This window comes from Pseudarthrobacter sp. fls2-241-R2A-127 (assembly GCF_030209355.1).
Lineage (GTDB): Bacteria > Actinomycetota > Actinomycetes > Actinomycetales > Micrococcaceae > Arthrobacter.
On the sequence record NZ_JARVSF010000011.1, the window covers coordinates 1 to 57,671 of the forward strand.

42 protein-coding genes (1 of these 42 running past the window's edge) are annotated in these 57,671 nt (G+C 67.4%); 10 read left to right on the forward strand and 32 right to left on the reverse strand.

Features of this window, described 5'->3' with window-relative positions; all coding sequences use genetic code 11:
- Positions 1-1,544, forward strand: a 1,544-nt coding sequence (locus tag QRN53_RS08710) for an HNH endonuclease signature motif containing protein (RefSeq protein ID WP_285243614.1), incomplete at its 5' end; no start/stop codon positions are given.
- 119 nt (positions 1,545-1,663) lie between these two features.
- Here QRN53_RS08710 and QRN53_RS08715 read toward each other — a convergent pair.
- From QRN53_RS08715 to tdh, 6 genes are all read right to left on the reverse strand, one after another.
- Positions 1,664-2,443: a CPBP family intramembrane glutamic endopeptidase gene (locus QRN53_RS08715; protein ID WP_285243615.1), complete on the reverse strand. Its 780-nt coding sequence runs from the start codon at positions 2,441-2,443 to the stop codon at positions 1,664-1,666.
- Between the two features lie 155 nt (positions 2,444-2,598).
- On the reverse strand, positions 2,599-3,387 hold the full coding sequence (locus QRN53_RS08720) for a DeoR/GlpR family DNA-binding transcription regulator (RefSeq protein WP_285243616.1): 789 nt from the start codon (positions 3,385-3,387) through the stop codon (positions 2,599-2,601).
- 98 nt (positions 3,388-3,485) lie between these two features.
- On the reverse strand, positions 3,486-4,697 hold the full coding sequence (gene hutI / locus QRN53_RS08725) for an imidazolonepropionase (protein WP_285243617.1): 1,212 nt from the start codon (positions 4,695-4,697) through the stop codon (positions 3,486-3,488).
- Positions 4,698-4,708: 11 nt separating this feature from the next.
- On the reverse strand, positions 4,709-5,824 hold the full coding sequence (locus QRN53_RS08730; RefSeq protein WP_285243618.1) for an NAD(P)/FAD-dependent oxidoreductase: 1,116 nt from the start codon (positions 5,822-5,824) through the stop codon (positions 4,709-4,711).
- Positions 5,825-5,895: 71 nt separating this feature from the next.
- Complete coding sequence (locus tag QRN53_RS08735; protein ID WP_285243619.1) at positions 5,896-7,092, reverse strand: glycine C-acetyltransferase; 1,197 nt, start codon at positions 7,090-7,092, stop codon at positions 5,896-5,898.
- Between the two features lie 8 nt (positions 7,093-7,100).
- On the reverse strand, positions 7,101-8,147 hold the full coding sequence (gene tdh / locus QRN53_RS08740) for an L-threonine 3-dehydrogenase (RefSeq protein WP_285243620.1): 1,047 nt from the start codon (positions 8,145-8,147) through the stop codon (positions 7,101-7,103).
- A 132-nt stretch (positions 8,148-8,279) separates the two neighbouring features.
- Between tdh and QRN53_RS08745 the strand changes: the two genes are divergently transcribed.
- Entirely contained in the window at positions 8,280-9,191 is a 912-nt protein-coding gene (locus QRN53_RS08745) for a LysR family transcriptional regulator (RefSeq protein WP_285243621.1), read from the forward strand.
- 44 nt (positions 9,192-9,235) lie between these two features.
- On the opposite strand, the gene QRN53_RS08750 is transcribed toward QRN53_RS08745, so the two are convergent.
- The 5 genes from QRN53_RS08750 to QRN53_RS08770 all read right to left on the reverse strand — a co-directional run bounded on the left by QRN53_RS08750 (position 9,236) and on the right by QRN53_RS08770 (position 15,063).
- Positions 9,236-9,844, reverse strand: a complete 609-nt coding sequence (locus QRN53_RS08750) for a hypothetical protein (protein ID WP_285243622.1) — start codon at positions 9,842-9,844, stop codon at positions 9,236-9,238.
- 225 nt (positions 9,845-10,069) lie between these two features.
- Positions 10,070-11,578 (reverse strand): Asp-tRNA(Asn)/Glu-tRNA(Gln) amidotransferase subunit GatB, encoded by a 1,509-nt coding sequence (gatB, locus tag QRN53_RS08755; protein ID WP_285243623.1) that lies wholly within the window; start codon positions 11,576-11,578, stop codon positions 10,070-10,072.
- Positions 11,578-13,149, reverse strand: coding sequence for an Asp-tRNA(Asn)/Glu-tRNA(Gln) amidotransferase subunit GatA (gene gatA, locus QRN53_RS08760; RefSeq protein WP_285243624.1), 1,572 nt, complete (start codon positions 13,147-13,149; stop codon positions 11,578-11,580). Before gatA ends, gatB begins: the two co-directional genes overlap by 1 nt.
- Positions 13,150-13,151: 2 nt before the next feature.
- Positions 13,152-13,448 carry an Asp-tRNA(Asn)/Glu-tRNA(Gln) amidotransferase subunit GatC gene (gatC, locus tag QRN53_RS08765; protein ID WP_285243625.1) on the reverse strand — a complete coding sequence of 99 codons (297 nt, stop codon included), beginning with the start codon at positions 13,446-13,448 and terminating at the stop codon, positions 13,152-13,154.
- Between the two features lie 145 nt (positions 13,449-13,593).
- Positions 13,594-15,063, reverse strand: coding sequence for a CitMHS family transporter (locus QRN53_RS08770; protein WP_285243626.1), 1,470 nt, complete (start codon positions 15,061-15,063; stop codon positions 13,594-13,596).
- Positions 15,064-15,275: 212 nt separating this feature from the next.
- On the opposite strand from QRN53_RS08770, the gene QRN53_RS08775 reads away from it, so the two are divergent.
- Together QRN53_RS08775 and QRN53_RS08780 are read left to right on the forward strand one after the other, a co-directional pair.
- On the forward strand, positions 15,276-17,057 hold the full coding sequence (locus QRN53_RS08775) for a sensor histidine kinase (protein ID WP_285243627.1): 1,782 nt from the start codon (positions 15,276-15,278) through the stop codon (positions 17,055-17,057).
- The gene (locus QRN53_RS08780; protein ID WP_285243628.1) at positions 17,050-17,712 is read left to right on the forward strand and encodes a response regulator; all 663 of its coding nucleotides are present in this window, start codon (positions 17,050-17,052) and stop codon (positions 17,710-17,712) included. Before QRN53_RS08775 ends, QRN53_RS08780 begins: the two co-directional genes overlap by 8 nt.
- 9 nt (positions 17,713-17,721) lie before the next feature.
- Here QRN53_RS08780 and QRN53_RS08785 read toward each other — a convergent pair whose 3' ends face one another.
- From QRN53_RS08785 to QRN53_RS08880, 20 genes are all read right to left on the reverse strand, one after another.
- Positions 17,722-18,102, reverse strand: a complete 381-nt coding sequence (locus QRN53_RS08785) for a RidA family protein (RefSeq protein WP_285243629.1) — start codon at positions 18,100-18,102, stop codon at positions 17,722-17,724.
- Positions 18,103-18,149: 47 nt separating this feature from the next.
- Positions 18,150-18,653 (reverse strand): GNAT family N-acetyltransferase, encoded by a 504-nt coding sequence (locus QRN53_RS08790; protein WP_285243630.1) that lies wholly within the window; start codon positions 18,651-18,653, stop codon positions 18,150-18,152.
- 99 nt (positions 18,654-18,752) lie between these two features.
- Positions 18,753-19,562 carry an inositol monophosphatase family protein gene (locus QRN53_RS08795; RefSeq protein ID WP_285243631.1) on the reverse strand — a complete coding sequence of 270 codons (810 nt, stop codon included), beginning with the start codon at positions 19,560-19,562 and terminating at the stop codon, positions 18,753-18,755.
- Positions 19,559-21,835, reverse strand: coding sequence for an NAD-dependent DNA ligase LigA (gene ligA, locus QRN53_RS08800; RefSeq protein ID WP_285243714.1), 2,277 nt, complete (start codon positions 21,833-21,835; stop codon positions 19,559-19,561). Before ligA ends, QRN53_RS08795 begins: the two co-directional genes overlap by 4 nt.
- Positions 21,836-21,976: 141 nt before the next feature.
- Positions 21,977-22,591 carry a hypothetical protein gene (locus QRN53_RS08805; RefSeq protein WP_285243632.1) on the reverse strand — a complete coding sequence of 205 codons (615 nt, stop codon included), beginning with the start codon at positions 22,589-22,591 and terminating at the stop codon, positions 21,977-21,979.
- 122 nt (positions 22,592-22,713) lie between these two features.
- Positions 22,714-27,159 carry a type VII secretion EssC family protein gene (locus QRN53_RS08810; RefSeq protein WP_285243633.1) on the reverse strand — a complete coding sequence of 1,482 codons (4,446 nt, stop codon included), beginning with the start codon at positions 27,157-27,159 and terminating at the stop codon, positions 22,714-22,716.
- Positions 27,156-27,860 carry a hypothetical protein gene (locus QRN53_RS08815; protein WP_285243634.1) on the reverse strand — a complete coding sequence of 235 codons (705 nt, stop codon included), beginning with the start codon at positions 27,858-27,860 and terminating at the stop codon, positions 27,156-27,158. The genes QRN53_RS08810 and QRN53_RS08815 overlap by 4 nt, the downstream gene beginning before the upstream one ends.
- Before the next feature lie 88 nt (positions 27,861-27,948).
- Complete coding sequence (locus QRN53_RS08820) at positions 27,949-29,703, reverse strand: serine/threonine-protein kinase (protein WP_285243635.1); 1,755 nt, start codon at positions 29,701-29,703, stop codon at positions 27,949-27,951.
- Positions 29,700-31,616: an FHA domain-containing protein gene (locus QRN53_RS08825; RefSeq protein ID WP_285243636.1), complete on the reverse strand. Its 1,917-nt coding sequence runs from the start codon at positions 31,614-31,616 to the stop codon at positions 29,700-29,702. Before QRN53_RS08825 ends, QRN53_RS08820 begins: the two co-directional genes overlap by 4 nt.
- Positions 31,613-32,539, reverse strand: coding sequence for a PP2C family protein-serine/threonine phosphatase (locus QRN53_RS08830; protein ID WP_285243637.1), 927 nt, complete (start codon positions 32,537-32,539; stop codon positions 31,613-31,615). The genes QRN53_RS08825 and QRN53_RS08830 overlap by 4 nt, the downstream gene beginning before the upstream one ends.
- Positions 32,536-34,272, reverse strand: coding sequence for an RDD family protein (locus QRN53_RS08835; protein WP_350224163.1), 1,737 nt, complete (start codon positions 34,270-34,272; stop codon positions 32,536-32,538). The genes QRN53_RS08830 and QRN53_RS08835 overlap by 4 nt, the downstream gene beginning before the upstream one ends.
- The gene (locus tag QRN53_RS08840; protein WP_285243638.1) at positions 34,269-36,815 is read right to left on the reverse strand and encodes a transglutaminase-like domain-containing protein; all 2,547 of its coding nucleotides are present in this window, start codon (positions 36,813-36,815) and stop codon (positions 34,269-34,271) included. Before QRN53_RS08840 ends, QRN53_RS08835 begins: the two co-directional genes overlap by 4 nt.
- Complete coding sequence (locus QRN53_RS08845) at positions 36,812-38,155, reverse strand: DUF58 domain-containing protein (protein WP_285243639.1); 1,344 nt, start codon at positions 38,153-38,155, stop codon at positions 36,812-36,814. Before QRN53_RS08845 ends, QRN53_RS08840 begins: the two co-directional genes overlap by 4 nt.
- A gap of 74 nt (positions 38,156-38,229) precedes the next feature.
- Positions 38,230-39,201: an AAA family ATPase gene (locus QRN53_RS08850; RefSeq protein ID WP_285243640.1), complete on the reverse strand. Its 972-nt coding sequence runs from the start codon at positions 39,199-39,201 to the stop codon at positions 38,230-38,232.
- A 53-nt stretch (positions 39,202-39,254) separates the two neighbouring features.
- The gene (locus QRN53_RS08855; RefSeq protein ID WP_285243641.1) at positions 39,255-45,380 is read right to left on the reverse strand and encodes an Ig-like domain-containing protein; all 6,126 of its coding nucleotides are present in this window, start codon (positions 45,378-45,380) and stop codon (positions 39,255-39,257) included.
- Positions 45,381-45,566: 186 nt separating this feature from the next.
- The gene (locus tag QRN53_RS08860) at positions 45,567-45,755 is read right to left on the reverse strand and encodes a hypothetical protein (protein ID WP_285243642.1); all 189 of its coding nucleotides are present in this window, start codon (positions 45,753-45,755) and stop codon (positions 45,567-45,569) included.
- A 188-nt stretch (positions 45,756-45,943) separates the two neighbouring features.
- Positions 45,944-47,161: an adenylate/guanylate cyclase domain-containing protein gene (locus QRN53_RS08865; RefSeq protein ID WP_285243643.1), complete on the reverse strand. Its 1,218-nt coding sequence runs from the start codon at positions 47,159-47,161 to the stop codon at positions 45,944-45,946.
- Positions 47,151-47,747, reverse strand: coding sequence for a PH domain-containing protein (locus QRN53_RS08870; RefSeq protein ID WP_285243644.1), 597 nt, complete (start codon positions 47,745-47,747; stop codon positions 47,151-47,153). The genes QRN53_RS08865 and QRN53_RS08870 overlap by 11 nt, the downstream gene beginning before the upstream one ends.
- Positions 47,740-48,648, reverse strand: a complete 909-nt coding sequence (locus QRN53_RS08875; protein WP_285243645.1) for a biotin--[acetyl-CoA-carboxylase] ligase — start codon at positions 48,646-48,648, stop codon at positions 47,740-47,742. Before QRN53_RS08875 ends, QRN53_RS08870 begins: the two co-directional genes overlap by 8 nt.
- Before the next feature lie 107 nt (positions 48,649-48,755).
- Positions 48,756-49,643, reverse strand: coding sequence for an SDR family oxidoreductase (locus QRN53_RS08880; protein WP_285243646.1), 888 nt, complete (start codon positions 49,641-49,643; stop codon positions 48,756-48,758).
- 215 nt (positions 49,644-49,858) lie between these two features.
- On the opposite strand from QRN53_RS08880, the gene QRN53_RS08885 reads away from it, so the two are divergent.
- The 4 genes from QRN53_RS08885 to QRN53_RS08900 all read left to right on the forward strand — a co-directional run bounded on the left by QRN53_RS08885 (position 49,859) and on the right by QRN53_RS08900 (position 55,203).
- Positions 49,859-51,442: an acyl-CoA carboxylase subunit beta gene (locus QRN53_RS08885; protein ID WP_285243647.1), complete on the forward strand. Its 1,584-nt coding sequence runs from the start codon at positions 49,859-49,861 to the stop codon at positions 51,440-51,442.
- Between the two features lie 50 nt (positions 51,443-51,492).
- Positions 51,493-51,717 carry an acyl-CoA carboxylase subunit epsilon gene (locus QRN53_RS08890; RefSeq protein WP_285243716.1) on the forward strand — a complete coding sequence of 75 codons (225 nt, stop codon included), beginning with the start codon at positions 51,493-51,495 and terminating at the stop codon, positions 51,715-51,717.
- A 43-nt stretch (positions 51,718-51,760) separates the two neighbouring features.
- The gene (locus QRN53_RS08895) at positions 51,761-53,446 is read left to right on the forward strand and encodes a DUF885 domain-containing protein (RefSeq protein ID WP_285243648.1); all 1,686 of its coding nucleotides are present in this window, start codon (positions 51,761-51,763) and stop codon (positions 53,444-53,446) included.
- A gap of 320 nt (positions 53,447-53,766) precedes the next feature.
- Positions 53,767-55,203: a dicarboxylate/amino acid:cation symporter gene (locus QRN53_RS08900; RefSeq protein ID WP_285243649.1), complete on the forward strand. Its 1,437-nt coding sequence runs from the start codon at positions 53,767-53,769 to the stop codon at positions 55,201-55,203.
- A gap of 108 nt (positions 55,204-55,311) precedes the next feature.
- On the opposite strand, the gene QRN53_RS08905 is transcribed toward QRN53_RS08900, so the two are convergent.
- Positions 55,312-55,872: a hypothetical protein gene (locus QRN53_RS08905; RefSeq protein ID WP_285243650.1), complete on the reverse strand. Its 561-nt coding sequence runs from the start codon at positions 55,870-55,872 to the stop codon at positions 55,312-55,314.
- Positions 55,873-56,048: 176 nt separating this feature from the next.
- Here QRN53_RS08905 and QRN53_RS08910 point away from each other — a divergent pair, with 176 nt between their 5' ends.
- Together QRN53_RS08910 and QRN53_RS08915 are read left to right on the forward strand one after the other, a co-directional pair.
- A complete protein-coding gene (locus tag QRN53_RS08910; RefSeq protein WP_285243651.1) occupies positions 56,049-56,726 on the forward strand; it encodes a TetR/AcrR family transcriptional regulator in 678 nt (225 codons plus the stop codon).
- Positions 56,727-56,742: 16 nt separating this feature from the next.
- Positions 56,743-57,671, forward strand: the start of a protein-coding gene (locus tag QRN53_RS08915; protein WP_285243652.1) for an MMPL family transporter. It continues 1,594 nt past the right edge of the window; the window shows 929 of its 2,523 coding nt (coding positions 1-929); its start codon is at positions 56,743-56,745; its stop codon lies off the right edge, out of view.

The following is a 57,671-nucleotide window of genomic DNA, read 5'->3' on the forward strand; positions in this document are numbered from 1 at the left end:
AGTTGTGCCTGGAGCGGTTGGAGGTTGTTGCCCGGCTGGAGGCTGAGCTGGCGGCCGTGAAGGCGCAAAATGTGGCTGAGTGCCGCGGGTTGCAGCAGGCCATGACCCCGCCGGATGCATCCGTGCAGGACCGCACCTACGCGGAGATGTCCGTCGTGGAGGAGATCGCCGGGGTCCTGACCGTCAGTTCCGCGGCCGCAGGGGCGTTGGTGGATGTTTCCCGGCGGGTCTGTTCCTTGCCCTTGGTGTTCGGGGCGTTGTCCGCTGGGGACATGTCGTGGCAGCACGCCCGTATCGTCGCCGACGAAACCGAAGGCCTTGATCCGGTGGGGGCGGCCGGGTTGGTGGAGCATTTCTTCGACCCCGGCGCTCCCAACGCGGCCCGGGGTGCCGCGCCCGGTGAGCTCGTGCCGTCCCGGTTCCGGGCGAAGGTCCGGGCCTGGCGGGAACGCCACCACCCCGACTCCATCGAGAAGCGGCATGTAAAAGGTGTGTCCGACCGGCGGATGGACTACACCCCGGACCGGGACGGCATGGCCTGGCTCTCGCTCTACCTGCCCGGGGACACTGCCTGCGCCATTTGGAACCGCACCACCGCCACCGCCCGTGGTTTGCAGGCCGCTACGGAAGAGCGCACGCTCACCCAGTTGCGCGCCGACGTCGCAGCGTCCCTGCTCCTCGGCGCAGGGAGCACCAGCGGTGGCGGCAGCACCGAGGGGGCAGGGACCACGGCGGCAGCGGAGGCCGCCAGCGACACGGATCCGGTGCACGCCAGTGGGATCGGCAAAGTCCCCACCCCTCGGGCGGATGTCCTGGTCACGGTGCCGGTGTTCTCGCTGCTCGGCCTCACCGATGAGCCGGCCACACTCGACGGGCTCGGACCCATCCCGGCGTCCATCGCGCGCAAACTCGTCGCCGACGGCGCCGATTCGTTCTACCGGGTCCTGGTCGACCCTCGGGACGGGGCACCCCTTCAGATCGGCCGCACCCGCTACCGGCTCACCGAGACCATCAAGAAATGGATCAGGATGCGGGACGCCAAATGCACCTTCCCCGGCTGCAACAACCGCACCCCCGACAACGACACCGACCACCTCACCGCCTGGGGCGACGGCGGCACCACCGACGTGCCCAACCTGGCCCAACTCTGCCCCAAACACCACCGGCTCAAACACCACAGCCAATGGACACCACATCCAGCCACCACGAACGAACCACCCGGCTGGACCTCACCCACCGGCCGCCACTACCAACCCGAACAACCCGACCCCGAACCAGCCCACTGGCCACCAGGCACCCTTCACGTGGATCAGCCGGAAACGGACGCGACCGCTTATCAGGACGACGACGTCCAGTGGCAACTGCTGCTTGCCGGGATGCCCTCGTGGCCCGACCCGCCACCCGAAGAACCAGCAGGCGATGACATCCTGGATCCAGATGAGCTTTCGCCGGACGACCCCCAGTGGGACGACTTCTCCGCCCTGATATTCCGATTGCCTGCCGACCCACAAGCCGATTGGCGGTTACTTGCATCGCACACCTGACGCTGTGGCTCATCACGCGTATCGAGACGCAGTGCTCGCGGTGCGAGCACTCCACGTATACCCACCACGGGTACAACCCCTTCTTTAGGGCTGCCACGGGCCAGGAGGGCTGGAGTCTTCTACCCCAGCCCCACGGCCTTGCCAAAGAGGCTGAAGCCGACGAACGCCACGATGTCCAGCAGCGCGTGGGCAATGACCAGCGGCATGACGCGGCGGGTTCGGGTGTAAAGCCAGGCGAAAACCACGCCCATGATCGCGTTGCCGATGAATGGCCCGAAGCCTTGGTAGAGGTGGTAGCTGCCGCGCAACACGGAACTGACGGCGATGGCAAGGGGTGTGCTCCAACCGAACTTGCCGAAGCGGTCCAGGAGGTAGCCAACCACAATGACTTCTTCCAGGACGGCGTGCCGGACGGCGGACAGGATCAGGACGGGCACTGTCCACCAGTAGGCATCGAGCGCGCTGGGGATGATCGCGGTGGTGATTCCCAACGCACGCCCGGCGGCGTACAGCCCCAGGGACGGTATCCCGATCAGGGCTGCCAGCCCCAGGCCCTGCAGCAGGTCCCTTCCGGGCCGCGCGAAGTTGAACCCAAGTTTTCGGAACGCGGAACCTGATTGGCCGGCCTCGCCCGGGGCAGCGTGGCGTTGATCCGTGAGGAAGTAAAGGACCAGCAGCACCGGAACCAGGGCAAAGATGATGTCCAGCAGCTGGTAGGTCAGATCAAAGTACTCCCGCGTACTCTGCGACCGGTTCAGTGTGGAGGTGCCCTCCGCCAGCGGCGCACGGGTCATTTTGTCCAGCAACTGCACCACAGAGTACACAGCGGACTGGCCGAGGGACAGGCCCAGGACGATCCAGACTTCGAGCCGCAGACGACGGCGGGAGGGAACCAGCATGTTCCCATCTTGCCCCGAGTTTCTGGATCCGGGCTGATGGAGCGGACGTGTGGACCACAAGCATGGTTGACGTCAGGTGCCAAGGATCCAGTCCGGACATCAGAAGCCGGACATTAGAAGCTGGGCATGTCAGGCGGGATGAGAGGTGTCGCGTTTCAGGCGGGAGCGATAATCACTTCCGTGCCCCGGGCTTCGAAGGCCGCCTTGTCGCGTGCAGAAATGCCGGAATCGGTGATGAGCCGGTTGAAGTCGTAGCCGTCCATAGTGGCAAAGGCCCGGACACCCACCTTGGAGGAGTCGGCCAGGACGTACGAGACACGGGCCCGGCTGGCGAGCAGCGCGTTGACCGAGGCCTCCCCTTCACCGGTGTTGGTTGGCCCCACTTCGGGATCGATGCCGTTGACGCCGATGAAAGCGATGTCGAGCACCACTTTTTGCATGATGATGTCCGTATAGGGTCCCACCAGCTCGTAGGAGCGCGGGTTGAGGATGCCACCGGTGACCATCACCTTGATGTTGGGACGCACCGCCAGCTGGCCGGCAATATTGATGGCGTTGGTGACGACGGTAAGCGTTGGCTGGTTGGACGGGGCGTTCAGGTCCTCACGGGTGGCCAGGATTTGGGCCAGCGCGGTGCTGGTGGTTCCTCCGCAAAGACCGATCACCGCTCCGGGCCGGATCAGCGCCGAGGCACACTGCGCGATCTGTTCCTTAGCTTCGGCGTGGTCGTCGCGGTTGTAGCGCCCGGGCAGGTCGTAAGCGAGGGCACCGGTAGTGGCGCCTCCGCGGGTCCGGGTCAGCAGCCTCCGCTTGGCCAGGCTGTCCAGGTCGCGGCGGGCGGTGGCTGGGGAAACGTTGAGGGTGCTGACGATCTCGTCGACTTCCACCTGGCCGGTCTTGGCCAGCAGGTCAAGAATTGCCGTCAGGCGGTCAGTGCGCGTCATGCAGCGGGCCTTTCAGTACACCAGCCATCCCAGCAGATGACGTTTCATGATTATAAACCACGGCTAACAATCAAGAACAATCAGAAACCCAACGAAATCTACCGTTCTCGTACGCCGGCCCGCCACACAGCGTACGTCAACGGCATCCCCGGCCGGTAGGCGAGGTGCGTGGCAGAGGGTGCATTCAGCAGCTGCAGGTCAGCCCGGTGCCCGACAGCGATCGACCCCACGGCGCGCTGCCCGTCGGCGTCATGCCCCGCCTCCTTGTGCAGGGCCAGGGCACCGCCGTAAGTTGCCGCGCGGACGGCCTCGTGCACGCTCAGGTGCATCTGCAGAACGGCAGTGGTCACGCAAAACGCCATGGAACTGGTGTAGGAAGTGCCCGGGTTGCAGTTGGAGGCCAAGGCCACCTGCACCCCGGCGTCCAGGAGCTCGCGGGCGGGGGCCAACGGCTGGCGGGTGGACAGGTCGCAGGCAGGAAGGCAGGTGGCAACGGTACCCCGCTCCCCCGTCCCCACGGCCGGGTCCCAGCCCGACCAGGAAGCAGCCAGGGCTTTCACATCCTGCCCGGAAAGGTAGTTCACGTGGTCGACGCTGGCGGCGCCCAGCTCAACGGCAAGTTGCACCCCCGGCCCCTCGCCCAGCTGGTTGCCGTGGACGCGCAGGCCCAGCCCCGCGGCCCGGCAAGCCAGCAGCACGCGGCGCGACTGCTCTGCGGTGAAGGCGCCTTCCTCGCAGAAAACGTCGGCCCACTGGACATAGGGCCTGACGGCGGCCAGCATCGGACCGCAGACCAGATCAGTGTAGGCCTCGGCATCCTCCCCGGCGGGAACCAGATGGGCACCGAGGAAGGTCACCTGGTCGGCCACGGTGGAAGCAATCCGGGCGCTGCGAACCTCGTGCTCCACATTCAGGCCGTACCCGGTCTTCGTCTCCAGGTAGGTGGTCCCCTGCGAGACCGCCTCAGCCACCCGCCCCATCGCCAGGCGCGTGAGATCAAAATCGGACGTAGCCCTAGTGGCATTCATGGTGACGGCGATGCCACCGGCCGCGTACGCCTCACCGGCCATCCGGGCTTCGAACTCGGCCGTGCGGTCCCCGGCAAACAGCAGGTGGCTGTGGGAATCAACCCATCCTGGCAGCATGGCCCGCCCGCCGGCATCGACGGCGTCGTCCGCTGCGGGCGCATCCGCTGCCGCGCCGATCCATGAGATCCGTTCCCCTTCAACCACCACGGCGGCGTCCTTCAGGACCCGGTGTTCAAGGTCCTGCGTCATCAGCTCGGCGATATTGGTGATCAGGGTGCTCATGGGACCATTCTTCAGCGTCGGATGGACCAGCGGGTGGCAGCCAGCGCCTGTGCTGTCCGGGATGCCGGACCCGCCGTGTCCGCTTCGCCGCGTACGGGTTGCCCGGCAAGGATCTGGGCAGCAGCGAGCTCTGCCATGGCTGCGGACGTCTGGAATCCGTAGCCGCCCTGCCCGGCAAGCCAATAGAACCCGGCTGCTTCGGCGTCGAACCCCGCCACCGGCACCCCATCGGCCGCCTCGGTGCGCAGGCCCGTCCAGGCCCGGCGGATCTCCCTGATCCCCAAGCTGGTCATCGAATTCAATAGCTCCACCAAGCGTTCCACATCACCGGGCCGCGGCCGCGCGTCCTCGGGCCCACTGGGCACCGTCTCGGACGGCGAGATGAGCACATCGTTGCCTTCGCGGCGGAAGTAGAACGTGTTGTCCGCTGCCGCCACCATCGGGCTTTGCCCAGGAAGGGGATGTTCGACGGCGGCAATCGCCGCAGTGCGCCGGTAGGGCTGGAGGCCGAGCTTCTCGACGCCGCTGATCACCGCGAGCTCGTCAGCCCAGGCACCGGCCGCGTTGACCAGCACCCCGGCACTGAATCCCTCGGCACCGGCCCCCACCTCCCAGCCGGTACCCACCCGCTGGGCCGAATGCACCCGTGCCCCCGTGAAGATGTCCGCCCCGGCGGCCAGCGCCCTCTTGCGGTGATCCTCCAACAGGACCGGCGCGTTGCAACCGAAGGAACCGGTATCCAGCCCGGCGGCGGCAAACGTTCCCGGCAGGAGCGCCGGACACAATTCCAGGGCGCGGTCCACCGGGATGGAGCGCATGTGCCCGCTGGCTTCGGCCGACACATCCGCTTCGGAACCGATCAGCATGAAGCTGCGCGGCGTCAGGACCGGTTCGGGCAGTTCCGCGTCGCGGGCGGCGAGCAGTTCAAGGGTCCGGACGGTGAGCTCCTGAACCACGGGAGGCCCGTAACTGGGGATGAGCTGACGGGCGGAGCGGGAGGACGTGTGGTACGCCAGCTCCTGCTCCGCCTCCACCAGCGCAACGCTGCAGCGCCCCGCGAGCGCGGACGCCAGGGACAGGCCGGCAATGCCGCCGCCAACGATCAGGACATCGTAATGTGCTGCCATCGGTCCATCCTCGCAGAAGTAGCGCCTGCGGGGACCGGCTTACCGGAACTCCCGTCAGGCTGCTGCTCCGTTTAGGCTGCCGCCTCGGCGCGGCTGGCGACGAACGCACGGACGCACGCTTCGACGTCGTCCAACGAATGCGCGGCGGACAACTGCACCCGGATGCGGGCGGCACCGCGCGGGACCACGGGGAAGCTGAAGGCGGTGACGAAGACGCCGTGCTGCAGCATCCGGTCGGCCACCTTGGCCGCCACCACGGCGTCGCCGAACATGACCGGAACGATCGCGTGCTCGCCCGGAAGCAGGTCGAAGCCCTCCTCGGTCATCCTGCGGCGGAACAGCGCGGCGTTTTCGAACAACCGGCGGCGCAGCTCCGCCGAGTTTTCCACCAGGTCAAGCGCCGTGAGCGTGGCGGCCACAATGGCAGGCGCCAGCGAGTTTGAGAACAGGTACGGGCGTGCCTTTTGCCGCAGCATGGCCACGATCTCGCCGCGGCCGGAGACGTAGCCGCCGGATGCCCCGCCCAGTGCTTTGCCGAAGGTGCCCGTGTAGATGTCCACCCGGTCCGAGACCCCCGCGTGCTCCGGGGTGCCCGCTCCGGTTGCCCCCATGAAGCCTACGGCGTGGGAATCGTCCACCATCACCATGGCGCCGTACTTTTCGGCGAGATCGCAGATGGCCTCGAGCGGGGCGAGGAAACCGTCCATGGAGAAGACGCCGTCGGTGACGATCAGTGTCCGGCGGGCGCCCTGTGCTTCCTGGAGGCGCGCCTCGAGTTCGGCCATATCCTGGTTGGCGTAGCGGTAGCGCTTGGCTTTGCAGAGCCGGATGCCGTCGATGATGGAGGCGTGGTTCAGGGCGTCTGAAATGACAGCGTCGTCCGGGCCGAGGAGGGACTCGAAGACGCCGCCGTTGGCGTCGAAGCAGCTGGAGAACAGGATGGTGTCTTCGGTTCCCAGGAACGCCGAGACCCTGGCTTCGAGTTCCAGGTGCAGATCCTGGGTGCCGCAGATGAACCGGACGCTGGCCATGCCGAACCCGCGCTCATCCATGGCGGCCTTGGCAGCGCTGATGATGTCCGGATGGTCCGCCAGGCCCAGGTAGTTGTTGGCGCAGAAGTTCAGCACGTCAGTGCCCGGACCACCGATCCGGCCCGCGGTGATGTGGCTGGACTGCGGTGAGCTGATGCTGCGTTCGGTCTTGTAGAGCCCTGCGGTGCGGATCTCGTCCAGTTCGCCGCGGAGCTGGTCCTTGATGGAGGTGTACATGGGGTTCCTTACAGTCGGGTCCAGTCGAGGACAACTTTGCCGCCCACGCCGCTGCGGGCAATGTCGAAGCCCTTCTCCCAGTCCGTGGCGGGCAGCGTGTCCGTGACCACGGCGGAGATTCCGGCGTGCAGCACCGGGTTGGAGGAGAGCATGGCGCTCATCGCGTACCAGGTTTCGTACATCTCGCGGCCGTAGATGCCTTTGAGCGTTAGCATGTGGGTGACCACCTTGCCCCAGTCGATGGTGATGTCCTGGCTGGGCAGGCCCAGCATGGCGATCCGGCCGCCGTGGTTCATGTTGTCGATCATCTCAGGCAGGGCGGTGGGGTGGCCGGACATCTCCATTCCGACGTCGAATCCCTCACGCATGCCCAGCTCACGTTGGGCATCGCGGACGCGGGTGGTGGAGACATCGATGGCAAGGTCCGCGCCCAGGTGCTTGGCAAGCTCCAGCCGCGGGCCCGAGACATCCGTGATGGCGATCTTGCGCGCACCGGCGTGGCGGGCGACAGCGATGGCCATCAGGCCGATGGGACCTGCGCCGGTGATGAGCACGTCCTCGCCCACCAGCGGGAAGCTCAGCGCGGTGTGGACGGCGTTGCCGAATGGATCGAAGATGGCGCCGAGCTCCGGGGTGACCGAGGGGTCGTGGTGCACCCAGACGTTGGTCTCCGGAATGACAACGTACTCGGCAAACGCGCCGTCGCGCTGGACTCCCACGCTGACCGTGTGGATGCACATCTGCCGGCGCCCGGCACGGCAGTTGCGGCAGATGCCGCAGACCACATGGCCTTCGCCGGAGACGCGGTCTCCTACCTTGACCTCGCGGACGTCCTCGCCCACCTCCACCACTTCGCCGTAGAACTCGTGGCCGGCAATGAGCGGAGCCTCGATCATGCCCTGCGCCCAGGCATCCCAGGACTGGATGTGGAGGTCGGTTCCGCAGATCCCGGTGGTCATCACGCGGATCTTGACGTCCGCCGGACCCGCCGTGGGTTCCGGCCGGTCGACGAGTTCGAAACCGGCGTACGGGCCGGCCTTGTACAGGGCCTTCATTGGCATCCTTACTTGTTGGCATTCACATCAGCGGGCGTGGTTGTCCCCTCATTGAAGCCCCGCAAAAGCATTAGCACAACAGGAATCTTCTCAATCGACGATTTAGGAATCCCTAATGGATACACTGGCGGGGTGGAAATACATCAGCTGGAAATCCTCCGCGAGCTGGGGGCGCTGGGAAGCGTGAAGGCGGTGGCCGACACCCTCATGGTCAGCCCATCGGCGGTATCGCAACAACTGGCGCACCTGCAACGGACGGTGGACGTGCCGTTGACGCGCAAGGAGGGCCGGAACCTGGTGCTGACCGAAGCCGGCCAGGTCCTCGCAGACGCGGGTGCCGCCGTCGTCAGCGCCATGGCCGATGCCCGCGGCGCGCTCGGCACCTACCACGGCTCGCCCGCGGGCCGGGTCACCCTCAGTGGCTTCCACAGCGCGGGGCAGGCCCTGTTTGGCCCGCTGGCCCGCATGCTGGACCGGCCCGGGCATCCCCGGATCGAGCTCTCCGACGAGGACGTTGCCCAGCAGGACTTCCCAGCCCTCACCGCCCGGTACGACCTCGTGCTGGCGCACCGCATGGACCACAGCCCCCGCTGGCCCACTGAGCGCGTCGCCGTCATCCCACTGGCGCACGAGCCCCTGGACGTGGCGCTCCCTGCCGGGCATCCGCTGGCCCGGCAGGACAGGGTGACGGTGGACGACGTCGGCGCCGAGGCCTGGGTGACCAGCCACCCCGGCTACTCCCCCGCCGACGTCCTTTCCGCCGTCGCGGCCGTCTCCAGCCGGGAACCGACAATCGTCCACCGCATCAACGACTACTCCACGGTGGCGGCCCTGGTGGCTGCTGGCGGCGTGGTGGGGCTGCTGCCCCGGTATACCGCAGGGCCGGTCCTCAACCCGGACATCGTGCTGCGGCCGCTCGAAGGCATCAGCACCCGGCGCCGGATCGACCTGCTGGCCAGGCCGGAAAACCTGAAGCGGCGGGCCGTAGTGCTGGTCTGCGAAGCGCTGGAGGACATCATGGCCGGGCTGGTCCAGCAGGGGTAGGCGGCGGCCATCGGCCCGAGGCAGGCGTGGCCGGACCGGCGCAGCTACGCCCCTTCACCATCCTGCTGGCTGCCCGCACCCATCTTTTTGCCCATGCCATGACCGCGTCCCAACCCCAAGCCCGGGCCGTCACCGGCACCGTCGACGATCCGCTTGGCAGTGGCTTTGTCCCCGTCCTTCACGCCGGCGATGCGCACGGTGTCGCCGGTGGCGATGTCCGCCGTCGTTCCGGCTGCCGGCTTGCGGCTCGCACCGTCGTCGGCCGCTGGAAGTTTGGTGATCTTGGTGTCGGCGTTGACGTTGTAGGACTGGATGAAGCCGTCCTCGCTCTTGACGGTGATGGCGGAGTCGCTGACGGACTCCACGGTTCCGCGCTGTTCGAGGACGGTTTGGAAGCTCCCGTCTGGCTGCTTGACTACTGCCTCACCGTGGAGCGGTTGGGCATGCTGGGACTTCTGCTGCCCGGGTGCCTTCTGTTGGCCCGGGGCCTTCTGCTGACCCGGGCCCTTCTCCTGACCCGGCGCGGTCTGGGAGGGGGACGGCGTTGGCGTCCCCGTGGCCGACCAGGCCAGGGCAGCCCCGGTTCCGGAAAGGGCCAAGGCCACCGCCCCGGCCAGCATTGCCTTGCGCATCCTCAATGGGTCCCGGACCATGGTTGTTCCTTCCGCAGCACTCCCAAGGCATCACCGCCCTGAGTCACTTGTACCCTGTGCCCTCCTGTGCCCTGTGGGCTTCAGTCTAAGTCCGCCACGCCCGCGCGGCCACGGGTACTTTGCGGCCGGCGGCACCTGAGTACTTAAAGCCCAACTGGGTCGCAGTTAATGTCGTTATAAGCGCTCAAAACGACATCTGCTGCGACCCAGTTGGGTGTGGGAGTTCTAGGCGGTGACGCCCAGCTTTTCCAGGATCAGCTCTTTGACGCGGCCGGCATCAGCCTGGCCGCGGGTGGCCTTCATGACCCCGCCCACGATCGCGCCGATAGCCTGCACCTTGCCGGCGCGGATCTTGTCCGCGACGTCGGGCTGCGCGGCAAGGGCGGCGTCGATGGCTTCCAGGAGGGGTCCGTCGTCGGACACGACCGCCAGGCCGCGCTTTTCGACGATCTCTTCCGGGGTGCCTTCGCCGGCGAGCACGCCGTCCAGGACCTGGGAGGCCATCTTGTTGTTGATCTTGCCGGCCTCAACCATGCGGCTCAGTTCCACAACGGTGGCAGCCTGGACGCCCAGCTGGCCCGGGTCGACGTCGGCAGCCTTGGCCCGGCCGACGATCTCGCCCATCCACCACTTGCGGGCCACTGAAGCTGACGCGCCGGCGGCGATGGTTTCCTCGATTTCGTCCAGGACTCCGGCGTTCACTACGTCGCGGAATTCCAGGTCGGAGTAGCCCCAGTCAGCCTTGAGCCGCTTGCGCCGCTCGGCCGGCGGCTCGGGAAGCGTTGCACGCAGTTCCTCCACCCATTCACGCGAGGCCACCACGGGCACCAGGTCAGGTTCCGGGAAGTAGCGGTAGTCGTCGGCGTCGGACTTGGGCCGCCCGGAGGTGGTGGTGCGGGTGTCCTCGTGCCAGTGCCGGGTTTCCTGGACCACCGGGTTTCCGGAGGACAGGACGGCGGCGTGCCGCTGGATCTCGTAGCGGACGGCGTGTTCCACGGCGCGCAACGAGTTCACGTTCTTGGTTTCGGAGCGGATGCCGAAGCGTTCGCGGCCGTGCGGGCGGAGGGACACGTTGGCGTCGCAGCGGACGTTGCCGCGTTCCATCTTTGCGTCCGAGACGCCGAGGTTCTTGACGATCTCGCGGATGGCGGCCACATAGGCCTTGGCCAGTTCCGGCGCGCGGGAGCCTGCGCCCTCGATGGGCTTGGTGACAATTTCCACCAGCGGCACGCCTGCACGGTTGTAGTCCACCAGGGAGAAGTCGGCGCCTTGGATGCGGCCGGTGGCCCCGCCCATGTGCGTCAGCTTTCCGGCGTCCTCTTCCATGTGCGCGCGCTCGATCTCCACCCGGAACACGGTGCCGTCTTCGAGTTCGATATCCAGGTAGCCGTCGTACGCGATGGGTTCGTCATACTGCGAGGTCTGGAAGTTCTTGGGGGTGTCCGGGTAGAAGTAGTTCTTCCGGGCGAAGCGGCAGGATTCTGCGATGGTGCAGTTCAGCGCCAGGCCGATCTTGATGGAGGACTCGATCGCGGTCTTGTTCACCACGGGCAGGACGCCCGGCATGCCGAGGTCCACCTCGTTGACGTTGGTGTTGGGCTCGTCGCCGAAGACGTTGGGCGCGGAGGAGAACATCTTGGTCTTGGTGTTGAGCTCCACGTGGACCTCGAACCCCAGGACGGGATCGTACTTCTCCATGGCCTCGTCGAAGCTCAGGATTTCATCGGTGCTCATTATTTTGCCTCCTGGGTTTCGAGGGATACGGCGCCCAGCGCGGGAGCCTGGGCCAGCAGCGGGCCGCCCCACTTGGCTTCCAGCAGTGATTCCAGGACAGCGCCGACCCGGTAGAGACGGGCATCCTCGCGGGCCGGGGCCAGCAGCTGGATGCCTACGGGCAGGCCGTCCTCGTCGGCCAGGCCGCCGGGCAGGGACAGGCCCGGTACGCCGGCGAGGTTCGCCGGGATGGTGGCGACGTCGTTGAGGTACATGGCCAGGGGGTCGTCCAGTTTTTCGCCGAGCGGGAAGGCCGTGGTGGGCGCGGTGGGCGAGATCAGGACGTCGGCCTGCGCGAAGGCAGCCTCGAAGTCCCGCTGGACCAGCGTGCGCACCTTCTGGGCGGAGCCGTAGTAGGCATCGTAGTATCCGGCGGACAGGGCGTAGGTGCCCAGGATGATGCGGCGCTTGACCTCATCGCCGAAGCCGGCCGCGCGGGTGGCTCCCATGACGCGTTCAATGGTCATGGGCCCGTCCTCGGGGAGGACGCGCAGGCCGTAGCGGACGCCGTCGAACTTGGCCAGGTTGGAAGAGGCCTCGGACGGCATGATCAGGTAGTAGGCGCCCAAGGCGTACTGGAAGTTGGGGCAGGAAACCTCAACGATCTCCGCTCCCGCCTCCTTGAGCAGTTCCAGGGCATCGTTGAAACGGTTTTCGACGCCGGCCTGGTAGCCCTCGCCGTGCAGTTCCTTGATGATGCCGATCCGCAGGCCCTCGACGTTGCCGGTCTTCGCGGCGGCCACCAGGTCCGCCAGCGGTTCCGGCAGGGAGGTGGAGTCGCGTGGGTCATGGCCGCCGATGACCTGGTGCAGCAGGGCGGAGTCCAGGACGGTGCGGGTCACGGGGCCGATTTGGTCCAGGGAGGACGCCATGGCGATGGCGCCGTAGCGGGAGACACTGCCGTAAGTGGGCTTCACGCCCACGGTGCCGGTGACGGCGCCGGGCTGGCGGATGGATCCCCCGGTGTCCGTGCCGAGCGCCAGCGGGGCCTCGAAGGCAGCCACGGCCGCAGCTGAACCGCCGCCGGAGCCGCCCGGGATCCGGTCCAGGTCCCAGGGGTTGCGGGTGGGTCCGTAGGCAGAGTGCTCGGTCGAGGAGCCCATGGCGAACTCGTCCAGGTTGGTCTTGCCAAGGATCGGCATCTTGGCCGCGCGCAGGCGCTCGACGACGGTGGCGTCGTACGGACTGTGCCAGCCTTCGAGGATCTTTGAGCCCGCCGTGGTGGGCTGGCCGATGGTGACGATGAGGTCCTTGACGGCAATGGGGACGCCGGCCAGGTAGTGCAGTGCTTCGGCTTCTGCTCCGCCGGCGGCTCGGATGGCGTCCACCTCGGCGGCGACGGCGAGCGCTTCCTCGGCGTTGACGTGCAGGAAGGCGTTGACCTGTCCGTCCACGGCGGCGATCCGGTCAAGGTAGGCCTGGGTGGCCTGGACGGCGGTTACTTCGCCGGCGGCGAGCTTCTCGGCCAGCTGCGCGGCGGAGAGGCGGATCAGGGTTTCGGCGCTGATGCCGGTGGGGTTCTGTTCAGTCATGGTTATGCCTCATCCAGGATGGCCGGGACCTTGAAACGGTTGTCATCGGAATCCGGTGCGCCGGAGAGTGCCTGTTCCGCCGTGAAGGTGTGTCCCACGACGTCGTCGCGGAAGACGTTGGCGAGCGGGATGGGGTGGGAGGTCGCCGGTACGTCATCCCCGGCGGCCTCGCTGACGGATTTGACCGAATCGACGATGACGGCGAGTTCGCCGGCCATCCTGTCCAGCTCGTCGGCACTCATCTCGATGTGAGCGAGCCGCGCGAGATGCGCGACGTCGTCACGGTTGATCGCAGCCATGGATCTCCCCTGCAAAGTTCGAATTGTTTTCCGATCCAGTCTAGTGGGGAAACGCCGATGCCCGTCTGACATCCCCCAGCGGGCGTCAGACGGGCACCTTCGAGCCAGGCCCTGCCTCGGGGACAGGAGCACAGGCAGCTACAGACTAGCCGATTCCGATGGCTCCGGTCAGCATCCCGACGCCAAGCATGACCAGGGAGATGACTGCGGTGCGCCACAGGACTTTCTTGTGGTGGTCGCCCAGGTCCACCTTGGCCAGCGAGACCAGGAGGAGGATGGCCGGAACCAGCGGGCTCTGCAGGTGGAACGGCTGGCCGGTGATGGAGGCCCGGGCCATGTCCGCGGCGCCGACGCCGTAGTGCGCGGCCGTTTCGCTGAGGACGGGCAGGACGCCGAAGTAGAACGCGTCGTTGCTCATGAAGAACGTCATGGGGATGCTGAGCACGCCGGTGATGACGGCCATGAACGGACCCATGGAGGTGGGGATGATCTGGACCAGCCAGGCGGACATTGCCTCGACCATGCCGGTGCCCTTGAGGACGCCGGTGAGGACTGCGGCGGCCATGACCATGCTGACCACGGCGACGATCGAGGGTGCGTGCGCAATGAGCTGGGCGCCCTGGTCCTTGACCTTGGGGAAGTTGACCAGCAGGGCGATAGCGGCGCCCACCATGAACACGAACGGCAGCGGGATGATGTTGGCCACGAGGACCACCATGACAGCGACGGTCAGGGCAAGGTTGAACCAGAACAGCTTGGGACGCAGGGTGCTGCGGTTGGGATCCAGGGCAGTGTCGGCCATGGCGGAGTCGTTGTCGTCCACCAGGGCTTCGGTGCGTTCCAGTACGGCGACCGAACCACCGGAGGGAGCCGCGCCGGACGGGGCCGGGGTGTTTCCCTTGCGGCCGGTGCCGGACGGGCCGGTTCCGGAGGCACCGGCGGAAGCGCCGCCGTCGAACTCTTCTGCTGTCCCGGGCACGCCCCAGATTTCGGGGGCGGTGGCACGGAGGCGGTTGCGCTCCTGCAGGCCGAGGAGCCAGGAGAAGGCGAAGACGACGACCAGGCCGGCCACGAGGGACGGGATCATGGGGACGAAGACGTCGTTGACGTCGATCTTCAGGGCGGTGGCGGCGCGGGCGGTGGGGCCGCCCCAGGGCAGGATGTTCATGGTGCCGTTGGCCAGGCCAGCCACGCAGGTGAGGACCACGGGGCTCATCTTCAGGCGCAGGTAGACGGGCAGCATGGCCGCGGTGGTGAGGATGAACGTGGTGGACCCGTCGCCGTCCAGGGAGACGGCGGCCGCGAGGATGGCGGTACCCAGGACAACCTTGGCGGGGTCGTTGCCCAGCTTGCGGAGGATGAACTTCACCAGCGGGTCAAAGAGCCCGACGTCGATCATCAGGCCGAAGTAGATGATGGCGAACATCAGCAGGGCGGCGGTGGAGGTCATGGACTTCATGGAGTCCATGACCATGGTTCCAATGCCCAGGCCGGCGCCGGCAAAGAGGCCAAAAACGGTGGGGACAATGATCAACGCCAGCACTGGCGTCAACTTCTTCGTCATGATCAGCACCATGAAAACCGCGATCATGGCGAATCCAAGTATTACCAGCACAGCCGGCTCCTTCTTGTGAACAGCGGCACAGCGGTGTGACGCGTGCTACAGACTGTAGGGTGGCGTCCGTCACGGCGGTGCCTTTGGCTCAATTGATTGGCATACTGCTTATTGGGAGCATTTTGCTCATTGTGCTCACGCTGTTTCGGTGCTTGCCGGCAGCCGTTACCGTAGAGCCATACCCGTCACGCCACGCCCGTCAAGGAGGATGAATGCAGCGTCCCGCGCCCCGGCAGCCGCTGCGCTTTTCCACCCAGACGCTCCTGCTGCAGGTAGCCGTCGTGCTCCTGGTGGTTCTCCTGAGCGCCGCGGTGCATGCCTGGCTGACATACGACCGGGTGGGAAGCGATGCGGAGGACCAGGCGCTGACGCTGGCCCGGACCGTCGCATCCGATCCGGAGGTCAGGGCGGATGTGCTGGCCATCAGTGAACAGCCCGGCACTCCCCCGCCCGCCCAACTCCTGGCAGGCCCGCTGCAGGCCTCCGCAGAGGCGGCACGGACCAGGACCGGTGCGCTGTTTGTGGTGATCACGGACGAAACCGGTATCCGCCTGGCCCACCCGGATCCGCAGCGGCTCGGCGAAAAGGTGAGCACAGACCCCTCCGAGGCCTTGTCCGGGCAGGAAATCACCACCCGGAACACCGGAACGCTGGGCCCTTCCGCAGGGGCGAAAGTCCCCGTCTATGCGCCCGGCACCGCCACGGTGGTGGGTGAGGTGAGCGTGGGCTACTCCATGGAAACCGTGGCCCAAAGCGTGGGCCGCGACATCGGCCCGGTGGCCCTGACTGCCGCCGGGGCACTGCTGGCCGGGGTGCTGGGATCCTTCCTGCTGCGCCGCCGCCTCCAGCGGCTCACCCTGGGCCTGGAACCGGAGGAGATCAGCACCCTGGTGCACGACCAGGTGGCGGTGTTGCAGGGCGTGGACGACGGCGTCATAGGCGTCAGTGCCGACGGCCGGGTCAGCGTGTTCAACGCCGCAGCGCAGCGCCTGCTCGGATTGCCCGACCTGTCCGGGACGCGCTGGGAGGACGCACCGGTGCCGGCGCAGCTGAAGTCGCTGACCCGGCCGGCAACCGGTGCAGTAGTTCCGGCCCCGGGTACCAGTGCTGCAGTTCCGGCCCCGGGTACCGGAAGTGCAGGCCAGGATGCCCTGGAACTGGTGGCCGGCGGCCGGGTCCTGGTGGTGAATGCGCGCAAGGCGCTGCACCGACGGGAGGATCTGGGCTGGGTGATCATGCTCCGCGACCGTACCGAGCTGCAGGAGCTCACCCGGCAACTCGATGCCGTGGGCACCATGTCCACCGCGCTGCGCGCCCAACGCCACGAATTCGCCAACCAGCTGCATACCCTGGCCGGTTTCCTGGGGATCGGGCAGCACCAGGAGGCTCGGGACTATCTGGCCGGGCTGGCCGCCACCGGTCCGCTGAAGTTCCCGGTGGACCAGGCCGAACTGCTCCAGGATCCCTACCTGCAGGCGTTTGTGGGGGCCAAGGGCGTGGAAGCGGACGAACGCGGTGTCGCCCTCCGCATCGGGCCCGAAACCCTGGTCCGCGGCCAGGTCACGGAGGCCCAGGATGTGACCACGGTGCTGGGGAACCTGATCGACAACGCCGTCAATGCCGCCGTGGCCGGGTCCTCGACCGACCGTTGGGTTGAGCTCGAGGTGCTGGATGAGCCGGACGAGGACGGCGGGACGCTGCACATCGTGGTGGCGGACTCCGGTGACGGGCTGGCGGAAGGAACCGATCCCGAAAGCGTGTTCGCCGAGGGTTTCACCACCGCCGCCGGTCCGGTCCGTGCCGCTGGCGGGCAGGGCTTCGGCCTGGCCCTGGCCCGGCAGCTGGCACGCCGGCGCGGCGGCGATGTGAAGGTGCTGGACGGCGGATCCAGGGGTGGGCCGGGCGCCGTGTTCATGGCCATCCTTCCGCAGACGACGGCGGGAAACCCTGCTGCAAAGACCTTGGGGACAGCCGGAAAGGATACCCATGGCTGATGATTTTCGGGTCCTGATCGTGGACGACGACTTCCATGTGGCCAAGCTGCATGCAGCCTACGTGGACTCGGTGGCCGGGTTCCTGGCCCTGGCACCGGTTGGCACGGCGTCGCTCGCCCTGCAGGCTATCCACAGCCTGCGGCCTGACCTGGTGCTTTTGGACGTGTACCTTCCGGACGCATCGGGTCTGGACCTGCTGCAGCAGCTGGATGTGGACACGGTCATCCTCAGCGCCGCTTCCGATCCTGCGTCGGTCCGGGCGGCGTTCCGCCGGGGCGCTTTGGGGTACCTGCTCAAGCCCTTCACGGCTGAGTCGTTGTCCCAGCAGCTTCGCTCCTATGCCAGGTACCGGCGCCTCCTGGGGCAGGCCGGGGCCCTTGACCAGGAGGCAGTGGAGCGCGCAAAACGTTCGCTGATCCCGGGGGACGTCACGTCGTCGTCGAAACCCCGCTCGGCGACCGAGGCGGCCGTGCTGGAATCACTGGCGCCGGGCGAGCAATATTCCGCTGCCGAGGTGGCAGCCCGGGTGGGAGTCTCCCGCGCCACCGCGCAGCGCTACCTGTCCTCACTGGCCGACGACGGCGCGGTGGACATCCAGCTGCGCTACGGCACCACCGGCAGGCCGGAACACCGCTACGGCCTGCCGGTGCGTTAGGGCAGGAAACTACGCGCTCTTCTGGGCGACGAGTTCGATCTCGACCAGCATGTTCGGGTCAAGGAACGGCAGTACGTGCACCAGGGACAGGGTAGGGCGGATTTCGCCAAACACTTCGCCGTGGGCCTTGCCTGCTTCCTCCCACTTGCTGATGTCCGTCAGGTACAGCTTGGACTGCACCACGTCCTCGTAGGCGAAGCCGGCGTCGGCCAGGACCTTGCCGAGTTTCTGCAGGATGTACTGGGTCTGGGTGTAGAAGTCGTCCCCCACGATGCCGTCTTCGCCGCTGGCGGCGGTGGCCGAGATGTAGAGGGTGTTGTCCACCTGGACGGCGCGGGAGTAACCGAGGGTCTGTTCCCAGACGGAGCCGGTGCCGAAGGTTTTACGCATGGGTGGGCCTTTCAAAGCTGGAATGGGTCGCCACCACTGTAGGGCCGCTACAGGTCGCGCCGGTAAACCAGCAGTTTTGTGTCGGTTCCGGGAACGAACCAGTCCCGTTCGGGCACCCGGTGGAAGCCCGTCCTGCGGTACAGGCCGTGCGCGCTTTCCCAGTCCTTCCCCGTGGTCAGCGCCACCGCGCGGATGCCCGGCAAGGTCCTGGCGTAGCCAATGATGGCTTCCACCATGGCGCGGCCGGCACCGCTGCGCTGGACGGCAGGGTCCACCACCAGCATCCGGAATTCCAGTTCGTCCGGCAGGGCAATGTCCGCGTACGGTTCGCCGGCGAGTGCCAGGGTGACCGAACCGATGACGGTCCCCTCCCGTTCGGCCACCCAGGTGGTGGCCTGTTCCGCGCGCTCTGCCACATCCATGATCTTGACCATGTACGGGTGGGCGGCGTCGTCGAAATACCCTGCGGCAAGGTAGGAGTCGCCGGTGATGCGGGCGACGTCGCTGAAGTCGGCCTCGACGGCGGGACGGATGGTTAGCTGCGGCTGCACCCGTCAATGCTAGTGGCGGTTGGGGTGCCCGCGCGCCCAAACCGGTCTTTCCGTGATCGAACTATCAGAACGGGCCGCCTTAAGCGTCACGGCTCCAGCTCAGAGCGGAAACTTCCCGGACAACTCAAGCCCGGCGGCGCAGGTCCAGGCGTCCAGGCGTTCGTCGTCGGAGGGACCGCCGTCGAGCGGACTGGCCAGGCGCGGCCGGCGCACCCAGCACCCGGCTTCTTCGGCGATCAGCGCGCCGGCCGAGAAGTCGTGCTCGTTCAGCCCGCGTTCGCCGTAGGCGTCGTGGGTTCCGTCCGCCACCATGCACAGGTCAAGGGCGGCGGACCCGAGCCGCCGGACGTCGGCAAAGCCGTCCATCAGGGCGGCGAACGCGGCCGCCTGCTCGGATCGTACGGCCGGCTCGTAGCTGAACCCGGTGGCGAGGATCTGCCCCGTGCGCCCGGAGACAGGCCCTTCAAGCCGGGTGAGCGTTCCACGTTCCTCCAGCCACGCACCCTGGCCGCGGGAGGCGTAGTACACCCGTCCCAGGGCCGGGGCGTTGACGACGCCGGCCTGCCAGACGCCGTCGGCATCGGCCACTGCCACGGAGGTGGCGTAGTAGACGATGTTGCGGATGAAGTTGGTGGTGCCGTCCAGAGGATCGATGGACCAGCGGTACCCCGTGGGTTCGGCGGGGCGGGTGGTTCCCTGCTCCTCGCCGGTGATGGTGTCGCCGGGACGGGCGGCGGTGATGACGCGGCGCACGGCGTCTTCCGCGGCCAGGTCGAAGGCAGTGACCCAGTCCCCGGCGGCACCCTTGTTGCTTGGATCCAGGGCGTTGCCGTCCCGGCCGGACAAGACCTTTGCCCCTGCCGCGGCGGCCTGTTTGGCCACCTCCAGCAGTTCGGATGGGGACGTCATGCGCTTTCCTCCGCAGTGGTGTCGTCGAGCGTGTTGTGGCCAGCTTTACCGGTGCCGCCTTCGTCGGTGGTCTCTTTGTCGCTGGTTTCTTTGTCGCTGGTTTCTTTGTCCGCGGCGTCGCCAAGGGCTGCCGGGCCGCCGTCGAGCAACTGCCGGAATCCGTCTTCGTCCAGGACCCGGATCCCCAGCTGTTCCGCCTTGTCCAGCTTGCTCCCTGCGCTTTCGCCGGCCACCACGTAGCTGGTGTTCTTGGACACGGATCCCGCGGCCTTGCCGCCGCGCAGCAGGATGGCTTCCTTGGCTTCGTCGCGGCTGAAGTTGGGCAGCGAGCCCGTCACCACCACGGTGAGGCCTTCAAGGGTCCGCGGCATGGACTCGTCGCGTTCGTCCTCCATGCGCACCCCCGCGGCCGCCCAACTGTCAACGATCTCCACGTGCCAGTCCTCGGCGAACCACTCCTTGAGCGCGGCGGCGATGGTGGGTCCCACGCCGTCAACGTGGGCGAGTTCCTCCTCGCTGGCCGCCCGGATGCGGTCCATGGTGCCGAAGGCCTGGGCCAGGGCCCGTGACGCCCGGGGGCCGACATGCCGGATGGACAGGGCCACCAGGACCCGCCACAGGGGCTGGGTCTTGGCCTTTTCCAGTTCCTTGAAGAGTTTCTGGGTGTTGGCGGTGGGCTTGGAAGGCGACTTTGCCGTGCCCTTGCTGTAGAAGTACGGCACCAGCTCGAACTCGCCGGTGGGGACGCCCTTCGACTTTTTCTCGCGCCGGATCCGGACCTCGGCCAGGTCCTCGGGGGTGAGGTCGAACAGCCGTGCTTCGGACATCAGCGGCGGCACCTCGGGTTCAGCCGGCTGGGTCAGGGCGATGGCCGCTTCCCAGCCCAGGGCCTCAATGTCGAACGCCCCCCTGCCGGCCACATGGAACACCCGCTCGCGAAGCTGGGACGGGCAGGACTTGGAATTGGGGCAGCGGAGATCCACGTCCCCTTCCTTGGCCGGGGCAAGGGGCGTGCCGCAGGAGGGGCATTCGGCGGGCATCACGAAGTCCCGGACCGGCGGATCCTGCTGGTCGCGCAAGGCGAGGACCGGGCCGACGATTTCGGGGATGACGTCGCCGGCCTTCCGCAGGACCACGATGTCGCCGATCTTGACGCCCTTGGCTTTGACCACGTCCTGGTTGTGCAGGGTGGCCATCTCCACGGTGGATCCCGCCACCTTGACCGGCTCCATCACGCCGAAAGGCGTCACGCGCCCTGTGCGGCCCACATTGACCTGGATGTCCAGAAGCTTGGTGTGGACTTCTTCGGGCGGGTACTTGTAGGCAACGGCCCAGCGGGGAACGCGGGTGGTGTTGCCCAAGGCTCGCTGGGTGGCGAAGTCGTCCACCTTGATGACGATGCCGTCGATTTCATGGAGGAGCGTGTGGCGCTGGTCCCCGTACCGCCGGATGAAGCCCAGGACGTCGTCGCGGGCCGCCAGCACCTCGAAGTAGGGGCTGACAGGCAGGCCCCATTCTTTGAGCTGCTGGTAGGTTTCCGACTGGCTGCGGGCCTCCAGCCCCTCGCGGGCGCCGATGCCGTGCACGAACATCTTCAAGGGCCGCTTGGCTGTCTCGGCAGGATCTTTCTGGCGCAGTGAACCCGCCGCGGCGTTGCGGGGGTTCGCCAGCGGGGCCTTGCCGGCTTCGATCAGGGCCTCGTTGAATTCGGCGAACGCCTTGGAGGGAATGAAGACCTCGCCGCGGATTTCCATCTCGGCGGGAAAGCCGCTGCCGTGCAGTTCCTGCGGGATTTCCTTGATGGTGAGCAGGTTGTGGGTGATGTCCTCGCCGGTGGTACCGTCGCCGCGGGTGCCCGCGCGCACCAGTTTTCCGTCCCGGTACAGGAGATTGACGGCGAGGCCGTCGATCTTGAGTTCGGTCAGCCACGCGGCCTGGGTTCCGCCGTCACCGATCTTCGCGATACTTGCCTCAGCGCGGTTGAGCCAGGCTTCGAGTTCCTCCAGCGAGAAGACGTCCTCCAGGCTGTACATCCGCTGCAGGTGCTCCACGGGGGCGAACGCGGCGGAAACTTCGCCGCCCACTTCCTGGGTCGGCGAGTCGTTGGCCACCAGTTCCGGGTGCAGTGCCTCAATCTCTTCGAGGCGGCGGAAGAGGGTGTCGAACTCTGCATCCGACACCAAGGGCTCGTCTTCCTGGTAGTAGGCGAACCGGTACTTCCGCACCAGATCGGCGAGGTTCTCGTATTCCTCGCGGAGCGCTTCGGTGGGGATGGCCTCAGGCTCGTGGGGGGCCGCGGTCCGGGTGGCGGTCTTTTCTGCGGGTCCTGTACTCACAGACCTATCTTGCCCTACCCCTCCGACGATTTCCTTGGCAGGCCGGCACGGCGCGGGCCGTACGCCACGGAGCCGGCGTCAGTGCGAGCGGAGCCGGTTGCAGTTCCACCAGGTGAAGGCGCCGGCTGCCAAGGCCAACATCACTGTTCCCAGGACGATCGGCAGGAGCGCCGGGCCGCCGGGGCCCTCGCCCCGGGCAGGGGAAACGGCAGCAAGCTGGGTGGGCGCCGCGGACCGGGTGACCGGGCTGTTCCAGTCCTGCCCGCTGGAGGGACCGGTGGGCGGGCGGTAACCGGCATCAGCGGATGGGGCTGCGGTTGCGGCGTCGCCGGGGGCTGCCCCCGTATCTCCGGGCACGGCGGGAGCGTCGGCCGGTGGTGCGGTGCTGGCCGGGGGGCCGGCCGGCTGTTGCGGCTGGACCGGCGCGTCTCCGGCGGGAGGTGCCGGCTGGGTTGGTGCCGGTACGGGGTCCTTGGACTTGCGCGGCCGGCCGTTTTGGCTGGTGTCCTGGCTGCTCGCCAGAACGGGCAGGCAGAGCAGCCCGCAGGTTTGGGTCCCCGAGGCCTGGGTGGGTGAGGGCTGGGCGGTGGCGGCGGCCGCCGGACCGGCCGGGAAGATGCCGAAGGCCAGGGCCATGACAGCTGCTGTTGCCGTCGTCGAAACAGTGCGGAGAACCGGTGCGGACGGGGCCATTGCTACCTTTCGCTGCGCGCAGTCCCCCCACCGCGGCTTTCTGGTGTCCCCGGTAGTCTTCTACAGCGCCCTGCGGGGCCGCAAATCCGCGGCTGTGGCGGCCCCGCAAATATCCGGGCTGATCAGTCCCGGTTTTCAGGCGGCAGTGCCACCTGGATTTTCCGTGCCTTGCCGCGTCCCACCACGTAGCCGCGGCCGGGAATGAAGTCGGGGCTGACCCGGCCCAAGGACGTGTTGAGCAGGCTGTCGCCCTCGATGTCCCCCGGGTTGAGCAGCAGTCCCCTTCGGCCGGACTTGAAGGGCTGGGCCAACTGCCAGGCCGAGGACCAGGTGGAAGACTCGGACTCGCCGATCACCCACTGGTCTGCCTTCAGGGACGCCGTGACCAGCTGCGCGACGCCGGATTCCGCGATGGTGTCGGTGAACTCGGTGAGGCCTTCGATGAAGATGGCCACCGATCCGGGATTGCCGGTGGAGTGCTCCACCAGGTCCTCCACCACCTCGGCGAGGTCGTCCGGCCCCACCACGGAGCGGTTCCAGATGGGCAGGGAGGCGACGGCGGAGCGGCGGGAGCCGAGGTAGATCAGCTCGGTGGCGGGGTTGGAGCGGCGCAGCGCGTAGGCCAGGGTGACCAGCGCAACGGTCCGGCCCGCACCGGGCGGGCCGGCCAACAGCAGCGGGCCGCGCGCCATGACCTCAGCCGGCTGCAGCGATTCGTCGTCCACGCCGATAACGGGCAGGTCCGGGCTGCCGGCAGGCAGGACGTCCAGGTCCACCTGGTCCGGGAGCCGTTCGATTCCGGGGGCGGTGTCCAGGCCCTGGCGCTGCATGGCTTCGCTGAGCTTGTGGACTTCGCGGGCCTGCAGCGCGAGGTTCGAGTTGCCGCCCAGGACTGCCAACTGGACTTCGAGCCCGTCAAGCAGCCCGCGTCCGGGGGGCGAGGTGGCGGTGAGGACGTCCCTGGGCACGTCCAGGGAGATGTAGTCGTCCTCGGAAGACAGGCGCAGGACCAGCCTGCGCTGGATCGAGGCCAGCAGGGAGGCGGGCACGGCGTTGGGCCGGTCGCCCGTCACCACCAGGTGGATGCCCAGGGTGCGGCCGTCGGTGGCCAGCTGGAGGAAGATGTCCCACAGCCCGGAGAGCTTGCTGTGTTCGTACGCGTCGCGGAACGCCGACATGCCGTCCACCAGCACGAAAATCCGTTTTTCGTCCGGCCGGTTGGCCAGCTTCCGGTATTCGACGATGGTGGACGCCCGGACCTCGGCGAACTGCGCTGCCCGCAGCTCGGCGATGTCCCGCAGGAGCCGCAGCAGGCGCCCCACGCGTTCGACGTCGTCGCCATTGATGATTTCACCGACGTGCGGAAGCTCCTCGAGCATCCGCAGCCCGGCGGAACCGCAATCGATGCCGTACACGTGGACCGGCCCGCCGCGCGGAGTGACGGCGGCGGCGATCGCGATGCCCCGCAGTGCGGCCGACTTGCCGGAGCCGCCCGTGCCGTAAATGGCCATGTTGCCGTCCCGGTCCGGTTCGTAGAACACGGTGGGCTGGTCCTGGTGGACGGGGTCGTCGGCAACGCCCAGCAGCAGCTGTTCGTCCGTGCGGGGGTTGGGGAGCTTGGAGAAGTCGTAGGTCTTGGCCAGCTCATCCAGCCACGGCTTGCGCGGCGGCCTGATGTCCAGCGTGTCCGCCGCATGCACGATCGTGGACGTCATCCGTGCAATGTCGTTGGGGCCGGCCGGTTCCTGGACGACGGGCTTGTCCGGGGCGGGTGGTTCCCAGCTGGGACCGGACCCGAAAGCCATCTCAACGATGTCGATCTGTGGCCGCTGCGGCTTGTCCGTGGTCCAGCCGCCGGCGTACCCGGTCTGGAACCCCTGGATCCGGCCCGGGCCGGTCTTGGCGGCGCCGCGGCCGGGGATGGCGGGATCGAAATAGGCTGCGTCCGGGACGCCGAGGATGTCGGTGGCGTCCTCCTCGTCGGCCATGCGCAGGGCCACGCGAAGGTTGGTATTGGCTCGGAGGTTGTCCTTGATGACACCGGCCGGCCGCTGGGTGGCAAGGATGAGGTGCAGGCCCAGGGACCGGCCACGGGCGGCCACGTCCACCACGCCGTCCACAAACTCGGGAACCTCGTTGGCCAGGGCGGCGAACTCGTCCACGATGATGATCAGGTACGGCGGCGCGTCCGGGTCCGCTTCCCGTTGCAGCGCCAGCAGGTCCTTGGCTTTCTTCCGGTTCAACAGTTGTTCCCGGTAGTGGAGTTCGGCGCGCAGGGACGTCAGGGCCCGGCGCACCAGGTGCGGGGAAAGGTCCGTCACCAGTCCCACCGTGTGCGGCAGGTTGATGCAGTCCGCGAACGCGGCGCCGCCCTTGTAGTCGACGAACAGGAAGCTGACCCGGTCGGGGCTGTAGGCGGCGGCCATGCCCATCACCCAGGACTGGAGGAACTCGGACTTGCCTGCACCGGTGGTGCCACCCACCAGGGCGTGCGGGCCCTCATTCTTCAGGTCGAGGTAGAGCGGTTCGATGCCTTTTGAGCCCACGAGGGCGCGGAGGGTGCCGTTGTCCTTGCGGTTTGCCACGGCGGTGGCGTGCACGGAATTGTTTTCCGTCCAGCGCTCGGCCACGGCCTGCGGGTTGTCCAGGAAATCCTTGCCGATCAGGGTCGCGTAGGAGACGGCCCGCGGCAGGTCGGAGTCGTCGTTCACCGGCTTGCCCACATCCACCACAGGAGCCAGCATCCGGGCGAGCTGGGCCGCAAGCTCCGCGTCCACGCTCTCGCAGCTGACGGGGTAGGTGTGCCTGCCCAGGCGCACCTGTCCGGTGGTGGTGCCGTGGTCGCCGTCCACCACCATGAAGTCCCTGCACGCGGCCGGGAGCGCCTGGATGTCGGTGGCCACCCACAGGACATGGACGCCGGAATCGGGTCCCTGTTCGGCCAGCCGGGTCAGGCGGCCGCGGTCAACGGGTGCGTCATCCTCCACGATGACCAGGACGGCGGGCAGGACGGGCTCTTCCAGGTCGTGCTTGGCGGGGTCGATGCCCGGGCGCAGGTCCGGACCTGACCGCTTGGCCGCGGCTTCGCGGGCATCCACCAGGTCTTCGAGCCGGGCCAGCAGCGAGGACCCGCCTGCCGAGCCGGCCGCGAGGTGGTCCCCGCCCAGTGGGCTGTGGCCTGAGCCGACGTGCGGCAGCCATTGCAACCAGTCCCAGCGTCCGCGCGACTGGGCGGAGGTGATGGCGGTGAGGACAACCTCGGCCGGCGAATGCAGTCCCACCAGTTGCAGGACCATGCCGCGGGCCACATCGTCCACCAGCCCGCGGGCACCGGCGATGCCCAGGGCACCGGAGGTCCGCAGCTGGGAGACCACGGGAACGCCTTCGATCTCGCTGAACTGTTTGATGCAGTCCTGGATTTCGCGGCTGTACTGGACTTCGGTGTCATTGCTGGAGGGTTCCTCGAGCGGGACGCGGGACGGCGCGGTTCCCAGCCCGAAGCGGAGGCCCAGGAACGAGGAATGCTCCGGGCGGTGGGTCCACAGCAGCGGGCCCAGCTTGTAGATGGCATCCACGGTGTCGCTGACCGACGGCGTTTCCTGCAGCCGGACAGCCCGTTCCACCTGCTGGAGTTCTGTCAGGTCCTGCCGGAACGCCGCCATGGACGCCCGGAACTGCTTGAGTTGTTCCTTCTGCTGCTTCCTGGTCCGCATCTTCTGGTCCACGTAATGGCCCACGATGAACAAGGGCATCATCAGCATGAACACCATGGAGAGCACGTTCTGCGTGACCGCGAAGATCACCGCGCCCATCATCAGGGGCGCCACCAGCATGATGTAAGGGAAGGGCTGGTCTTCCGGGCGTTTGGGGCCTGCCGGCAGGACGCGCGTGGCCACCTCGAACCGGGGCACCACCCGCGGGGAACGGTTGAAGTCCACCAGGGGCGACGTCGGCGCTGCCGCATGGTTGTGGCCCAGCGGCACCACGGTGACAGTCGTGTCCCCCAGCGTCACTGTGTCGGAGGAGTTCAGGGTTGCGCGCGTGACGGGCAACCCGTCCATCAGCAGGCCGTTGGCGGAGTTCGTGTCCACGATCTCGATGCCCTCCGCCACGGTGATCCGGGCATGCCTTTTGGAGGTGAGGGGGTCCGTGAGGCGGATGTCGACGTCCCGGTCCCGGCCGATGTAGCTGGTGCCGGTGGGCAGCGAAAATTCGCGGCCGACGTCGGGCCCTGACAACACGCGCAAGGTGGCGGCGGAAGGTCCGCGGCCGGCACCGGGCTCGTGGAACTGCTCGCTGACCTGGGCAAGCGATACCACCGAGCCGGGGCGCAGCCCCGATTCAAGCAGGTTGTCCTGGCGGGCCAGGACGTTTCCGCTGATGCCGGCCCCGACGAAGGCTTCGTCGATGCGCAGCGAAAGGTTCTCCGGCGGGGGCGTTCCCTTGCGGTCCGGGTCAGCCGCCCACAGCACTGTGGCGATGTCGGCCACGGTGGCCAGGCCGTCCACCGTGACCGCCAGGTCCTTGGCGTCGGCGGGCTCGCGGCGGAGTGTCAGGCGGATCCTCATCCTTCGTCCACGCCCCTCATCTTTTCCAGCAGGTACAGGTCATCGGGTGTTACCAAGTGAGTGGTGACGGCGTGCTCCACCAGCCGGGCGCGGCGGTTGGTGGCCAATTTGCCGCCGCCCCCGCGCAGCCCCACGACGCCCACCCGGTCCAGCTTGTCGCAGACGTTGTCGAGTTTGCGGTTGAAGCGGGTCAGCGCCCAGCCCAAGGTTTTGGCAGCGGCCGCTGAGGAAGGGATGCTGCTGAAGCCGGTGCCTTCGCGTCGGAGCACCGGCTCGGCGAGCGCCACGATCAGCGCTTTCTGGGCATCCGTGAAGACCACGGGGCCGATGGTGGTGTCTCCGCTGCTGGCGCCTTCCCGTGCTTCCTGCCGGAAGGACGGCGTCTTCAGGTGCACGGCGAACTCATAGGTGGTGGGCCCGGCCGTGAAGATGACGTTGGTGTGGCTGAACACCAGCGGAATCCGGGCGCCGGGTGACAGCCACGCTTGCATGCCGCCGGAAGCGTCAGCGATGGTGGCGGAAAGCATGCTGCCCACATTGCTGAGCCACCAGATCCCGTCGTAACGGGCCACCTGCAAAAACTGCCGGTGCAGGTACGGATTGTCGTCCACTTCAAGATCGCCCTCGCGGCCGATATTGAAGATGTCCTCATCCGACGGCTCATACCATTCGCCGCAGAAATCTATTGCTAGATCCCCCATGATCTGTGCCTCCTCAAGGCAGAAGTGTTGCGGTAAGCGTCAATGCTGGTGGTGCGGACCTGCCGCCCTGGTGGTGCCGGCAGCCTGCTCATTTGCCGGTGCAGGCGATGGAGCCCTCCTCCATGGGCGAAAATGCTCCGTCGGTGCGCACGATCATCACTTGGATGCAGGTCTGCCCGTCGGGATTGGGCCGGATCTTGACAGGCGGGTTCGCCACGGACGTGAATTCCGCGCTGTTGCCGCCGATGGTGTACACCTTCCACTTGTAGGTGTCCCCGTCCTTGGGCTGCGGATTGGTCCAGGTGAAGGTGGCCTCCCCGTCGGCCCCGATGGTGCCCTTGAGCCCCTCGACGTCGGGCACGGTGCCGTTGTCCAGGGCGTCGGCCGGAGGTTTGCTGACCTGTTGGGTTTCCACGGCCTTGGGGGTGCCGGTGGCCGAATTCGCCACCACGATGCCCACCACCGCCGCAAGGGCAAGGAGGGTTCCGCCGGCGAGCGCAAGCCAGAGGTTGCGTTTGCCGTGGTCGGCCTCGGGCGCCTGCTGGGGCTCCGCGGTTTTTACCGCCCGCTGGACCGTCGCGTCCGCGGCGTACGCCGGATCCTCCCTGCTGCCCGCCGGCCCGGTGACCGGCGTGCCATAGTGTGGTGCCGCGGCGCTGCCCCGCAGCACGGTGGACTGTGCCCACTCCCCCGCCCGGACGCCGTCGGCTGCCTCCGGTGCGGCCGGGCCGGCCGGAAGGTGGGGCACGGACGGGGCGGGCTGCCATTGGCCAGGCGCAGCGGGAGTGAAGTGCGACGGCGGGGCGGCACCTCCCCTTGGACCGGTAGCGTCAGCGCCGCCCACCTGGCTGGGGCGGGTGCGCGCGGGGAAGGTCGGGGCGCTGCCGGTCCGTTCGGGATCGATGGCGGCGATGCTGCGGACGCGGGTTTCCTCGGTCCCGTCGTCCGGGTGGCTTTCCTCCTGCTGCGGTTCCTCCAGCACTTCGAAGGGAGTGACGGAGAGGTTGAGTTCGGCCTGGATGCGCTGCAGTGCCAGGGCGAAGGCGTGCGCGGAGCTGTAGCGGGATTGCGCGGACTTGGCCATGGCCGTGGACAGGGCCAGTTCCAGGGATTCCGGCACGTCTGCACGGCCCAGCCGCGGCAGTGCCATGTTGCTGATCCGGTTGATCAGTTCGCGTTGGGAGTTGTCCGCCCCGGGCATGACGAAGGGCGAGCGGCCGGCCAGCAGGGTGTAAAGGGTGGCGCCGAGGGCCCACACGTCCACCATGACGCCGTCAACGTTGCCGTCGCGGAACTGCTCGGGCGGGGACCACGGGATGGACATGCCCGAGTCATCGTCCGTGTCTCCCGCCAGGGTGCCGGAAATGCCGAAGTCGGTCAGGGCCGGCCGGTTGTAGTCCGTCACCAGGATGTTGGCGGGTTTGATATCGCGGTGGGCGATGCCGGCGCGGTGCGCGGTTTCGACGGCGGACGCCACCTGGATGCCGACGGCCAGGACCTCGTCCACGCTGAAGCGCTGCCGCCGGTACCGCACGTCCAGGCTGGGCCGGGAGCAGTACTCCATGGCCAGGTAGGAGTGCCCGTCGTCGGTCACTTCCGCTTCGAAAATGGTGACGATGTACGGGTGCGAGGACAGCTGGGCCATCAGGTTGGCTTCGGACTCGAAGCGCCGGCGGGCACCCTCGGTCTTCAAGTCCGAGAGCAGCACCTTGACGGCGACTTTCCGGCGCGGCCTGTCCTGCTCGTACAGGTAGACGTCGGAGAAGCCGCCCGAGCCGAGCAGGCTGATGTACGTGAACCCGGGGATCCGGGGCGGCGGCGCTACGGGCCGTTTGGAACTCAAGGAATCTCCTCAAAACGCAGTGAGATGTTGTCGCCCAGCTCCGCGATGTCGCCGTCGAGCAGGATGGCCATCTCGTTCTGGGCCAGGCGGCGGGGCGGCTGGCCTTCCCGCACCAGGATGGTGCCGTTGGTGGCCTTGAGGTCGCAGAGCATGACGTGCCAGCCCTCGAGCCGGACCTCCACGTGGGACCTGGAAATGTCACCGCCCGGGCTCGCCACCTGCACCAGGCGCGGCATCACACCGCCTTGGACTCGGGATACCGACGGTTGCCGCCCGATGACCATCGACTGGTCGAGGTCCAGAAGGTCGCCCGTGGAGAGGCGCACCCGGCCCAGCCTGGGGCGCGCCACCTGGACGGCGTCCGGCAGCAGGCTTTCCCCGCAGGCGCTGCACTGGGCACGGGTGGGTGGGTTGGGGTGGCCATGCGCGCAAACCCGGGCCAGCACCAGCGGGCCACTGGCCGTGTCCTGGACGGTGGCCGGAGCCGCGGGTTGCGGGGCCATGCCACCGAGGCTGCTCTTCATGACAGTCTGGCCGTCGTGGTCGGGATCGAAGCCGGCGGCGGGTGCCTGGTCCGGAGTTCCCGCCGCGGGTGGCTGGCTTGCCGGGAACGCCGGAGCGGGCCCGGGGTTCGCGGGTCCTTCAGCACCCGCCGGCGGAGCGAAGGCGGGTGGCGTCCCCACGGAGGGGGTGGACGCAGCCGACGCCGGAGCGGACGCTGCTCCGCCGGTGCGCCACGGTACGGAGTCGATGAGGACGCCGGCGGGAGCCTGCGCGTCCGGCCCGGGATCCGGGGTGGGTGCCACGTTCGTGCTCGCGGCCGGATCTGTCCCTTCGGCACCTGCCGACCCGGTTTCCGGCTGCGCGCCGGAACCGGACTCCTGCCCGGCGGGGGACATGTCGCCGGCTGCGTCCAGGGCGGGGAGCTGTTCGGCCGCCGGCAGCGCGGGCGTCATGTTAACGGCGACGAGGCCGGAGTCGGCGTCGGGATCTTCACGGACCGCCGCGTCCTCGATATTCCGCATCACGGTGCGGTCCCACAGGTGGTCGTAGGACGTTGTCATTTCCACCGCGGGAGCCGCGTCAGCAGCGTCTGAGTGACCGGCCGACGGCGCATCGTCCTCCGGTTCAACTGCCTCGCCTGCGACAAACGCGTCCGCCAGGTCAGGGGGGATGATGGCGCCGGGGGCAATCGTGGCATCGGGGTCGGCGGCCTCGCCAACCGCTTCCGGGTGGTGTCCGCCATTCAACGGCAGACCTTCCTGGTCCTCGTCCGGCAAAGCCAGCATTGTCTCTGCAGAGGCTTCGTGCTCGGGAAGGAGGGTGATGCGGGGCAGGTCATCATGCTCCGCATGGCCGGGACTGGTGGAGCGGGCTGCCGCGCCGGCGTCCTCGTCCGGGCCGGTGCCGGGGGTATCCACCGCCACCGCTTTCCCTGCCTCGCCCACGTTGTCCACGGCGGCCGGGCCGGCCGGGACACCCAGTGCCAGGGCCTGCAGCAACACCACTCCTTCGCCGAGCGGCAACTCGGGCTGGTCCGCGGAGCCGCCGTCAGCGATCCCCAACCGGCACATCCCGGGGACGGCAAACCGGCGCTCATTCCAGGTGGTGACGTCCCGGCCGTCCAGATCCACGGCTCCCCCGGGCTGCTCTACGCGCAGGTCAAGGTCGCCGCGCAGGAAAACCCGGAGCGGTCCGTTGAAGTCCAGGATGCCGAACGAGGGTATGCGGGCCAGCGAACCGCCCGAGCTGCTGGTCACGGCGGCGAGGACCTCGTGCGGTTCGGGGCGCCCCGCCAGGAGTTCCCAGAGGGCGCCGGCAAGTTCGGCGGGTGTCTCGGGCCCCAGCAGGACGGCCGTGCCGGACCTGACCACACCAAGCCAGGTTCCCGGGATGTAGCTGGCGCCGGTCATCGACGGGGCTCCCCTTCGATGACCGCGCCGGCCTCCGCCTGTTCAGGCAGGGGCTGCGTTACGGCGCCGTTGGCCAGCGGACGCGGCAGGGTCTCCTCGTCCGTGTCCCCAGGGCTGTAGCGGGGCGCGGTGGTGCCTGCACCGTCGTCGTGCGCCACGTTGCTGGCGTCCACCACGATGGCCGTGACGTTGTCCCTGCCGCCGCTGCGCAGCGCGGCCTGGATCAGGGCGTCCACTGCGTCCTGTGGCTGGGCCACGGTGCTGAGGATGCGGAGGATGTCCTCATCGGCGAGTTCCCCGGTCAGCCCGTCGGAGCAGACCAGGACCCGGTCTCCCTCCTCGACCGGCAGGAGCCAGTAGTCAGCCTCCGTCTCGTCCCCCGTACCCAGGGCCCTGGTGACCACGTGCCGGCGGGGGTGCACCGTGGCTTCCTGGGCGGTGATCTCTCCTGCGTCCACAAGTTCCTGGACCTCTGAGTGGTCCACGCTGATCTGCTCGAACCGGCCCTGGCTGAGCCGGTAGGTGCGGGAGTCGCCGATGTTCAGCACCAGCCAGTAAGGCATACCCATCTGTTCCACCACTACGGCGCCAGTGAGGGTGGTGCCGGCGCGGGCTCCGGCGGCTTCACGGATGGAGTTGTCCGCCCGCACCAGGTACTGCTGCAGGACCGACGCCGTAATGCTCCGCTCCCCCGTGGCGAGCTGCGGAATCCCGGCCAGTGCCCGGACGCACAAGCCGCTGGCGATCTCGCCGGCCTCGTGGCCGCCCATCCCGTCGGCCACCGCGAAGACGGGATCCGCGGCGATGTAGGAATCCTCGTTCAGCTCCCTGCGGAGTCCCCTGTCCGTCCCGTAACCGTAGGTGAGGCTAAGGGCCGGCCCCGGCTGGGTGGTGGAGGAAACACTGGTGGGGAGCTGGTTCATGCCTGTCCTAGGTAAAAGGTACGGTCTCCAAAATGCACGCTGGAGCCGGGGTTAACAAACGTTGGGACGCCCGGCGCAAGGGGGGTGCGCAGGCCGTCAGGGGTGGTCACGGCGCTGCCGTTGGTGGATTGCCGGTCGGTAACCCAGATCCCCGCTCCATCGGTGAGCAGGTGCAGGTGGGTCTTTGAGATGGAGCGCCCGGGATCGTCCACGGCCAGCAACTGGGCGTGGTGTTCGCCGGGCTGGCCAACGGGGTTGCGGCCCACCAGGACACTTCGGTCCAGCTGGAAGTCGCGGCCGTCATCCAGGCGGATTCGCAGGACGGCGACGGGGGCGGGCCCGCCGGCACCCGGACGGACCTGGGTGCGTTCGACGTCGTCGTCAACGTGCGGCCCCGGCACCCGGTGGCCTGGGGTGGACGCCGGAACGCCCGCCGCAAACCCCTGGCTGCCGCCCGCCGGCTGGGCGGCGTGCGGCGGGACGGGCTGGGCGTCCTGGGACGCTGCCGGGTACGGGGCGGCGGGCACGGAGGGCGGCGCGAAGGAGGCAGGGCTGGTGTAAGGCATGGTTTGCGACGGCATCGCGGCGGACGGTGCCGGAGCCTGGGGCGCTGCCTGGGGAAGAACTGTCTGCGGTTGAACGAACTGCGACTGAGCGGGTTGCGGTTGGGCGAACTGCGGCTGCGGCGCCTGCGGGGCCGGAGGTTGCGGCGCCGGCTGCCGGGCGGCAGCCGCGTGGGCCGTCGCGGCCCCGGCCACCGGGGACAGCACCTGCTGCACGGGCGGAAGGTCCAGGGGCGCGAAACTGTAGGGGCCCTGGATGCCGCCGGTGGTGATGGGGTCCCGGCCTGCCTTGACGTCGAACATGAGGGTCTTGGCGGCGGTGTCGTTCCAGGCCCGCAGCCCGCCGTTCTTGTCCCACTGGCTGGAAACCACTACCAGCACCGCCCACACGGCACCCACCAGGAGCAGCGGTCCGAGGACGAACAGTGCGGCGTCAAACCACTTGAACACCACCACCAGGATGGCGGCAAGCAGGGCCAGCAGGATGCCCGCGCCGGTGATCACTCCCCGCAGGAAGACCCCGCCGGCACCGGGCGCGTAACCGTCCTGGTCCGCGCTGCGGATGCCCATCAGCAAATTGCCGGGGGTCTTGCCGGTCCGGGCTTCGAGGCCCAGCACCACAAAGAGGTAGGCAAGGGTCAGTCCGAGGCCGATACCGCCAAACAACACCAGGGACGAGGTGTCATAGACAATGAAGCCGCCGCTGCGGGTTCGGGTGATCCCGGCGAAGCCGATGGCAAACGTCACCACCAGCACTGCTATGCCGGGCAGCCAGTCGATGACGGCAGCGCCCAACCGCTTGCCCGCCGCAGCCGGAACAAGCTCAAGGTTTACTGCCATTCCCGTTCCTCCCCCTGGAGCGGCCCCCACCCTGGTGGAACCGCCGGCACTGCCCGGATCGGTGCCCGCAGGTGCGGTACCCGGATATGCGATGCCCGCCGGCTGTACTGCCGCAGGCGTTTCTACTACCGGGATAGTACCGGGAATCCCCGGCGCGTGCGCGGCGAACGGGTCCCGGACCCCGGCCTGGCCGCCCGGCGTGCCGGGGGCCTGCGGGCGGGTGCGGCGCGCCGCCCGGTTGGGCAGCGGGGCACCGCAGGCGGCACAGAAGGTGGCGCCCGCGCGGATGGTTTGCTGGCAGCGCGGGCAGCGGTCGGCGTCGGAGGTCACTGCTCGTTTGGTCCTTGCTGGCTTGGTCCCTGGCCGTTGGTTCCCTGTTGGTCAGTGCCGCCAGGTGCACGCCGGCGTCCGGCGGACAGGGACGCCAGCGCAGGCAGTACGGCACGGAGGCGGCGCAGCGAAAGCCCGCTGCCGGTGTTCATCGCGGTCCGGGCGTCGCTGAGCAGCGAGCGCGGCGAGAACCGGGCCTGTTGCCGGCGCCAGAACCCCACGGTGGCGGTCATCTCCTTGAGCGAACCATCCACGATGGTCCAGTACTCCTTGACGTCCTCCTCGGTGGGCTGGCCGGCGCCGAAGATGGAGGCATCGGCCCGGCGGGCCAGCAGCGTCGTGGTTCCCTGGCTGGCAGGGAACGCCTCGGCAAGCACAGCGGCGCTTTCCCGGCGTGTCGCTCGGGCGTCCACTGCGGCACCCATGTCCGTTGCCAGGCTCACCACCTCGCTCCAGCCTCCGCCGACACGCTGGGCCGGATGGCCGCCGCTGAAACGCTGTTTCCGGCGTCGTGACTTCAACAAGGCGATCAGCAACAAGGGCAGGGCAAGGATTACCACGGGGATGGCGACGACGCCCAAGGCACCCAGCAGCGCACCCCAGAACAACCAGGGGTTGTTCTTCTTCTGGTCGGCGTCCAGGGCGTCCGGCGATGAGTCCGGCGGCAGGTCCGCGGGCTCCTGCGGCGGAGGCGGCGGCTGCAGTACCTGGGGTTTGGGCTTGGACTTGCTTTCAGGGTCCGGCGGGATGGGAATGTTGTCCTTGGGCGGGGTGGGATCGAAGCTGACCCAGCCCACCCGCTCGAACGCAACCTCCACCCAGGCGTGGACGTCCTTCCCGGTGATCTTCACCTCGCCGGCACCGTTTTCCGGGCTGGTGGGCTCAGGATAGAACCCCATCACCACGCGGGACGGGATGCCCAAGTGCCGGAGCATCAGGGACATGGCCACCGAGTACTGCTCGTCATCGCCAAGCATCTGCTTGGCCGTGAGCAGGCTCCGGATCCGGGCCGAGCCGTGGCCCGAGACACTCGGCAACTGCCCTTCGCTGACCAGGCCGTTGCTGAACGCGCCGGTCTTCTGGAAATGCGCCTCGATCTGGCGGACCCGGTCGATCGCCGTAGGGGCGTCCGCGGAAAGGTCGTTGGCCTGGGAGCCCACGACGGGCGGAACTTCCTGGGGATCCGGGAGGGACACCTTCGCGAAGTCGTACTGCGTCAGCTGGCCGTGCTCAAGTTTGACGGGATCCGAAACCTGGACGCTGTACGAATCTCCGCGGGTGAGGCCGTTGGTGGTGACGGCGGTGTCCGTCCCCGGGTTGAAGTAGAGGCCTGCGGCCGCGGCAGAGCCGGACTGGTCCAAGCTGATGCCGGTGGTCTTCCGCCCGCCGGGGACGAAGAAGCCCTGGTAGTCCTCGATGTTGATGCTGATCGAGTAGTCGTTGGTGGGCACCACCCCGGCCGAATCGGCAAGGGTATTGATGGACTTGGCGTCGCCCACCTTGCTGAAGTTGCCGGAGCCGTTGGGGTCCATGTTGTAGTTGGTCCCGTTGAAGGCGTCCAAGGCACCCAGCCGTACCCGGCCGTCCCGCGGCAGCCCTTTGACAACGAAAAGGGTGTCGTCCTTCTTGTCCTTGACGTAGGTGCGGAAACTCGCCAGCGGCGTGACGTAGTCCTTGGGGTCGAACGGCGGCACCACCACGTTGCGGAGGACCTTCCGGTCTTCTCCGGCGTTGACCAGGGGCGCGGCCACGGCGGTGACGCCCACGCTGAGGGCGATCACCCCCGCCGCCATCCCCAGGCGGCGGATCCGGGCACGCCGGGCTGTGGCGGAGTCGGTCTGCGGGCTGTTGACGGCCACCCTCCGGGTGCTGTCCCGCCGCAGGATGTCCCGGCGGAACGTGGCCCAGGCAATGCCCAGGACTGTCAGGCCGATCCCGCGTTCGAGCGTCAGGAACGCCGCGTTGGTGCTGAAGGCGATCCCCGCGACGAACAGGACCAGGACGGGCAGCAGGGGCAGATACGGGCTCCGCACGCGCCAGGTCAGGAGCGCGGCCACCAGTGCGGTGATCAGCGAGCTGAGGAAGGGCACGATGAGCACGCCGCCGGCAGTTCCCACCGGCACCCCCACCGTGAGCATGTCCTTCCAGGCGAACACGACGCCCAGGAGCAGGGTCCGCAAGGACTCCAGGGAGGGAACGAAGCCGGCGATGGCGGCATCGGGCACAGCCAGCCAGGTCCCGAAGACCAGGTAGGCGGCCAGTGCCAAGGCGGTGGTGATCAGCAGGCCCAGGCGCAGGTGCGCGTTGGCCGCGCCGATGCCCAGGCCAAGGATGATGCCGCCGAATCCGGACAGCAGGTAATAAGGGTCCCCGCCGAAGCTCAGCCCGAAACCGAGCAGGCCCAGGCCCAGCAGGAGAACCAAGGCACCGGCGTCGAGCAGGTAGTGCCAGGGTTGGCCATGGGCGAAGGCGGACTCCGGGCTTGGGGGTTTGCGTCGGGTACGGGTACGGGTTTGCGGGGACTGGCCCGGGGCGGTGCTCATGCGGCGGCCTTTCTCAGCACGATGGCAAGGTCGGCCAGGTCGCCGAGGGTCAGGACGGTCAGGTCTGCGATGTTGGCCCGGGTGGGGGCTGCGCCTGCTTCCACCCGGACGGCCAGGCTGCGGACTCCCGGCGGGACAGAGGCGGCCGCGGAGCGGAGCTGGGTGGCGGTCACGTTGCTGCCCACCACGAAGAACACCACGGACGCATTGGGGACGGTGTCCGCCAGGGTCCGGGCAAGGTCGACGGCGGTGCGGCGCATCGGGGTGCCCACGATGCGCGTCATGTCATCAAGCAGGTTGCGGCCCGTTTCGCAGCGCAGCGGCCCTTTCTGGGTCAGGACGTCCAGTTCCCGCTGTTCCCGGATGGCCTGCCGGCCAATGGACCCTGCCACCGAGATGGCCAGCTCGAATTCGTTCTCGGAGGCGTACTCATCGGTGTTGATGGACAGCGAGATGGCCAGGTGGGCCCGGCGGGTTTCCTCGAACTGGCGCACCATGAGCTTGTTGGTCCGGGCCGTGGTCTTCCAGTGGATGTGCCTGCGGTCATCTCCGGGAACATAGTCGCGCAGGGCATGGAAGGAGACGTCGGCGCTGGACAGGTCAGTGGTGGGCATGCCTTCAAGGTCGCGGATGAAGCCAGCGGCCGAACCGGCAAGGGCTGTTGTCCGCGGATGCACGAACAGGTCCTCCGGCTCGGTCCAGAGGACCTGGCGGCGCAGGAGGTGCAGCGGGTCGGCACGGACCGATCGGACCGGTCCCACCACGATCACGGCGCGCCGTGCGGTGGGGATGGTGAAGAGGTCCTCGTGTACCTGGCCCGGCTTCATCCGGGGCAGGTGGAACACAGCAGTGGTGCTGCCCACCGGCAGCTCCAGGGCGGCCGGCAGCAACGGCCGGGCGGAGGTGTTGGAGACGGCGATGCTTCCGACGGCGCTGTCCCCCACTGCCACGCGGGTCCGGGCAAGGTCCAGGACCACGCCGTAGGAGGACCGGCCGAGGATGAACGCCACCGCGATCACGAACATGGCGAAGGCGGCGATGGCGGCTGCGGTGGCTTCCTGCCAGCCGAACGCCTGGCCGGTGATCCACAGCAGGATGGAGGCTGCCAGAACGGACCAGCCCAGGATGCTGACCACGGACAATACCGGCCAAGGGTATTTCAGCCAGGTGGTCCGGACGGTCCGCCAGGCTGGTGCCAGCGCCTGGAGTGCTGTGCTGCTGGCTTCGGACCAAACCGCCGCGGGGTGCAGGCGGGTAGGGCGGCCGTCCCGGTGGAAGAGTTGCTGGAACCGCTTCGCGAGCCGGGTCAACGGGGTGCCACTGGACGTGCCGTCGGACATGTGGGTGTGCCTTCGTTGTTGCTGTGGAAAGGAAAGGGCGCCGGCATGCAGCCGTGGGCTGCGTGCCGGACCGGTCAGGCGTTGGTGCGCTGCTGCGGGGCGGCGACGTCGGCCAGGATCCTGGTGAGGACGGCCTCGGCGGTGGCGCCGGAGAACTCTGCCTCGGGGTCCATCACGAACCGGTGCGTCCACACCACGGGCGCCAGTTCCTTGATGTCGTCCGGCAGGACGAAGTTCCGTCCCTGTGCGGCGGCCCAGACCTTGGCCGCCCGGACCATGGCCAGGGCACCACGTACGGACACGCCCAGCCGGGTCTCCGGGGCGTTGCGGGTTTCCTCGCACAGCCGCGAAATGTACTCCAGCACCGCGGTGTCCACATGCGCCGTGGCGGCAAGATCGGCCATGTCCGCCACCGCCTGGGTGGTGATCACGGCGGACAGTTCCTTGGAGCGGTCCTTCAGGTTGTTGCCGCCCAGCAGCCGTACGGTGGAGGCGTGGTCCGGGTAGCCGATGGAGGTCTTGATCAGGAACCGGTCCAGCTGGGCTTCGGGAAGGCGGTAGGTTCCGGCCTGCTCGATCGGGTTCTGGGTTGCCATAACCATGAACGGCCGGCCCGCCGAGTAGGTGGTGCCGTCCACGGTGACCCGGGATTCTTCCATCACCTCAAGCAGCGCGGACTGGGTCTTGGGCGACGCACGGTTGATTTCGTCGGCCAGGACGATGTTGTTGAAGATCGGGCCCTTGTGGAACTCGAACTTCTGCGTCTTCTGGTCGTAGATGGTCACGCCGGTGACGTCGGAGGGCAGCAGGTCAGGGGTGAACTGGATGCGGTTGTTGGACCCTTGCACGGTGGCCGCCAAAGCACGGGCCAGCGAGGTCTTGCCCGTGCCGGGCGCGTCCTCGAACAGTACGTGGCCCTCGGCCAGCATGGCCGTGAAGGTCAGCCGGATCACGTGCTCCTTGCCCAGCACCGCCTGCCCCACGTTGGCAACCAGCTTTTCGAACGTCCCGGCAAACCATTCGGCCTGCTCCATGGTCATGGTCATCTAAAGGTCCTCATTTTCTATACGTTTCGGTGGCAGTCATGGGGCTTGGTGAATCAACATCTGCCGACGTCAGGGCCGCTGATGTCGATGGTTGCCAGCTTCACGTACCATCCCGAGTGCGGACCGCCATCCATGCGGTACCACTTGTAGTAGGTGGGCGGATTGGATGTCTCGCTGGAACCGTAGATGTTCATCCAGCACGCACTGGGAATCCAGCCGTCCGAGTAGGACACCCAGTTTGCTGAGTTGCCTCCGCACGACGGCGGCGGCGAGCTGAAACGGTCAGGTACGCCTGGCTTGCCGGGGCAACTGTTGACGTCTGATGCCTTGACCCGGACTTGTGTCGGTGCGGGAGGTGGAGTCGGATCGGCACCGGAGGTGGAGGTGGCGGGACCACCCACCGCCCCGTAGGTGACGGTGTAGGCACGGACTTGCAGGTTGTGGCTCTTGCTCCAGCCGCCGGCACCGGCGTCGAACCGGTTGGCAGTTCCAACATTTTGCCAGCCACCACCATCCATGCTGACCTCGTAGTGGTCGAGCGGGCGGCCATTAGTGGCGGGATCGTTCCACGTCCAGTGCACCTGTCCGTCACCCTTGTTGGACGTCGTACCGCTAACACTCGGCGCGTTTGGCGGTCCGTACGGGTTCCCTGTGCCGATCGCTTTGGCGTCGCCGGACATGTTGTTCTTGGTCGAGGTGGCGATGATGGTAACCGTGACGTCGGTTCCGTTGGGAAGGCCGTTAATATTGCCTCCGGGTGCGGCGATGGCTCCCGACTGGCCGGACGACGTCCGGTACGAGTAGGCAATTTCACCGGCGGTGGAGCCGTTGCGTTGCGTCTCCGACAGCGCGGTGAACGTGACCGCCAGCTGTCCGCTGGTTCCCGTCTCCTTCACGGTTCCACCATTGACCTGGCCCGGCTTGCCCGCGGCCCGGATCGCGGCGGACTGGGCGCTGGTGCCGCTGGTCCCGGCCTTGTTGGTGGCTGCCACCGTGAAGGTGTAGTTCGTTTCCGAGTTGTCCACGGTGACGTTTTGAGAAGTACCGGACACCTGCTGGCTCGCCACCGCCGCGCCGCCGCGAAGCGTGGTCAGGGTGTAGGCGGAGACGGCATCACCGTTGCTGTTGGGTGCCGACCAGACCACCCGCAGCTGGCTTTGAGAACCTACCGGAGTTGCCTGCGACACACTCGGCGGCGCGGGAGTAGCGGGAACGCCGGCCGGTACCTCGGCCGCGGAATAGGGGCTCCATTCCGACGGTTCCTTGGCGTCGTTTCGGGCCAGGACCCGAACCTTGTAGGAGACCCCGTTCTGCAACCCCTTCCAGACGTAGCTGACCGATGTCAGGCCTTGGATCTGGGCGTTCTGGCCTGCCGGTGCCGGCGAGATCTCCAGGTCATAGGACTTCACCGGCGAACCCTTGCTGGCGGGTTGGGTCCAGTTAACGGTCAACTGCTTGTCCCCGAATGTCAGCGACGGAGCCAGAGGAGTATCCGGCTTCACGTCCGGCCGGACGTCTGCCGAGGCCGGGGACCGGTCCGATTCGCCGAACTCGTTGGTGGCCGTTACCTGGAAGTGGTAAGTGGTGTTGTTGGTCAGCCCGTTGAGCGTGCAGGTGTTGGCCGGGCAGTCCTGCCGGAAGCCGCCCTCGCCATACACCGTGTACTTGGTGATGGGCGAGCCCCTGTCGGCAGGGGCGGACCAGTTCAGCAGCGCCGTACTGTCCCCCACGCTTTGCGCCTGCGGCGTAGTGGGCGCCGCCGGCTTATCCTTGACGGTCAGGCGGACCCTTGCCGTCGCATTGCGGGAGTCGTCGCCGGTCTTGTCCTGCACTGTGTAGGCAACCACCATGGTGCCGGTGAAGCCGGGCGCCGGCGTGACGGTGACCGAGTCACCGTTGACACTGACAGTGCCGCTGCCTGTTTCAGTGTTTGCGGCAATGATCTTCAGCGGGGTCTCGGGGAACGGGTTGGCGTCGTTGGCCAGCACGTTGATGGTGACCGGCTTGCCCGCGGCGGCGTTCGCTTCGACGTCGTCATTGGCCACCGGCTTGGGCCGGTTGGAGGCGGTAACCGAAAGCTGGTAGGTGGCCGTAGCCTCAAGCCCGCGCGGATCCCTTGCCTTGACTTGGACCGCGGCTTTGGTCCCGGTAGCGGTGGAGTCGGCCGCGGAGGCTTTGAGCGTCTTCCCGTCGATGCTGACGTTGAAGCCGCTGAGCGAGCCGCCCACCAGTTCGTACTTCATCTTCTCGACGTCGTCCTGGTCCGGGTCCGAGGTCAGCTTCCCCAGGTCCGTGGTCGCTGCGTCCCCCTTGGGCACGTCCATGTCTGCGCCGAGCAGTTCGGGCGGGTGGTTCTTGTTTGGATCCGGAAGCACCTTGGTACGGATGCTGAGGGTGGACTTCAGGCCCGCAGGATCGTCCGGCCCTGTCCCGTCGGTCACCTCGAACGTCAGGGATCCGGGGCCCACGTAGTCGGCACCGGCGGTGTACTTCAGGCCTGTTCCGTCACCGATCACCGGGTTGCCGCCGTCGGCGCCGATCAGTTTGATCCGGTCAGCCTGGGTCAGCCGGGGCGACCTGCCCTCGCGGACCTTGACCCATTCGTTGAGGTTCACGTCGACCGACTGGCCGGCCACCACTTCGATGACCTCGTCCTTGGCCAGGGTGGGAACCTGCTGTCCAAGGCCCGGCACCCAGATGATGGCGGTGGACTGGAGTCCGTCGACGTCTTCCACGGTGTACGGAATGAGCTGGGGGTCCTTGGTCAGGTCCACCAGGACGTTGCCGTTGCCGCCTGGCCGGGCGGTGGGGGCGTCGGTGCTGATCTTCAGGTTCTCGCCCACCCCATCCGGGTCCTCGTCATTCTTGAGGACCGGAACATCGACGGCGGTCTTGCCCATGGCCTGCGCGGAGGTCACCCTGTCGTCACGGGCAATCGGCGCCTTGAGGGGCACGTTGTTGTCCACCACCACGCGAATGGTGGCCTGGGCAGTGGCGTCCCGGTCATCGGCGATGGTGTACCGCACGTTATAGGTCCCGGCCTCTTTTGGTGCCAGGAGGATGATGCGGCCGCTGTTCTTGCTGACGGTCGCCTGGAGCGCGGGATCGGCCTCGATACCGTCGGTGAGGATACGGATGCGGTCGCCGTCGGGGTCGGTGTCATTGGCGGTGGCGTCGACGGCGATTTGTCGGCCGGGCCGCACCCGGACTTCGTCGTCCACGGGGGTGGGCTTCTGGTTCACCTCACTGCGTGGGGCGATGCCGACGGTGACGGTGCCCGTGTTCACCGCGCCTTGGCGGTCAACCACCTTGTAGCGGAACGTGTCCGTGCCCGCTCCGTCGCCGGCGGCGGTGAAGTCGATGAAGTTGCTGCCCACGGTGGCTGTTCCCATTGCAGGGGTGCTGTCGATGCCCGTCAGTTGGACGGAGTCGCCGTCGGGGTCGATGCCGTCCAGTGGAACCGGAATCCGGACCGTCCCGGCAGCCACCACCCGGGCAGTGAGGTTGCGCGGCTGGGGCCGGGAGTTCTGAGCACCTTCGAGCGGGAGGATGTGGATGGTCACGGCGGCGGCGCTCTTCTGGCCCTGAGGATCCACGGCGTTGTAGATGGCGCGGACGGTCTTGGGCTGGCTGCCGGCGATGAAGCGGAGGGTATTCTCCGAGACGAAGCTCTTGCCGTCTGCCGGATCCACGGCCTGCGGCAGGACGGGGTCGACCGTCAACTCCTGCCCTTGCGGGTGCGTGTCGTTGTCCAGGACCGGGATGGTGACGACGTCGTTGACACGGACGTTGACCTCGTCCGGTTTGGGCTGGGGCGCTTCCAGGACGGCCGGCGCCGGGACGGGGACCACGGAGACACTGCCCGTGGCGGACTTCTTGCCGTTGGACATGGTGTATTCGAACAGGAGGGGGTCCTTGGTTCCCAGGATGTCGGTGATCCGCAGGACACTGTGGTTGATCACGCTGACCGACACCGGGGCGTTGTCCGGGATTTTGACGGATTGCAGCACCAGGACACCACCGGAGGGGTCGGAGTCGTTGGCCAAGGGATCCAGCAGGACGCTGCCCCCGGTGGGCATCAGCGCGACGTCGTGGACCGCCACAGGATCGCCGCCGTCATTGCCGGATTCGACATCGACGCGGATCAACCCCTGGCTGCTTTGCGGCCCGTTGCTGGCGATATAAGTCAGGTAGACGGGCCCGGGGTTGCTGCTGCGGAACGTGAACGTGCCGCCGTCGGTGACGGGGCCAAGTTCGGCGGGGCCGTTGGCTTCCACCTGTGCCAGGCGAAGGGCGCCGCCGTTGGGGTCGACGTCGTTCTTCAGCGGGGAGATGACCAGGTCCTGGCCCACAACGGCGGTAACGTGGTCAGCGTTGACTACTGGTGCCAGGGCTCCGGGCGGCTGGACGTTGACCACTACCTTTCCGGTGACGGTGGCCCGCCCGTCCCAGATGGTGACCTGGACGTTCTTCTTGCCGGCGGTTGCGCCGGAGTCCTGGAAAGAGAGCAGGCCGTCCCGCCGGACCTTGACTTGGTCCTGGTCGTTGTCGGCCTTGGCATCGAGCAGGACGAGGTCATCACCGTCGGGGTCGATCCAATCGGTGAGGATGTTCTGGCTGACCGTTTTGCCTTGTTCCACCAGCATGGTGGTGTCCTCGCCGCGCTTGAACTTGGGCGGTTTGTTTTCATCCGGACCCACGACGCTGAGCGTGACCTGCCCGGTGGCGGACAGCCCGCGGCCGTCGGAGGCGCTGTAGTTGAAGGTTTCCGTGCCTGGCTTGGCGTCCGCGGGGACGGTGATCTGGAACGCCGTCCCGCCATAGATGCTCTCAAGGGTGCCTGACTTTGGCCCGGAGCCCGCCGCCACCGAGGCCGTCAGCACGTCGCCGTCGGGGTCGGAATCGTTGTCCAGGACGCTGAGGATGGTGGTGCGTCCGGGACGCACGCCAATGACGTCCGGCTTTGTTTCCGGGGGCCGGTTGGGTTTGGTGCGGTCCGGCAGCACGTTGATGGTGTTGTTATCCGCAGATTCCTGGTCCTGGTCCTCCGACTGGTTCTTGGGCGGGACTACCTCGTCCCAGTTGTTGACCAGCTGCATGTTCTGGTTCACCAGCCACACATTGCCCGAATTCACATCATTCAAAACCACCAGGTCCCGGTTCACCCGGAACACATACGACGGCGACGCACTCGCCTTGGGCACGGCAACATTCTTATCATCAGCATTATTGACGCAATCACGGACGTACTTGTTCGCCCCCGACCACGCCGCATGCACACACCCACCCAACTGCACCGGAGCAGCAGGCACACCCTCACCATCGAACGTCACAGTCTTGGCGGTACCGCCATCCAACGGCTGCTTCAACAACGCCTTCCGCGTCGCCACCGCTACAAAATCACTGCCCGGCCCCGCCTGCTGAAGCTTCGCATCCCGCGCATTCTCCAACGCCAACCGCTTACCACCAGGCAAAAACAGGTTCCCCGCCGCGGCATCCAACACCACCGGCTTGTCCCCCACCACCGTCATCTGCAGGTCCCCGGAACCCTTAAGCCCATCCCACGTACTGGACTCCGAGGACGTCACCACACCATCAGCATCAACACCAGTCACCGACACCACACCGGTCTTCGGATCCGCAGAATAAATCCGGTCATCAGAACCAACCGCAGAAACAATCCCCTGAGAACCCACCAAAACCGGTTCCGAAGCCTCCTCATCAAAACCATTCACCGTCGACGGCGACACCGCCCACACCTTGCCCGACCCCGGATCCGTCACAGAAATCGTCTGCGCCCCAAACGCCACCACAGCAGAACCCGGCAACCGCTTATCCCCACCAAGACGCATGTTCGCCGGCGACACCTGATTCAACGTCGAACCAGTCGCATCATCAACAAAAACTTCACCAGCATGCTGCAACACATCAAACGAGGTCGACGCCGGCGTCACCGCACCATCCAAGACCCGCGACGGATAATTCAACCGCCCCACAGCATTCTTGGTCTTCGACACCACCCACACGCCGCCATCATTCAAATCAACCTCAGTGGTCTTAAAACCCGGATACAACACCGCACCCGTCACCACCACCGCCACCACCACACCAAACGCAGTCCCGGCGGCAACCTTCTTATGGCGCCTCTTCAGCCCAAGCTTCCCCAGCAGAGTTGTCACAGCGTTATTTTTCCCTCAGATTGTGTTGCCAGATTCCGGCCTGTTCGCGCGACAGGCAGTAGGCTTTCTTTCCCCGGGCCCAGCCTACCGAAGCCATGTAAGACCCTGCGATGGGGACCTCTATCCCGTACGGGGCGGCTGCCTGGCCCGGAGGCCGCTGCCGCGGCGGCTATGGCGTGGCCCATATCAGGAAGTGCAAAGCGGTACACCGCTCTGTGCCGGCGAGCCCAATGTGGTGTGCAGCGACTGGATCCATCGGGTGGCGTTCAGTGAGCCACGCATGATCCAGTACCACTGCCCGTCACCGCTGTACGTGGTGCCGTGCGGCTTCCAACGAATGATCTCGAAGCGCAGCAGCAGGCGCTTCCAGGGCATGGCGGAACCAGGGCTTTGGGCGCGCGCTTGGTGGCGACGTTTCATGAAGTGTTATCCCCCGATAGCTCTCTGCCCCTGCCGGCAGCCGGCGTCACTGGACCCCGGGCACCACAACCATACCGCTATCCGCCAACAAGTGGATAAATTGTTTGCCGGCTGAGGGAACCGTCGCGGACCGGTGTTGGGCGCTAGTCCAGGATCAGGCCCTGGCCGCGCCCGCGGGTGAGGCGGACCGGTTTAATTTCGCCGAAACCGCGGACATTTTCCGGATCCTGGGGAATCATGACGAACCGTTCGTCGTGCTCGAGTGCGGAGGCGGTCATCGAGTCCACCAGCACGGTTCCCGGGTCCGCGAGCGTGGTGAGGCGGGCCGCCAGGTTGACGGTGGGGCCGTAGATGTCACCGAGGCGGGACAGGATCCTTCCCCACACCATGGCCACCCGGGCTTCCGGGAGGATTTCGTCTGCGGTGAAGGCTTCGGCGAGCGCCAGGGAGATCTCGGCGCCCGCGGCGGGTGTTTCGGCGATGTAGAGGACTTCGTCGCCCACGGTCTTGACCAGCCGGCCGCCCCCGACCGAGATGATTTCGGCGCATTTGTTTTCAAACCGCTGGACCAGCCGGGCCAGCGTCTTTTCGTTCATCCGCCGGGACAGGCTGGTATAGGACACGAGGTCGGCGAAGCCCACGGCGCGGGCCAGGGGCAGCGGGGCGTCGTCCTCGTCGCCTTCCCGGCCTTCTTCGCTGGCCTGGAGGCCGGCCTCGGCGCGAACGGCGAGCCGCTGGACACCGGCGTTGAGCTGGCGCCGCCAGGAGTACACCAGAACTTCCTCGAGTGCGTCCACCAGGGCGGGAAGTTCGTTGACCAGGCGCTTGCGGGCGACGGCGTCCGTGACGCCCTGCTCGTGGACCATGTCCTCCACGAGGGCCTCGATCTGCCACACGACCATCCGGTCCGTCATTTGGCCGATGGCGCGCGTGACCGAGATGGCTGCTTCCTCCGTGAGCTTGCCGGCGCGGACCAGGTCCACCACCGTGGACAAGGCTGCCTGGTCGCGTTCGGTGAAGGCAACGTCCTCGTCGCCGAAGTTCGGGAACCCGAGGGCGCGCCAGAGTTTGCGGGCGGAGAGGAGGGAGAGGCCTGCGCCGGCGGCCACTTCACGACGACGGAGCTTGCGTTCCCCGCCAAGGAGCCGTGTTTCCAGGGCCTTCATGGCGAGGCGTTCGGCGGACATGGCGCCGGTGGGCGGGTGCCTGTCCGCGCCGGGTTCGGGCGCCGCCGGTCCGGACGCGACTGGTTCCGCAGCAGGAAGGTGTTCCCCGGTCATGGTGCTTGCCGCGCCGGCGTCGAAGGCGGCTGTACCGGGATCGATGCTGTTGACGCGTTCCTGCTGGTCCTCATTGGTCATCCCGTCCACCTTCTCTCATGTCCTCCGGAAAAGCACCGGCGGGATAGTACGTCGCACCCGGCCGGGCCTCATTGTCGTCCGGCAGTTCCCCGATGGCGTCGAGGATAAAGTCGCGGAACCGGGCAACCTCGGGCACGTCAGGAAAGGTCACCACGCCCTGGTACCCGGTTTCCAAGGATATATTCCCGGAGCGCACCAACCGCTGAAGCAGGGATTCGTGGACGGTCAGGTTACGGACGGACACCAGGTTCACCTGCTGGTCGCGCCGGTTAAGCATGCCGTGGCGGGCCACCATCCGCTGGCTGGTCAGGGTGTAACGCGTGCCCTGCCAGCGGAGCAGCCGGGGCAGGCAGTAGCCGAGCCACACGGCGGCGGCCGCAAGGACGCAGCCGGCGACGAGCCAAGACGTCCACTGCCGGTCCAGGGCCGGTGCCACCCGGGCGGCGCCGCCGCGGATGATCCAGGCGCTGGTGAAGGCGGCCAGGGCGGGCGCCAGTACGAAGGCTGCGGCGGCACCGGCGAGCTTCCTGGGCTGCGGGCGGGTGGTGACTATGACTTGTTCCCCGGGAACGAGGCTTTTACGCATAACCGCCTTGGCCGGGGTCTTCCGGTGATGTCCAAGGCCGCAGGTGCACTACGTCGCCGGCAGTCACCACGTGCTCCCGCGCGTCGCGGTCCACCACCAGCAGGGAGCCGTAGTCATCCAGCCGTGAGGCGTGTCCGATGATCTCGTGGTCACCGGGAAGCTGCGCCCGGACCTGCTTGCCGAGCGTGACCATCACGGCCTCCACCCGCTTGTGCAGGGAAGGGCCGCCGGCCATCCCGGCCGTTGGGTCGCCGTCGGCGTTGCAGAAACTCCGGTACAGGGTGGCGAAGTGGGTGAGGTAGCTCTTCAGCAGGAGGGTGCGGTCGGTGGTCCGGGAGCCTTCGAGTGCCACGGACGTTGCGGTGGGGACCGGAAGCTCGCGTTCATGCAAAGTGACATTGAGTCCGGTGCCAAGGACGACCGGCGGCACGTTGCCGTCGGCCATGGGACCAAGCTGGGCCAGGATGCCGGCGATCTTCCGGCCGCGCACCAAAACGTCGTTGGGCCATTTGAGCTCGGCCGGGATGCCGGCGGTGTCCAGCAGGGTCTCGCGCAGGGCGAGGGCGGCGATGAGGGACAACCAGGAGTAGCTCTGGGTGGGGAGGGGCCGGCCCTCCGCGTTGACGGGACGCAGCACCACGGAGACAGACAGCGAACTCAGCGGCGGCGCTTCCCAACGCCTGTCCAGCCGGCCCCGGGCGGCCGTCTGGTATTCAGCGGTCAGGACGGAGAGGTCCGGCCAGGCTGCGGGTTCCACCGTGGCGGCGCGCAGGAGGTCGGCATTGGTGGAACCGGTCGAGTCCACCACGTCTATCCGGGGGATGCCGGTGGCGGAGAGGAAACGCTGGTCGGCCAGGTCCACTCGGTTCAGGGGGGTGCCCGGTACGTGCGCGTCATCCATACCTGAATCCTACCGAGCGAAGCTGGACACTACCCAGCAGCCAGGATTCCCCGGGCCGCGGGACCGCCGGCCGCGAAAAGAGCCGACCGGCAGTCCCCGGTGCTGCCCTAGAGGAAGATATCCGGAACCAGCCGGTCTTCGGGCGCCCCAAGGCTGTAGGGCCGGAAGTCTGTGACGCCTGCGCCCGCCAGGACCTGCTCGTCCGTGTAGAAATTTCCGGATTCCGCGTCTCCGGCGGCAAGGTGGCTCCCGGTGAGGATGGCGTGGGCGGCATCGGCCATGATCTGCGGGCCCCGGGCGGCCAGCACCATCTTTTCGCCTTGCGGCATGTTGCGGATGGCTGCCGTGTCGATCAGGGTGCACGGCCAGAGGGAGTTCACCCGGACGCCGTCGGCCTTCAGTTCCTCGGCCAGGCCCAGCGTGGTCAGGCTCATCCCGTACTTGGCCATGGTGTAGGCAAGATGTTTTCCAGCCCAGGACGGGTGGAGGTTCAGTGGCGGCGACAGCGTCAGGATATGCCCCTGCGCCGATGCCCGGAGCGCAGGGAGCGCCAGCTTGGACAGCAGGAAGGTTCCGCGGACGTTGATGTCCTGCATGAGGTCGTACTTCTTCATGTCGACGGCGTCCGTGGTGGACAGGTCGATAGCCGAGGCGTTGTTAATGACGACGTCGATGCCGCCAAAGCGCTCCGTGGCTGCGGCCACGGCTCCGGCCACGTCTTCGTCCCGGCGGACGTCGCCCACCAAGGGCAGCGCCTGGCCGCCGGCCTCCACCAGTTCTTCGGCGGCAGTAAAAACCGTGCCCGCCAGCTTGGGGTGCGGAGTGCCGGTCTTGGCCAGGAGCACAATGTTGGCCCCGTCCCGGGCCGCCCTCTTGGCGATGGCCAGGCCGATTCCGCGGCTTCCGCCGGAGATGAGGATGGTGCGTCCTGCCAGGGAACCGGCGGCCCGGTAGGGGCTGGGGGGTGCCTGCAAAGCCTCGTCGCTTGAAGTCATGGGAACACTGTAACCCAACTATGTTACTGGCCGGTAACATAGCGGAGTGGGTGCCGGAACGGCAGAAAATTGTAGGTTCCCTACAGCTGCGGGCGCACAAACCGTCACTAGACTTGCCACCAGAGTTCGTCTTTTGTGTGGATGCTACTTAAAGCTCCCGCGAATGCGGACCGCTGACCAACAGAACTGACTTGCTACAGAGCCGGAGACACTTGATGAGCCACGATCTGACAACGACAGCGGGAAAGATCGCAGATTTCCGCGACCGCCAGGCGCGTGCCGCACAGCCCTCCGGCCCCGAGGCCATCGAAAAGCAACATGCCCGCGGCAAGAACACCGCCCGCGAACGCATCGGGTTGCTGCTGGACGAAGACTCGTTCGTTGAATTCGATGCCCTCGCCGTGCACCGCTCCACGGCATTCGGCATGGAAAAGAAGAAGCCGCTGGGCGATGGTCTGGTGTCCGGCTACGGCACCGTGGACGGCCGGTTGGTGGCCGTCTACAGCCAGGACTTCAGCGTCTACGGCGGCTCGCTGAGCCAGGTCAACGGCGAAAAGATCGTCAAGGTCCAGGAATTCGCCCTCCGCAACGGCTGCCCCGTGGTGGGCATCCTGGACGGTGGCGGCGCACGCATCCAGGAAGGCGTCGCGTCCCTGGCCATGTTCGCGGACATCTTCCGGAACAACGTCCACGCGTCCGGCGTGGTGCCGCAGATCTCCCTGATCATGGGCCCGTCCGCCGGCGGCGCCGCCTACTCCCCCGCCCTCACCGACTATGTGGTGATGGTGGACAAGACCTCGCACATGTTCATCACCGGCCCGGACGTCATCAAGACCGTCACCGGCGAGGACGTGGACATGGAAACGCTGGGCGGCGCCCGGCAGCACAACGCCACCACCGGAACATCCACCTACCTGGCCTCCGACGAAACCGACGCCATCGAGTTCGTGCGCGAACTGCTGGACTTCCTGCCCTCCAACAACCTCTCCGAGGCACCCGTGCTGGGCCACCAGCAGGAGTTGGAGGTCGACGACGACGACCTCGCCCTGGATGCGCTGGTTCCGGATTCCGCCAACCAGCCCTACGACATGCGGGCCGTCGTCGAACAGATCGTGGACGACGGGCACTTCCTGGAGATGCAGGCACTCTACGCACCCAACGTGATGATCGGCTACGGCCGCGTGGAGGGCCACACGGTGGGCATCGTGGCCAACCAGCCGCTGCAGTTCGCCGGCACCCTGGACATCGCCGCCTCGGAAAAGGCGGCCCGGTTCGTCCGCCACTGCGATGCCTTCAACATCCCCATCATCACCCTGGTGGACGTGCCTGGCTTCCTTCCCGGCAAGGACCAGGAGTTCCAGGGCATCATCCGGCGCGGCGCCAAGCTCCTCTACGCCTACGCCGAGGCCACCGTCCCCAAGCTCACCGTCATTACGCGCAAGGCCTACGGCGGCGCCTACATCGTGATGGGTTCCAAGAAGCTCGGCGCCGACCTGAACCTGGCGTGGCCCACCGCGCAGATCGGCGTCATGGGCGCCCAGGGTGCCGTCAACATCCTCTACCGCCGCGACCTCGCCGCCGTGGCGGAAGATGGCGGCGACGTCGAAGCACGCCGCGCCGAAGTCATCCGGCAGTACGAGGAAGAACTCCTCAACCCCTACCAGGCGGCAGAGCTGGGCTACGTGGACGCCGTGATCGCCCCCTCCGACACCCGGGTCCAGATCATCAAGGGCCTGCGGGCGCTGCGCGACAAACGCGCCAGCCTCCCCGCCAAGAAGCACGGGAACATCCCGCTGTGATCCCCACCGGCTCCCAGCCCTCGCAAGCCCCGTCCGGGACCCCCGCCGGCGTGGCCCCTCTAGAGGAAACCTTGCCGCCAGCTCCGCTTTTCTCTGTTGTCAAGGGACAACCGAACGCCGAGGAACTCGCCGCGCTTACCGCCGTCGTCCTGTCCCTCGGTGGCCCGGCTCCCGCCCAGCCTGCCGCACCGAGCGTGCGGCACTGGGTGCGCCGGCAGCAGTTGCGGCTCGCCCCGTCCCCCGGCCCTGGCGCCTGGAAGCGCAGCCACGGCTGACAATCCCCGCCCACCCACCCGGTCGGCCGGGTAGTCTCGGAATGTGACTACAGACACTGCACCCGCCGCGCGCCCGCATACCCGCATCGACGCCGTCGCGGACGGCTATACGGACACCCTCACCCGGCTCAACCCGACGTTCGCCACCACCCTTGGCCTGCCGGGCCACGAGACGGAATACCAGGACTTCTCCCCCGCCGGCATCGCCGGATTTGCCGAGGCCGCCCGTGAGGCGCTGGCCTCGCTGGAGGGCCTCGAACCGGAAGACGACGTCGATGCCGTCACCCTGGATGCCATGAGGGAGCGGCTCGGCCTGCAACTGCTGATCCACGCCTCCGGCTGGGAGTATGCGGAGCTGAACAACATCGCCTCCCCCGCCCAGGACATCCGGGCCATCTTCGACCTCATGCCCACCGGCACGGTGCAGGACTGGGACCACATTGCCGGCCGCGCCGGCAATGTGCCGGCCGCCATCAGCGGCTACATCGAATCCCTCCGCGTCGCCAGGGACGCCGGCAAAGTGGCTGCCGCCCGGCAGGTCCGGACCGTCATCGAGCAGGTGACCAAGTACGCAGCCGATGACGGCTTCTTCGCCAAGCTGGCGGCCGGTGCAGCGACTCCGGACGGGCCGCTGCCCGCGGCCCTCCAGGATAAGCTCGACGCCGGAGCCGCCGCCGCCCGCAGCGCCTACGCCGGGCTGGCAGAGTTCCTGCGCACCGAGCTGCTCCCGGCCGCACCCGAAAAGGATGCAGTGGGCAGGGCACGGTACGCCCTGGCGTCCCGCTCATTCCTCGGCGCCGAAGTGGACCTGGAAGAAACCTATGCCTGGGGCGTCCAGGAGCTGGACCGGCTCATCGCCGAACAGGAACGCGTGGCCGCCACCATCAAGGCGGGCGCCACCATCGCGGAGGCCAAGGAAATCCTCAACAACGATCCCGCCCGGCAGCTGAAGGGCACCGACGCCCTGCAGGCGTGGATGCAGGATCTCTCGGACAAGGCCATGGCCGGGCTCGCCGGCGTCCACTTCGATATCCCGGACGTGATGAAGACCTTGGAGTGCCGTATCGCCCCCACGGACGAGGGCGGCATTTACTACACCGGCCCGTCAGATGACTTCAGCCGGCCCGGCCGGATGTGGTGGTCCGTCCCCGCCGGCGAGGACACCTTCACCACCTGGGCCGAAACCACCACCGTCTACCACGAGGGCGTTCCCGGCCATCACCTCCAGGTGGCCACCGCTACGTACCGGCGCGAGCTGCTGAACAAATGGCGCCGCAACGTCTGCTGGACCTCCGGGCACGGCGAAGGCTGGGCCCTCTACGCCGAGAAACTGATGCAGGAACTGGGCTACCTCACCGACCCCGGCGACCACATGGGGATGCTGGACATGCAGCGCATGCGGGCTGCCCGCGTCGTCTTCGACATCGGCGTCCACCTCGAGCTGGAGATGCCGGAGCGGTGGGGATCCGGCACCTGGACTGCCACGACGGGCTACGGGTTCCTTAAGGAAAACCTTCCCATCAGCGAAGGCCAGCTCAACTTCGAGTTCACCCGCTACCTCGGCTGGCCGGGCCAGGCCCCGTCCTACAAGGTGGGCCAGCGGCTCTGGGAACAGATCCGCGCCGAACTCGAATCGCGGCCCGGATTCGAGCTCAAGGAGTTCCACACCAAGGCCCTGAACATCGGCTCTGTTGGTCTCGACACACTGCGCCGGGCGCTGCTGGGATAGCCCGCCCCTGGAGGGCGGGAGGGCAATATCCTCTGCGTGCTGCTCGTTCCTCGCGGCTGGGCCCACGCCGGCAGGTTCCCTGGCCGAGCTTCCGAGGCTAGGGTGCCGGTGGGGAGCAAGCTGCCGGAAGGCACCCACGTCGGGCCCTTTACCTAAGGAACCAGGGAGACGTTAAGCACATCGAAGCCGGGAATAACTTAACAATTGCCACTGCATCCCTTGTGTTTACTGGGTTTTTGTTCGCCAAACCCAGTTTCACGCGCGTAATATTTCTCAATATTCTTTCGACGTGGTATGCGCCGCAGGTCTAGCTTGTTTTGGTGACCACTCAGACAAGCACCCCATCATCCGCGGGGAAGACCGGATTCCAGTTGCCCAAGTGGGCTTCCTCCTTCGGCTTCCAGATCATTGCCGCCCTCATCGTGGGCCTCGGCCTCGGCCTGCTGGCCAAGTACACCGGCAGCACCAAGACCAACCCCAACGCCCTTGGCACCACGCTGCAGACCATCGGCTCGAGCTACGTCTCGCTGCTGCAGACCGCCGTGGTACCGCTGATCTTCACCGCCGTCGTCAGCTCCATTTCCAACCTGCGCCAGGTATCCAACGCGGCCCGGCTGGCATGGAACACGCTCCTGTGGTTCGCCATCACGTCCCTGATCGCGGTGCTGATCGGCATCGGCCTGGGCGTGCTGCTGCAGCCCGGCGCCAACACGGGCATCACCGAGCAAGCCAAGTACACCGGCAAGTCCGGCGACTGGTGGGCGTTCCTCGTCGGCCTGTTCCCGAAGAACTTCCTGGGCCTTGGCGCCAGCTCCACCGTTGGCGACGCCGGCGCAGTCACCACCTCGGTCAGCTTCAACGTCCTGCAGATCCTGGTGATCGCCATCGCCGTCGGCGTTGCGGCCCTTAAGGTGGGCAAGGCCGCCGAGCCCTTCCTGAACCTCAACGCCTCGGCCCTTGCCGTCATCCAGAAGGTCCTGTGGTGGATCATCCGCATCGCCCCGCTCGGCACCATCGGCCTGATCGGCAATGCGGTGGCAGTCTACGGCTGGGACACCATCGGCTCGCTCGGCAAGTTCGCGGTCGCGATCTACGTTGGCCTGGCCCTGGTCCTGTTCGTGGTCTACCCCATCCTGGTCCGCAGCCACGGCCTGTCCATCAAGCAGTACTTCTCCGGTGTGTGGCCGGCCGTGCAGCTGGCCTTCGTGTCCCGCTCCTCGGTGGGCACCCTGCCGCTGACCCAGCGCGTGACTGAGCGCTCCCTGGGTGTGCCCCGGGCCTATGCTTCCTTTGCCGTGCCGCTGGGCGCCACCACCAAGATGGACGGCTGCGCTGCCATCTACCCGGCCGTGTCCGCCATCTTCGTCGCCCAGTTCTTCGGCATCCACCTGGACTTCAGCCAGTACGTGCTGATCGCCCTGGTCTCCGTTCTGGGTTCCGCCGCGACCGCCGGCACCACCGGCGCCGTGGTGATGCTGACGCTGACCCTCTCCACGCTGGGACTCCCGCTGGCAGGCGTCGGGCTCCTGCTCGCCATCGATCCCATCCTGGACATGGGCCGCACCGCAGTGAATGTTGCAGGCCAGGCCCTGGTTCCCACCATCGTGGCCAAGCGCCAGGGCATCCTGGACGAGGCGCTGTACAACGCCCCGCGCAACGGCACCCCGTTCGTGGACGACCAGGACGCCGCCGCCGAGCCCGCTGACGGCACCAGTGCGGACACCGCGCCGCGCGAACTGCAGGACGCCAACGCGTAACCTGCAACCCGCAACACGAAGTCCCCCGGGAAATCTTCCCGGGGGACTTCGTGCTGTTAAGCGCTCCTGCCGCTCAGGGGAACCGTGGCCCCCAACCGCAGGCTTCAGTCAGCGGCCGCCGCCGCCGATGACGCCATTCTGGACCGCCTTGGTCACAGCGTCGGCTTCGGCCTGGGTCAGCTTGCCGTCGGTGACGGCCTTATCCAGGCGGGACTTGAGCGCGGCAGCGTGCTCCGACTGCTCATCGCTGCGGATCGACTGGAGCGCGGCCGTCACCTTCGACTCGTCAATGCCGAGCGCGGCGGCCAGCGACTTCGCAAGGGCAGCTTCCCGCGCGGCCGGGTCCGGCTTCTGGCCCTCAGCCGGGGCAGTGGGCTTGTTCGCATCACGGAAGGCCTTCAGCGCGTCCTGGACCTTGGTCTGGTCCACGCCAAGCTTGCTGGCCAGCGCGGCGGCCTGGTCCTCGCCGTGGCCGCCGGGACGGCCGTGCCGGCCCATGCCGTCGTGCGCGGCGCCGTTGCTTCCGTCAGTGGAGGCGCTTGAGCTCGCGCTGGGTGTGGGGGTGGGCGCGGCGGTGGTCGCGGAAGCCATCCCGGCCACTCCGATCCCGGCACCCAGGACCAGCGCAGCCGCTGACAGACCCAGGGTCATCTTCTTCGTACGTGACATCTCTTGTCTCCTGATTCGCCGTCGGGTAACGGCAGTGGGTTTGTGCCTCTCTCACCGAGACATATCCAGCATCTCCCGGCAGGTTCAGGAAAGGCTGTTGGGAACCTTTCGGTCTCCTGTGAATCCAAGCCGGAAATTAGTTGCATGTAGTGCAAACTTGCACGTAGTGTAATCATGTGCCCACCACTCCCGCATCATCCGACGACCAGCAGGCGCCCCCGTCCCGGCGTGAGCTGAACAAGGCAGCCACCCGGCAGGCCATCACGGATGCCGCCCTGGAACTGCTGCGCGCCAAAGGCCCGGGAAATTTCACGGTGGAGGACATCGCCGACGCCGCGGGCATCTCACGCCGCACCTTCTTCAACTACTTCGGCAGCACCGACGCCGCCCTGGCATCGATCGTGCACGGATTCCTGGACACCGCCATCCAACAGTTGCGGCTCCGCCCCGCGAGCGAGCCCATGCTCGAATCGGCCCAGGCGGCGCTGGCGGCCCTTGCCGACCCCAAGGCCGTGGCTCCGCTGGCGGAACTCTTTACCCTGACCCAGCAAAGCCCGCTGATGGCCCATTCCGAACTCGAGGCCTGGGACCATTGCAGGGCGCAGGTCTTCGCCGTCGCCCGCGAGCGCCTCGCCGGCACCCCCGGCGGACAGGACGAACTCTATGTCCATGCCCTGGCCGGTTCCATCATCTCCTGCGGCAAAGCCGCCATGGAGGTCTGGTTCAGCCGGCGCGGCCCGGACCTCACGGCGGGCTCCCTCACCGAGCTTCGCCAGCTTCTTATCGAATCCATAGCCCTGCTGGGCACAGGCTTCGCCCCTTCTGCTTCACCCTCCGCTACCCGTTCCTCCTGATCAGATCGGTTTCCGCATGGCACTCCTCCTCTACCGCCTGGGCAAGTTCTCCTACCGCCGGCGCTGGCTTGTCATCTCTTTGTGGCTCGCCGTGCTGGTGGCAGTAGGCGGCTCGGCCGCAGCATTCCATGGCACCCTGTCCAACAACTTCCAGATCCCTGGAACGGAAACCCAGCGCATCGCGGACAAGCTCAAGCAGGACCTGCCGGCCGCTTCCGGCGGCAGTGCCACGATCGTGTTCGAGGCGCCCAGCGGCGGCTTCACGAACCAGAGCCGCGCCGCCGTCACGGACGCGCTGAAGAAGCTCCAGACCGTTCCCGAGGTTCGCGGCACTGTTGACCCGTTCGCCACCCAAGCCCAGGTGGACCAGGCAGCCAAGGCGATCACGGACGGCGAGCAGCAGCTGGCGGCCGGGCAGGCGCAGCTGGACTCCTCGCGGGCGCAGCTGGACGCCGGCAAGGCGCAGCTGGCGGCGGCCGAGCAGCAGCTCACCGCCGCGGGGGCACCGGCAACGGTGATCGACGCGCAACTGGGCCAGCAGAAGGCGGCACTGGCAGCGGGCCAGGAGAAGCTCGACGCCGGCACGCAGGAGCTGGCGGCCAACAAGGCCAAGCTGGAGCTCGGCAAACGCCAGGCGCAGGCGGCCTCCGCCATCCGTTTCGTCTCGAAGGACAACCAGGCGGCGGTGGCCCAGGTCCAGTTCAACACCTCCATCAACGGGCTGAGCCCGGCCGTGCGCAAGCAGGTCCAGGACATCGCCCACGAAACCTCCTCCGCCGGCGTCACCGCCCTGGCCAGCAAGGAAATCACCGAGGACATCTCGGCCCTCTTCGGCACCGCCGAGATCGTAGGCATCGCCGTCGCCGCACTGGTCCTGATCCTCATGCTGGGTACCCTGATCGCCGCCGGGCTGCCGCTGCTCATGGCCGTCATGGGCGTCGGCAT

What these genes read in the sequence shown, in the direction of transcription:
- QRN53_RS08865 (WP_285243643.1), bottom strand. Translation starts at nt 47,161, where the DNA reads ATGACCAATGAGGACCAGCAGGAACGCGTCAACAGCATCGATCCCGGT.
- QRN53_RS08735 (WP_285243619.1), bottom strand. Translation starts at nt 7,092, where the DNA reads ATGTACACCTCCATCAAGGACCAGCTCCGCGGCGAACTGGACGAGATC.
- QRN53_RS08845 (WP_285243639.1), bottom strand. Translation starts at nt 38,155, where the DNA reads ATGTCCGACGGCACGTCCAGTGGCACCCCGTTGACCCGGCTCGCGAAG.
- QRN53_RS08805 (WP_285243632.1), bottom strand. Translation starts at nt 22,591, where the DNA reads ATGGCCCCGTCCGCACCGGTTCTCCGCACTGTTTCGACGACGGCAACA.
- gatA (WP_285243624.1), bottom strand. Translation starts at nt 13,149, where the DNA reads ATGACTGAACAGAACCCCACCGGCATCAGCGCCGAAACCCTGATCCGC.
- QRN53_RS08715 (WP_285243615.1), bottom strand. Translation starts at nt 2,443, where the DNA reads ATGCTGGTTCCCTCCCGCCGTCGTCTGCGGCTCGAAGTCTGGATCGTC.
- QRN53_RS08825 (WP_285243636.1), bottom strand. Translation starts at nt 31,616, where the DNA reads ATGACCGGCGCCAGCTACATCCCGGGAACCTGGCTTGGTGTGGTCAGG.
- QRN53_RS08840 (WP_285243638.1), bottom strand. Translation starts at nt 36,815, where the DNA reads ATGAGCACCGCCCCGGGCCAGTCCCCGCAAACCCGTACCCGTACCCGA.
- QRN53_RS08730 (WP_285243618.1), bottom strand. Translation starts at nt 5,824, where the DNA reads ATGGCAGCACATTACGATGTCCTGATCGTTGGCGGCGGCATTGCCGGC.
- QRN53_RS08860 (WP_285243642.1), bottom strand. Translation starts at nt 45,755, where the DNA reads ATGCCCTGGAAGCGCCTGCTGCTGCGCTTCGAGATCATTCGTTGGAAG.
- QRN53_RS08810 (WP_285243633.1), bottom strand. Translation starts at nt 27,159, where the DNA reads ATGAGGATCCGCCTGACACTCCGCCGCGAGCCCGCCGACGCCAAGGAC.
- QRN53_RS08750 (WP_285243622.1), bottom strand. Translation starts at nt 9,844, where the DNA reads ATGGTCCGGGACCCATTGAGGATGCGCAAGGCAATGCTGGCCGGGGCG.
- QRN53_RS08720 (WP_285243616.1), bottom strand. Translation starts at nt 3,387, where the DNA reads ATGACGCGCACTGACCGCCTGACGGCAATTCTTGACCTGCTGGCCAAG.
- QRN53_RS08830 (WP_285243637.1), bottom strand. Translation starts at nt 32,539, where the DNA reads ATGAACCAGCTCCCCACCAGTGTTTCCTCCACCACCCAGCCGGGGCCG.
- QRN53_RS08885 (WP_285243647.1), top strand. Translation starts at nt 49,859, where the DNA reads ATGAGCCACGATCTGACAACGACAGCGGGAAAGATCGCAGATTTCCGC.
- QRN53_RS08785 (WP_285243629.1), bottom strand. Translation starts at nt 18,102, where the DNA reads ATGCGTAAAACCTTCGGCACCGGCTCCGTCTGGGAACAGACCCTCGGT.
- QRN53_RS08850 (WP_285243640.1), bottom strand. Translation starts at nt 39,201, where the DNA reads ATGACCATGACCATGGAGCAGGCCGAATGGTTTGCCGGGACGTTCGAA.
- QRN53_RS08905 (WP_285243650.1), bottom strand. Translation starts at nt 55,872, where the DNA reads ATGTCACGTACGAAGAAGATGACCCTGGGTCTGTCAGCGGCTGCGCTG.
- QRN53_RS08815 (WP_285243634.1), bottom strand. Translation starts at nt 27,860, where the DNA reads ATGGGGGATCTAGCAATAGATTTCTGCGGCGAATGGTATGAGCCGTCG.
- gatC (WP_285243625.1), bottom strand. Translation starts at nt 13,448, where the DNA reads ATGGCTGCGATCAACCGTGACGACGTCGCGCATCTCGCGCGGCTCGCT.
- QRN53_RS08875 (WP_285243645.1), bottom strand. Translation starts at nt 48,648, where the DNA reads ATGGATGACGCGCACGTACCGGGCACCCCCCTGAACCGAGTGGACCTG.
- QRN53_RS08780 (WP_285243628.1), top strand. Translation starts at nt 17,050, where the DNA reads ATGGCTGATGATTTTCGGGTCCTGATCGTGGACGACGACTTCCATGTG.
- QRN53_RS08795 (WP_285243631.1), bottom strand. Translation starts at nt 19,562, where the DNA reads ATGACGTCCCCATCCGAACTGCTGGAGGTGGCCAAACAGGCCGCCGCG.
- hutI (WP_285243617.1), bottom strand. Translation starts at nt 4,697, where the DNA reads ATGAGCACCCTGATCACCAATATCGCCGAGCTGATGACGCAGGACCTT.
- QRN53_RS08870 (WP_285243644.1), bottom strand. Translation starts at nt 47,747, where the DNA reads ATGCGTAAAAGCCTCGTTCCCGGGGAACAAGTCATAGTCACCACCCGC.
- QRN53_RS08775 (WP_285243627.1), top strand. Translation starts at nt 15,276, where the DNA reads ATGCAGCGTCCCGCGCCCCGGCAGCCGCTGCGCTTTTCCACCCAGACG.
- QRN53_RS08880 (WP_285243646.1), bottom strand. Translation starts at nt 49,643, where the DNA reads ATGACTTCAAGCGACGAGGCTTTGCAGGCACCCCCCAGCCCCTACCGG.
- tdh (WP_285243620.1), bottom strand. Translation starts at nt 8,147, where the DNA reads ATGAAGGCCCTGTACAAGGCCGGCCCGTACGCCGGTTTCGAACTCGTC.
- gatB (WP_285243623.1), bottom strand. Translation starts at nt 11,578, where the DNA reads ATGAGCACCGATGAAATCCTGAGCTTCGACGAGGCCATGGAGAAGTAC.